The sequence below is a fragment of the Streptomyces sp. NPDC050658 genome, assembly GCF_044457025.1.
Lineage (GTDB): Bacteria > Actinomycetota > Actinomycetes > Streptomycetales > Streptomycetaceae > Streptomyces.
This window is the reverse complement of the sequence record NZ_JBITGM010000002.1, coordinates 743,192-800,862: the sequence shown is the minus strand read 5'-3', so window position 1 is coordinate 800,862 and position 57,671 is coordinate 743,192. Positions and strand designations below refer to the sequence as shown.

The window sequence follows — 57,671 nt, the reverse complement described above, 5'->3', positions numbered from 1 at the left end:
GGTGGTCGCAGCGGGTCCACGTCCGCGGGCCACCAGTTCTTCGGCGGGTCCTGGAAGAAGTAGCCCGCCACGGCGACCATGGCCGCCAGGAGCAGGCCCACGGAGACCAGCACCCAGCGGAAGTTCGTCAGGTCCATGTAGCCGGTGAAGAGGAAGACGAACGGCACCGAACCGTAGGCGAACCCGCCGTTGACGAAGCCGGTCTTGCCGCCCTTCCGCTCCGGGTACCACTTGCCGACCATGTTGACGCAGGTCGCGTAGACCATGCCGGCGCCCATGCCGCTGAACATGCCGAAGCCGATATAGGCGACCACCACATGCGGCGCGAACGCCAGGGAGAGATAGCCGAGCAGTGTGCCGAGCGCGCCGAGCATCATCGCCCAGCGGGCCGGCAGTTTTCCGCTCTCGCGGAGCTTGCCCGCCGGGAAGGCCACCGCGGCCTGGAAGAAGACCCAGACGCCGAGCATCCAGAAGATGTGCTGGCTGCTCCAGGAGTGCGCGGTGTGCAGGGTGTCCTCGGCGGACGCGAACGCGTACTCGGCCGAGCTGATGCCCATCATGCCCACCCACGGCAGGATGACCATCCATTTGCGCTTGCGGCCCATGATGTCGACATCGGTCTCGCCGACCCGGTACATCCGGCCGTTGGAGTCCGTCACCTCCCGGTACGGGACGGACGTATGGATGTCAGTGGTTGTCATGTCGCTCTAGCACCCCTTGCGTCGAAAAGATCCTGGCCAGCGCCCCCTGTCCAATTCCTTTCGTGTGCGCGCGGGTTCCTGGGCGGCCGGCGCGTGCCGCCGGCCGCCCACAGCCCTCGACTCACCCCCTCATCGACCACCTCCGAGCAGCCCGGCCGCCCGCGCCCAGCGGTACTTGGCCCCGAGCGCGGCCACCGGCTTCTCGGTCGTGTACGGGTACGCCACGACGCCCCGCTCGAAGAGGTACTGGCAGGCCTCCTCGACCTCGACATCGCCCGCCAGAGACGCCACCACGGGCTTCTCGACGCCCCGCTCGCGGAACTCCGCGACCACGCGGGCCGTCAGCTCGGCGAAGACCATGGGAGGGGTCACGATGGTGTGCCAGTAGCCGAGGACCAGCGCGTGGATGCGCGGGTCCTCCAGGCCGAGCCTGATCGTCGCCTCGTACGTGGACGGGGGCTCGCCACCGGTGATGTCCACGGGGTTGCCGGCCGCCCCGAAGGGCGGGATGAACGCCTTGAAGGCCGTGTCGAGGTCCTCCGGGATCTCCATGAGGCGCAGGCCGTTGTCGGTCACCGCGTCGGAGAGCAGCACGCCCGAGCCGCCCGCGCCCGTGATGATCACGATGTTGTCGCCCCGCGGAGTGGGCAGGACCGGCAACGCGCGAGCGTACTCCAGCATCTCGTTGAGGCCGGGCGCCCGGATGACGCCCGCCTGCCTGAGGACGTCGTCGTACACGGCGTCGTCGCCCGCGAGCGCGCCCGTGTGCGAGCCCGCGGCCTTCGCCCCCGCGGCCGTGCGGCCGGCCTTCAGGACGACGACCGGCTTCTTCGGGACGGTCGCCCGAGCGGCCTCCACGAAGGCGCGGCCGTCCTTGAGGTCCTCCAGGTGCATGGCGATGCACTGGGTGTTGGGGTCCTCGCCGAACCAGGTGAGCAGGTCGTCCTCGTCCAGGTCCGACTTGTTGCCGAGCCCGACGATCGCCGAAACGCCCGTCTTCGTAGTGCGCGCGAATCCGAGGATCGCCATCCCGATGCCACCGGACTGGCTGGTCAGGGCGACCCCGCCCTTGACGTCGTACGGCGTGCAGAACGTGGCGCACAGGTCCTGCCACGTCGAGTAGTAGCCGTAGATGTTCGGGCCGAGCAGCCGCACCCCGTGCCGCTCGCCGATCGCCACGATCTCGTCCTGGAGGGCGTGTTCACCGGTCTCCGCGAAGCCGGAGGGGATCAGGACCGCGTTGGGGACGCCCTTGCGACCCACCTCCTCCAGGGCCGACGCAACGAACTTGGCGGGGATCGCGAAGACCGCCACATCCACCTCACCGGGAACGTCCGTGACACTCTTGTACGCCTTGCGGCCCAAGATGTCATCGGCCTTGGGATTCACCGGATGGATCTCTCCGGAGAAGCCGCCGTCGATGAGGTTGCGCATCACCGAATTACCGATCTTGCCCTGCTCGTTGGAGGCGCCGATCACGGCGACCGAACGCGGCTGCATCAGCCGCCGCATCGACGTGAGCATCTGCTCGCGCGTGTACGTGCGGCGCGGCTTGGCGGTCTCTTCGGAGAGGATGACGCGGATGTCCGCGGCGATCGCGCCCTCCGGAGTGGCGATCACCGGGTTGAGGTCCACCTCGGCGATCTCCGGGAAGTCCGTGACCAGTTCGGAGACCCGGCGGATCTGCTCGGCCACGGCCCACCGGTCCACCGCCGGAGCACCCCGCACGCCGCGCAGGATCTCGGCGGCGCCGATCGAGTCGAGCATCGACGCCGCCTCGTCCGCGTCGACGGGCGCGAGGCGGAACGTGACGTCCTTGAGGACCTCGACGAGGACACCGCCGAGCCCGAAGGCGACGACCTTGCCGAAGGTCGGGTCGGTCACCGCCCCGACGATCACTTCCTGGCCGGACGGCAGCAGCTCCTGCACCTGCACGCCTTCGATGCGTGCCTCCGGAGCGTACGACCGGGCGTTCCCGACGATCTCGCAGAACGCGGCGCGCACGTCGGCGGCGCCCTCCACGCCGACGACGACGCCGCCCGCGTCGGTCTTGTGCAGGATGTCCGGGGAGACGATCTTCATGACGACGGGTCCCTCGAAGCGGGCCGCGTGTGCCACCGCCTCGTCGACGTCCGTCGCCAGTTCCTCGCCGGGTACGGCGATCCCGTACGCGTCCGCCAGGATCTTGCCCTCGGGCGCCGTCAGCGCCGTACGGCCCTCGGCACGCACCCGGTCGAGGAGTGCCCGCACCGTCAGTGCGCGGTCTTCGGCCATCAATCAGATCACTCCGTTCGACTTGAGCAGGCGCAGTTCCTCGTCGCCCAGACCGAGCTCCCCGACGAACACCTCCGCGTTGTGCTCGCCGAGGAGCGGCGAACTGACCACGTCCACGGGGGAGTCGGACAGCTTCAGCGGGGAACCGACGGTGGTGAAGGAGCCCCGCTGCGGGTGCGGGACCTCGACGACCATCTCGTTCGCGGCCAGCGAGGCGTCCTCGATGATCTCCTTGGTCGAGAGGATCGGGCCGCAGGGGATGTTGTGCGCGTTGAGCCGCTCCAGGACCTCCCACTTGGGGAGCGTGGACGACCACTCCTCGATCAGCTGGAACATCTTGCCGAGCTTGGGAAGCCGCGCCTCCGGAGTGGCCCACTCGGCGTCGTCGGCGAGTTCGGGGCGGCCGATGAGCTCGGTGAGCGGCTGCCAGCCGACCGGCTGCACGATCACGTACACGTAGTCGTTCGGCCCGCCCGGCGCGCACTTGACGGCCCATCCGGGCTGTCCGCCGCCGCTCGCGTTGCCGGAACGCGGCACCTCGTCCCCGAAGTCCTCGTTCGGATACTCGGCGAGCGGCCCGTGCGTCAGCCGCTGCTGGTCGCGCAGCTTCACCCGGCACAGGTTCAGGACGGCGTGCTGCATGGCCACGTTCACCCGTTGGCCGCGACCGGTGTTCTCCCTCTGGAAGAGGGCGGCCAGTATGCCGGCGACGGCGTGGATGCCCGTTCCGGAGTCGCCGATCTGGGCGCCCGTGGCGAGCGGCGGCCCGTCCTCGAAGCCCGTGGTCGACATGGAGCCGCCCATGGCCTGGGCGACCACTTCGTAGGCCTTGAAGTTGGTGTAGGGGCCCTCTCCGAAGCCCTTGATCGAGGCGTAGACGATCCGCGGATTGATCTCCTGGATGCGCTCCCACGTGAAGCCCATCCGGTCCACGGCGCCGGGACCGAAGTTCTCGACCATCACGTCGGAGCGGCGGATCAGCTCCGTGAGGAGCTCCTTGCCGCGCTCGGTCTTCGTGTTGAGGGTGATGCTCCGCTTGTTGCAGTTGAGCATCGTGAAGTAGAGCGAGTCGACGTCCGGGAGGTCACGCAGCTGCCCCCGCGTGATGTCCCCGGAGGGCGCCTCCAGCTTCACCACGTCCGCGCCGAGCCAGGCGAGCAGCTGGGTGGCGGAGGGCCCGGACTGGACGTGCGTCATGTCGAGGACGCGTACGCCCTCAAGAGCCTTGGTCGTCATCGTGAGGGCTCCTCACTTGTACATGGTCTGGTTCATGGTTCCGGGGGCGTACGCGTCCGGATCGACCCATACGTTGATGAGCGAGGGCTTCCCGGACTCGCGCGCGCGGCGCAGCGCGGGACCGATGTCGGCGGGGTCGCGGACCTCCTCGCCGTAGCCGCCCAGCATCTGGGCGAACTTGTCGTAGTGGACGTCTCCGAGGGTGTTGCCGACCCGCTCGCGCTCCTCGCCGTACTTGGCCTTCTGGCCGTAGCGGATCTGGTTCATGGAGGAGTTGTTGCCGACGATCCCGACGAACGGCAGGTTGTAGCGGACGAGCGTCTCGAAGTCCCAGCCGGTCAGCGAGAAGGCGCCGTCTCCGAAGAGGGCCACCACCTCCTTGTCGGGCCGTGCCTGCTTCGCGGCGAGCACGAAGGGGATGCCGACGCCGAGCGTGCCGAGGGGCCCCGGATCCATCCAGTGGCCGGGCGACTTGGGCTGGACGACCTGCCCGGAGAAGGTGACGATGTCCCCGCCGTCACCGATGTAGATCGAGTCTTCGGTAAGGAAGTCGTTGATTTCGCTGACGAGGCGGTACGGGTGGATCGGTGAGGCGTCGGAGCGGAGGTTCGGCAGCCGCTTCTCGATCGCCGTCTGCTCGGCGGCCCGCAGTTCGTCGAGCCACTCCTTGCGCTTGGACGCGCCTCCGTTGACGCGGCCCGACGCCGCCTCGGTGACCGACTTCAGGATCAGCCCGGCGTCCCCGACGATGCCGAGGTCGATGTCCCGGTTCTTGCCGACGGTCCGGTAGTCGAGGTCGATCTGGACGACGGTCGCGTCCGGGGAGAGCCGCTTTCCGTACCCCATGCGGAAGTCGAAGGGGGTTCCCACGATCACGATGAGGTCGGCGTTGGAGAAGGCGTAGCGCCGCGAGAGCTGGAAGTGGTGCGGGTCTCCGGGCGGCAGCGTGCCGCGTCCCGCGCCGTTCATGTAGGCGGGCACGTTCAGGGTGCGGACCAGCTCGATGGCGGACTCCGTGCCGCGTGTCGTCCACACCTGGCCGCCCAGCAGGATCGCGGGCTTCTCGGCGTGCACGAGGAGGTCGGCGAGCTTCTCGATGGCCTCGGGGTCGCCGGCCGAACGGGTCGAGGCGCGGTACTGGCCGGCCTTGGGGACGCGGGCCTTGTCCACCGGGACCTTGGCGTCGAGCACATCGCGCGGTATCTCCAGGAAGGAGGGTCCGGGAGCGCCGTGGTAGCACTCGCGGAAAGCCATCGACACCATGTCCGCGGCGCGGGCCGTGTCCGGCACGGTCGCGGCGAACTTGGTGATCGGCGTCATCATGTCGACGTGCGGAAGGTCCTGGAGCGACCCCATCTTGTGCTGGGTGTGCGCCCCTTGGCCGCCGATGAGCAGCATGGGGGACTCCGCGCGGAAGGCGTTCGCGACGCCCGTGACGGCGTCCGTCGTGCCCGGCCCGGCCGTCACCACGGCGCACCCCGGCTTTCCGGTAAGGCGCGCGTACCCGTCCGCCGCGTGGGCGGCGACCTGTTCATGGCGTACGTCGACGACTTCGATGCCCTCGTCGACGCAGCCGTCGTAGATGTCGATGATGTGGCCGCCGCAGAGGGTGTAGATGACCTCCACACCCTCCGCCTTGAGTGCTTTGGCGACCAGGTGACCACCGGAGATGTGGGGGGCCTGGTTGGTGTCGCTGCTGCCGTCGGGCATGGCGAAGTCCTGTCCCTTCGTAGGGGAGTTGGGGTGCTCAGGCGCTGCTCGTAGGTGCTCTCGCGGTAGATTGCATACAGTCGACGAATACTGTATGAAGCTTGTTATCCCGCATCCGGTGGGTGGTGTCCAGGGGGCGTGCGGCACTTTTCGGGGGTCCGGGGTCCACTCCCCGGATCGACACGGCGTCAGGAGCCGGAATGGACCTGTTCGAGCACCAGGCAAGGGAACTCTTCGAGGAATACGGCATCTCGGTCCCGGCGGCCGAAGTCGCCGGCACGGCGAAGGAGGCACGCGTCGGCGCCGAACGCCTCGGCGGCCGAGTCGTCGTCAAGGCCCAGGTGAAGACGGGAGGGCGCGGCAAGGCAGGCGGTGTGAAGCTCGCCGCGGACGCCGCCGCTGCCGAGATCACGGCACGTCAGATCCTCGGCATGGACATCAAGGGCCACACCGTGCGCCAGGTGATGCTGGCCCAACCGGTGGAGATCGACAGCGAGTTCTACGTCTCGTACGTACTGGACCGCGCGGCAGGCCGCTTCCTCGCCATCGCCTCCGCGGAAGGCGGCATGGAGATCGAGGAAGTCGCCGCGAGCAGGCCACAGGCCGTGGCGCGCGTCGAGATCGACCCGGCGCAGGGCGTGACACCGGCGAAGGCCACGGAGATCGCAGCGGCGGCCGGACTTCCCGAAGCCACCGCCGATGTCCTCGTCAGGCTGTGGCAGGTACTCGTCCGCGAGGACGCCCTCCTGGTGGAGGTGAACCCCTTGGTGAGCACGGCCCAGGGAGACATCCTCGCCCTGGACGGCAAGGTCACTCTGGACGACAACGCACGCTTCCGCCAGGCCCGTTGGGGAGCCGATGACACCGCGCACGACGACCCCCTGGAGACGGCCGCCGCGGCCAAGGGCCTCAACTACGTGAAGCTTGACGGCGAGGTCGGCATCATCGGCAACGGCGCGGGCCTCGTCATGTCCACCCTCGACGTGGTCGCCGGCTGCGGAGCACGCCCGGCGAACTTCCTCGACATCGGAGGGGGCGCCTCCGCCCAGATCATGGCCGACGGACTCTCGGTCATCCTCTCCGACCCGGCGGTCAAGTCCGTCTTCGTCAACGTCTTCGGAGGCATCACCGCCTGCGACGCCGTCGCCGACGGCATCGTCCAGGCCCTGGAGTCGGTCCAGCTGACCAAGCCGCTCGTGGTACGCCTCGACGGCAACAACGCCGCACGCGGCCGCGCCATCCTCGACGAACGTGCGCACCCCGTCGTCCAGCAGGCCACCACCATGGACGGCGCCGCGCGCCGCGCCGCCGAGCTGGCACAACACGCCAACGCAGCCTAAGGAGCCGGGACATGGCGATCTACCTCACCAAGGAGAGCAAGGTCCTCGTCCAGGGCATGACGGGCGCAGAGGGCATGAAGCACACCCGGCGCATGCTCGCCGCCGGCACCGACGTCGTGGGCGGCGTCAACCCCCGCAAGGCGGGACGCACCGTCGACTTCGACGACCGCGCGGTCCCCGTCTTCGGCTCCGTACGCGAAGGCATCGAGGCCACCGGCGCCGACGTCACCGTCGTGTTCGTGCCGCCCGCCTTCGCCAAGGCGGCCGTCACCGAGGCCGCCGACGCCGGGATCGGCCTCGCCGTCGTCATCACGGAAGGTATCCCCGTCCACGACTCCGTCGCCTTCCACGCGTACGCGAAAGAACGCGGAACCCGCGTCGTCGGACCCAACTGCCCCGGCCTCATCACGCCCGGACAGGCCAACGCGGGCATCATCCCCGCCGACATCACCAAGCCCGGACGGATCGGCCTGGTGTCGAAGTCCGGCACGCTCACCTACCAACTCATGTACGAGCTGCGCGACATCGGCTTCTCCACCTGCGTCGGCATCGGCGGCGACCCCGTGGTCGGCACCACCCACATCGACTGCCTCGCCGCCTTCGAGGACGATCCCGACACCGAACTCGTCGTCCTCATCGGCGAGATCGGCGGCGACGCCGAGGAACGCGCGGCCGCCTACATCCAGCGGTCCGTCAGCAAACCCGTCGTCGCCTATATCGCCGGCTTCACCGCGCCCGAAGGCAAGACCATGGGCCACGCGGGAGCGATCGTCTCCGGCTCGTCCGGTACGGCACGGGCCAAGCAGGAGGCGCTGGAGGCCGCCGGAGTACGGGTCGGCGCCACCCCGACGGAGACGGCAGGCCTGGTCATCGACCGGCTTGGTTCCTGAGGCTCCCGTCCGGCTGAGCACAACCAGTACGGCCAAGCACATCCCGTACGGCCGAACGCGCCCCGTACGGCAACCACTTCCGCACGAGCCATGCACCCCCCCCGTACAAGCCATGCACCCCCCGCCCCGACTGTGCACCGTGAGCGGAGACACCCGAATGGCACCCACCCTCACCACCCCACTCGTCCTCAAGGCCGGAACGGCCTGGGCCGACGCCTGGCAGCGCTGCCTCGCCGTCGCGCCCGAGGCCTTCCGCGACGACCACGTCCTCAACCTGTGGAACGGCGGCTGGCAGGCCGACGGCAGGGCCCTGCCCGCCACAAGTCCCGTCGACGGCAGCCCCATCGCGGGCCCGCCGCGCCTCGACGCCGCCACCGCCCACCGGGCCGTACGCGCCGCGCTCGACCAGCACCGGGCCTGGCGGCACATCCCGCTGGCGGAACGGCGTGCCCGCGTCGCCGCCACCCTCGACGCCCTCGCCCAGCACCGCGAACTGCTCGCGCTCCTCCTCGTCTGGGAGATCGGCAAACCCTGGCGCCTCGCCCAGGCCGACGTCGACCGGGCGATCGACGGCGTGCGCTGGTACGTCGACGGCATCGAGCCGATGGTCGAGGGCCGGACCCCGCTGGACGGTCCGATATCCAACATCGCGAGCTGGAACTACCCGATGAGCGTGCTCGTTCACGCAGTGTTGGTCCAAGCACTCGCAGGCAACGCGGTCATCGCCAAGACCCCGACCGACGGCGGCGTCGCCTGTCTGACCCTGGCCTGTGCGCTGGCCGCCCGCGAGGGAATTCCCGTCACCCTCGTCAGCGGCAGCGGCGGAGAGCTGTCCGAGGCGCTGGTGCGCGCGCCGGAGATCGGCTGCGTCTCCTTCGTCGGCGGGCGGGACACCGGAGCGGCGGTCGCCACGGCCGTCGCCGACCTCGGCAAGCGGCACATCCTCGAACAGGAAGGACTGAACACCTGGGGCATCTGGAACTTCAGCGACTGGGACGCGCTGAGCGCGGTCGTCCCCAAGCTCTTCGACTACGGCAAGCAGCGCTGTACCGCCTACCCGCGCTTCGTCGTCCAACGGTCCCTCTTCGACGAGTTCCTGGCCGCCTATCTCCCGGCTGTACGCACCGTCCGCGTCGGTCACCCGCTGGCGGTCGAGCGTGCCGAAGACCCTTGCCCACGACTGGACTTCGGGCCGCTCATCAACGCCGCCAAGGCCAAGGAGCTCGCCGACCAGGTGACGGAGGCCGTCGACCGGGGTGCCGTGCCGCTGTACCGGGGCACGCCGTCCGCGGAGCGGTTCCTGCCCGGCCAGGACACGTCCGCGTATCTGCATCCCGTCACGCTCCTCAACCCGCCGCCGTCCTCGCCGCTGCACCACGCGGAGCCGTTCGGCCCGGTCGACACCATCGTCCTGGTCGACACGGAGGCGGAGCTGCTCGCGGCCATGAACGCGTCGAACGGAGCGCTGGTCGCCACCCTGTCGACCGACGACCCGGCGACGTACGAACGCCTCGCCCCGCAGATCCGGGCGTTCAAGACGGGCCGCGGGAAGCCGCGCTCGCGCGGCGACAGGGAGGAGCTGTTCGGCGGGTTCGGCGCGTCCTGGCGCGGGGCGTTCGTCGGCGGCGAGCTCCTGGTCCGGGCGGTCACGCAGGGCCCGGCGATGGAGCGGCCACCGGGGAACTTCCCGAGCTACCACCTGATGGCCTGAGCGACGCCCGGCCGACCGGGAACCCGACGACCGGGAATCCGACGACCGGGAACCCGACGACCAGGAATCCGACGACCAGGAATCCGACGACCGGGAACCTGACGGCAGGGAACCTGAGGCAGGGAACCCGTCTGGGCGGGAACCGAACGTCAGCGAACCCGACCGGCAGGGCAAGGCCTATCCGATCCCCTGTCGGTCGGGGCGTAGGGCGAACGTGCGGTCCGCGGACTTCGGGACCGTGCGTTCCACGGCCTGCGCGAGCAGCTCGCGGTGGCGCAGGAGCGGCTCGCGGCGGTCCTCGGGGGCAAGGCGGAGCAGATCGTCGAGCCCGGCCAGCATGCGCCGAGTGACCTGCGGATTGCCGACCGCGCAGCCGCGGATCTCGGCGAACCCGAGATCCACGAGCGCGGTCCAGTCCGGCACCGGCTGCACCAGCCGGACCGCCCCGCGCCGGTCGCGGTGGTGCAGGGCGCCGAGGGGGTACGCGGCCACCGAGGCCAGGAACTGGACGATGCGGTCCAGGGCCTGCACCGCGGTGGTCGGATCGTTCACGGCGGGGGACAGGGCACGCAGCGCGATGTCGGCGAGCTGCCGGAGACCGAAGCCGAGGTCCTGGTGGAAGGTGCGCTCCACGCCCACCGAGACCGTCCAGCGCAGCGCGCGCCGCGGGGGCGGCGATCCGCCGTGCACCGTGAAGACCGGCGTACCGGGCACCATGAAGTCGCCGATGCGGGGCACGAGCCGCAGCACGGCGCCCTGGCGGCGCGCGGCCCGCACGACCCTGGCGATATTCACGTCCCGCAGCACACCGGCCCGCCCGCGGTGCGTGATCCGGGCGGTCTCCGGACCGAAGTGCTCGTCGTCCACCGCGCCCTCGGTCGGATGCTTCACCGCCACCCGGAACGACTCCCGGGCGATCCGGTCGATCACGAAACCGACGCGCATCATGCGCAGCGTCCCGTTCACATAGGCGACGAACAACAGGAGGCTCAGGAAGACCATCGCCAGCGCGAGGACCGACTCGATCAGCGGGACGGTCGACAGGAGCCGGGGATTGCTCTCGCTGTCGAACGACGTCAGGGTCATCAGGGAGAACAGGAACGTCGCCAGGAAGACGGTGAGCGTGATCTTGGTGATCCGCGATCTGACGTACAGCCGCACCACCCGAGGGCTGAACTGCCCGCTCGCCATCTGCACGGCCACCAGCGAGATGCTGAAGACGACACCGACGAAGGTCATCATCGCCGAGCCGATGGTGCTGATCACCGCCTTCGCGTCCTCGGCGACCGACATCAGGGACTCGACGGTGTCGTAGTCGCCGGCGTCCTGCGCGGCCGCCACGATCCGGCTGTCCAGCTCCGCCGTGACCAGCCACAGGACCATGGCCCCCAGCAGGCCCGCGGTCGGGGCGAACCACATCGTGTCCCGGAGGTGCTCGCGCAGCGGGGACAGCATCCGGGGCCGGCGCACCTTCCCGCCGCCGAACGCCCCCGTAATCATCCGGTCACTCATGGTGAGACTGTAGACGCGGTGGATCGGGTCGCCGGGCAGCCACCTCCCGACCGGCGGATACGCAGGTGAAAGGCACTCCGAAAGCTTGGTATTGTTGTCCATGTCGCCGCGGGGAACACCCCGCGAACGGCAGACACCTAGTCCGGGTGGCGGAATGGCAGACGCGCTAGCTTGAGGTGCTAGTGCCCTTTATCGGGCGTGGGGGTTCAAGTCCCCCCTCGGACACAGAGCAGTACAGCATCCGGTGCTGGCCGACTTTCGGCCGGCACCGTTTCTGTTTTCAGGGGTGCGGCGCACCGCGACAAGGTGCGGCGGCCCCCCAAGAAACATGGAGAGCCGCCGCCACTCGCCGTCAGCGGGGCCGCGACCCCCAGGCCCTCGCGAACAGTTCGGGCAGTGGGCCCGTGGCAGGGGTGGTCAGGACCTTTTCGCGGTGGGGGGAGAGGCGGGCGCCCAGGAGGTCGGCCTTCCATGTCTCCATCGGGTGGTGCGGCTTCGCCGCCGTCGCCCAGTCTCCCGGCAGGAAGATCCCGCGGCCCGCGCGCGGGCGGCGGTCGGCGACCACCAAGGACGCGTCGAGCAGCTCGGCGATCGCCGCCTTGTGCCGGGCCGGCGTCCAGCTGTTCCAGCGGCGGATGCTGCGGTCCGTGGGCGCCGGCAGCGCGAGCAACTGGAGATACAGGGTCGCGGCATCCGTACCGAGGCGGAGATCGGCGGCGGACTCGGCGACGGTGTCGGGGGCCGAGGCACGCGGGTCGGTCTCGTAGGCGCCGGGCGGCAGCGCGCCCGAGCTGATCCGCTCCTCGATGCGTCGGCACTCGGGCCCGCGCAGCCACCGTACGAGGGAGATCATGGACCCCTCGCAGTCGACGGCGGCGTCCAGACGCCGCGAACGGTCGTCGTCGCCGTACCGGGCCGGGCGGAAGTAGACGCGCGGCGACCTGCGGTCGCCCCACCGGTCGATGTCGCCCTCGGCGATCACGGTCAGTCCGTCGTCGAGCGTGGGGTGGTCGAGATGGTCCACGGAATCGCGGTACTCCTCGGCGCCGGGGAAGCCCGGCGCCAGGTCCGCCACGGTTCTGCCGCCCAGCGACCGGCCCCTGGTGTCGAGGAGCATCCCCGGGTGAGCGAGCCGTTCGCGGAGCAGCGCGGTCACCTCGGGAACGCCTGCGCGCAGCGGGTCGCCGCCCGGCAGTTCGGCGTAGATCCAGGGAATCGCCTGGCACATCACCGCGAGCAGTTCCTTGAAGCGGAAGCCGTCGTCGCCCTCCCAACCGTGGCCGATGACGCTGCTGGCCCGCAGCCGCGTGTCGGCGTCCTTGGTGAGCACCACGTTGCTCGTCGGGTCGACGAACACGGCGCAGACCGCGGCCGGTGCCATCCGGACCGACTCGTGCTCCGTCGCCACCGCGAGCGTCGCCTCCGAGATGGCAGGGCGTACGCCCTGCTGCGTGCGCCACGCCTCGGCGATCCGCTCGGCCAGCGCGGCCTGCCCGCCGGGCCGCCACAGTTGTACCGGGTCGTCCGGAAGGACCCCGGCGAGCAGGTCCAGGCGTGCGGGCACCCACAGGGAACTCAGCTCGCGCAGGCCCGCGTCGGCCTCCGACTGCTTGAGCCGCATCGTCTTGCGGGCATCGGCGTCGAGCCGCCACCGGACGTACGAGGCGTCCGGGATTCCGGCAAGGAGCAGTGAGGCGGCGGCTCGGCTGAGCCCGGTGGCATCGGCCAGGGCGACAGCCGCGTCACGGTCCCACGGGGTCGGGCCGTTCGCGCGTACGAGGGCGGTCAGCTCGCGCAGTTGGGCCGGGGTGCCCCAGCTGCCCGTGGGCACCGGCTCGGCCCCGGTGATCTCGCCGGGCGCGGGCGGGTCGGCCTCGCCGGTCCGCAGCTCCACAAAGTGACGTCCGCTCGTCTTCGCACCGGTTCCGTGTACGACGATGACGCCGCCACGCGCGTCACGGGCCGCGTAGTCGCCGTCCTCGGCGAGCTCGACGGTGCCGGTCCGCATCCGGGCGACGGTGTCCGGATCGGCGAACGGCGTCCCCGCCCACACGTCCAGCGTCGCCAGGAGGACCTCGCGCAGATCGGTGTGGACGGGAAAGGCGGAGGCCCGCAGGGCGACGGCGCCGATCCGGCCGATGAAACGCGACCAGAACCAACCCCGGTACTGGCCCGGGAGTTCATCGGTCCGTCCGGTCAAGTAGTCACCCGTGCGGGCAATTCCGGCGAGGGTGCCGGTCCGCCAGTACCCGTTCCCGTCGATGAGCCCGGAGAGGGCGGCGGAGATCCGGTCTTCGTCCAGGGGGGCGATGGCGCGTATGGGGTCCTGAGGCATGCCGGACATCCTGCCTCACGGCAGCCGCCCGGCCGGCCTCAGACCGTTTCGAGCGCCAGGCGTTCGTCCCAACGCGGCTTCAGCTGATCCGTGTCGCGGCCCACCAGAAATTCCGGGCGGGTCGGGTTCGGGGGTGCGTTGTCGATGGAGTTGTACGACACCATCAGGAGCGCCCGCCGGTCCGGCGAGGTGTTGTCCGACGACGAGTGCACGATGTTCGGGTGGAACGCCTGGATCGTGCCCGCCCTGCCGGTGGCCCGCGTGCTGCCGAAGGACGCGATCAACTCCTGGGCGCGGGCGTCGTCCATGACGTGCTCGGGGTTCGCCGCGAAGTTCTTGCGCCAGTCCCCGCTGTCCCGGCGCGTGACCTTGCCGGGGCCCAGATACCCCACCCGGTGGGAGCCGGGGACCAGCATCAGCGGGCCGTTGTCCTCGTGGACGTCGTCCAGCGGTACGGCGAGCGTGACCGCGGCGGGTGTCGGCAGGCCGTCCTCCGCGTTCCAGAAGGCGAAGTCCTGGTGCCACGGCCAGGCCTGGCCCTCGCGGGCCTGTTTCAGGTTCACCTTGAACTGGTAGACGTACACCGGCGTACCCGTCAACGCCTCGGCCAGGGCGAGGAGATAGGGGTGGCGCACCAGCGCCGCGTACGCGTCGTCGAACTCATGGCAGCCGTGCACCGCGCGGACCGCCGTGCTGTCCGGCTCGTGGACCACCTCGGGGCCGCCCCGTCGGCAGATCGCGTCCAGGCTGTCCCGGAGCACGTCCACCGAGGGCTCGGTGAACCGGAACGGGGCGCGGCACCAGCCGTTCTCCTCGTACTCCGCGATCAGCTCCGTCAGATGTCCGTCGTCAGTGTCGATCACGAATCCAGCCTCTCGATCACGAATCCAGCCTTTCGACCACGAAGTCAGTCTCACCGTTCGTAGGGTCGGGGGAGGGTAGTCGGGGTGGTCTGCTGCTCTCGGATCCACTCGGCCAGTTCCTCGATCGTCGGGCGCGCGATGAACGTCTCCAAGTCCGCGTACGCGCCGAAGCTCTCGTTGATCCGGGAAATCAGCACCGCGGCCAGCAGCGAAGTGCCGCCCAGGCGGAAGAAGTTGTCGTCGGGCGCGATGTCCTTCGCGTCCAGTACGTGCTCCCAGAGCAGGGTGAGATCCTTCTCCACCCCGCCATCGGCTGCCGGGCCGTCGTCGTGTCCCTCGCCGCTGCCCGTCACCGTCAACTCGCGGACGGCCAGCGCCTGGCGGTCGAGTTTGCCGCTGGGCGTCAGCGGCAGCCGGTCCACCGGGACGAACGCGACCGGCAGCATGTACTCGGGCAGGGTCCGGGCGAGCCGGTCCCGCAGGTCTGCGGGGAGCGGCGACGCCGTCACGACGTAGGCGACGAGGCGTTTGCCCGCAGTGGGGCTCTCGTTCACCACGACCGCTGCGTCGGCCGCTTCCGGCAGCGCACGCACGGCCGACTCGATCTCGCCCAGCTCCACGCGGTAGCCGCGGATCTTCACCTGCCCGTCCCCGCGGCCGAGGAAGTGGATGCGTCCCTCCGCGTCGACCCGGCCGCTGTCCCCGGTCCGGTACACCCGCGAACCCGGCGGCCCCAGCGGGTCGGGCGTGAAACGCTCGGCGGTCAGCCCCGGCCGGTTGAGGTAGCCACGGGCGAGCACCGGACCGCCGATGACGATCTCACCGGTGACTCCGGCCGGGACCGGGCTGCCGTCCGCGTCCAGGATCCGAACGCGCGCGGCGTCGATGGACCGGCCGATGGGGGCGCGCTCCGGCCAGGACGCGGGGTCGCCCGGCAGCCGCAGGGCCGTCACGTTGTGGGTCTCCGACGGCCCGTACTGGTTGTGCAGCACGACGCCCGGCAGGGCCGCGAAGAATCCCCGTACCGCCGGGGTGATGTAGAGCTGCTCGCCCCCGCAGACGACCTCACGCAGCGAGCCCGGACGGCGGTCCATGTCCTGGGCGGTGTGGGCGAGCGCCTGGAAGGCCACGAACGGCATGAACACCCGGTTGATCCGCCGCTCGTCGAGGAAGCGCAGCAGCCGGTGGGAGTCCCTGCGGATCTCCTCGTCGACAAGGACCAGGCAGCCGCCCGTGCCCCACGTGCTGAACATCTCCTCGAAGTGGACGTCGAAGCTCGCCGCCGCGAATTGGAGGGTGCGGGAGCCGACCCCGCTGGTGAAGGCCCCGCGCTGCCAGCTGATCAGGTTGCGCAGCGGGCCGTGCGGCATGGCGACGCCCTTGGGCGTGCCGGTGGACCCCGAGGTGTAGATGACGTACGCGAGATCGTCGGCGGTGGCGGTGCGGACGTCCGGCGGGCCGTCGACGGTGCCGGGCAGGTCGTCGCCGGGCAGGTCGTCGCCGGGCAGGTCGTCGTCCAGCAGCACGACCTCCGTCCCGGCGGGCGCGGGCGGTACGCCCGCAGGGGTGCGATGCGTGAGCAGTACGCGCATCCCGCTGTCCCGCATCATGAAGTCGAGCCGCGCCTGCGGATAGGCGTGGTCCAACGGCATGTACGCGGCACCGGCCCGCAGCGCGGCCAGGATGGCGACCGGCAGCCGGAACGAGCGGTCCGTGCGGACGCCGACGACCGTGCCGGCGACGGAGAGCCGGTGCAGCCGCGCGGCCAACGCGTCCGCCGCGCGGCCCAGTTCGTCGTACGTAAGGCGGCGGCCCCGGTACTCCACCGCCGGCAGGGCGGGTGACGTGCGCCGGGTGTCGTCGAAGTACTGAAGAACGGACCCCGCCGGTGCGGGCGCCGTGGCGCGGGCTTCGCCTGCCATCTCAGCCATCTCAGCCATCGACGAGTGACTCCCTTCACGATACGAACGATGCACGATGCTCGATGCTCGATGCTCGATGCACGAGCGAACGATGCTCGATGCGAACGATGTGAGTCGGCAGGCGTCAGTCGAGGTGCACGTCCGCCTCCTGGAGCGTCTTCTCCATCTCCGCCGCCAGAGCGGCCACGAACGGCTCGTCCAGCATGGAGTAGTGGTCGCCGGGCACGACGCGCGGCGGGGCGAGGTCCGGGCACAGCTCCGCCCATGCCGCACCGGCCACAGCCCGTGTCGCCGGGTCGCTCTCCTGCGCCTGGAGCAGAGCGACCGGACCGGCGTACGGAGCCGGCCGGTACCGCAGGGCCGCGCGGGCGTACTCCTCGCCCGGCGCCGATCCGGAGTCGGCCGGGAGCTGGCCCGCCAGGTAGCTGTCGACCAGGACGACCATGGCGACGTGCTCCCCGAGGAGGGTGAGCCGCCGGGCCATCTCGTAGGCGACGAGGCCGCCCATCGACCAGCCCATCAGGAGGTACGGGCCATGTGGCCGGACCTCCCGGACCGCCGCGATGTGCCGCTCGGCCAGGGTCTCGACGGCGGGGGGCTCCCTGTCGTCGCCTTGGAGCGTCTCGTCGTGCACGGCGTACAGCGGGCGCCGCGGCACCGAACTACCGGCGAGGCTCCGGAACCCGATGGCATCCCCGCCGGGGTGGACGCAGAACAGCGGTGTCCCCTCGCCCCGGCTCTGCAGCGTGACGAGAGCGTTCGGCCGCTCGGCCCCATCGCCCTCGCGGAGCAGCGCCGCGAGCGCCCTGGGAGTCGCGGGATCGACCGGAGGCCCGTCGTCCGGCGCCGTCTCCTCGAACAGCACCGACACCGGAAGCTCGGCCGAGAACGCGGCGTTGACCCGCGCGATCAGCTGCACCGCCAGGATCGAGTGGCCCCCGACGTCGAAGAAGCCCTCGTCCGCACCGACGGACGGGAGGTTCAGCAACTCTCCGAAGATGGCCGCGATCCGCGCCTCCAGCGGGTCCCTGGGCTCCAGCGGGTCCCCGGGCTCCAGCGCGTCCCGCGGCTCCGGCGCGTCCCGCGGCTCGGCGGACGGCTCGGCACGGACGTCTCCCGGGGTGCCGGAGGCGATCAGTGCCGCACGGTCGACCTTGCCGTTCGCGGTGAGAGGCAGTCGGTCGAGCCAGACGTACGCGGCGGGGACCATGACGTCCGGCAGCCGCTCGGCGAGATGGCCGCGCAGCTGTGACGGCGCGACCGCGCCGCCCGCCGAGGGTGAGAGGAACGCCGTGAGCCTGCCGCCGTCCGGCCCGAGCGCCACGGCCGCCTCGCGCACGGAGTGGTGTCCGAGCAGGGCCCGCTCGATCTCGGCCGGCTCCACGCGGACGCCCCGCACCTTGATCTGCTCGTCGCGGCGGCCGACGCAGTGCAGGGTCCCGTCGGGCGCCGAGTAGCCGATGTCGCCGGTCCGGTAGAGCCGCTGACCGGGGGCGTCGGAGAAGGGATGGGGCACGAAGCGGTCCGCCGTCCCGGCCGGATCCGCGAGGTAGCCGCGCGCCAGGCCGATCCCGCCGACGCAGATCTCGCCGAGCGCGCCGACCGGCACCGGCGCCAGGCGCTCGTCGAGGACGTAGACCTCGCTGCCGTCCACGGGGCGGCCGATCGGCACGTCACCGACCGCCGGGTCGTCGGCGGTGATCTCGTGGACGGTGCATCCGACCGCCGTCTCCGTGGGGCCGTACTCGTTGAAGATCCGCGTGGCCGGCGCGTGCCGGCGCCACGGCGCGATGTGCTCCCAGGAGAGGTTCTCACCGCCGAGGACGAGGGAGTGCGCGACACCGGACAGGGCGTCGGAGCCGAGCGTCGGGTTGATCACGGCCAGATGCGAGGGCGTCATCTTGAGCAGGTCGAGGCCGGTCCGCCGGCCCAGTTCACCGGTGAGGCCGAAGACATCGCGCCAGGCCGGGTCCAGGTGCACCGTACGCCCGCTGACCAGGGGCACGAACAGACTCGTCACCGTCATGTCGAAGGCCACGGAGGAGTGCACCATGGCCCCTGTCCCGTTCTCGTGACCGTAGGAACGGGCCGCCCAGAGCACATAGTTGGCCAGGGCCCGGTGGGGGAGCAGCACTCCCTTGGGGATGCCGGTGGAGCCGCTGGTGAAGAGGACGTAGGCGAGATTCTCCGGTGTCACCTCGGCGGACGACTCTTCTGACTGTGACTGTGACTGTGACTGTGACTGTGACTGTGACTGTGACTGTGCCGGAGTCGGCAGCTCGTCGACGTCCACCCAACGGACCGCCCCCAACCCCTCTCGAGGCATGCCCGGTGCGGTGAGGACCAGAGCGCACCCAGCCCGCGCCAGCATCTCCGCGCTCCGGGCCGCCGGCAGTTCGGGATCGAGCGGCAGATACGCGCCACCGGCCTTGAGCACGCCCAGCATCGCCACCAGAAGGTGCCGCGTGTGCCCGACGGCGATGGCCACCGGTTGATCCGGCACCACACCCAACTGCCGTAGTGTCACGGCCACTTGAGCGGCCCGCTCGTCCAACTCCCGGTACGTCAGCCGGGCCGACGGGTCGGCGACGGCGATCGCGTCGGGTGTCCGCCGGGCCTGGCCCTCGATGATCTGGTGCAGGCACAGGGATGTTCGGCGGGTGGTACGGCCATGCTCGGCGGACACCCGACGCGATCGCCGCACCAGTGCACGGCTCTGCTCGTCGAGTACGTCGACCGTGTCGAGCAGGGCCGACGGGGCCGCGACGAGACCTTCCAGCAGGGTCAGGTACTGCCCGCCGAGGGCGCGTACATAATCGGCGGGGAACTCGCCCCGGCGGTGGCGCCACACCAGCCGCAGCGTGCCGTCACCGACGACGGCCTCAAGGCCCAGCGCACACGGCTCGGCCTCGACGTCGTCCCAGACCGGGGTGAAGGTGACGCCGTCGGCATGCGCGGTGGCCGTCTCCTCCTTCGCCTCGAACACGACCGTCCAGTCGGCCGGTTCGTCCGCGTACGAGGCCGGAACGCGCGCGGCGGCCCGCTCGGCCTCCGACCGCTCGGCCTCGACCCGGCTCAACAGGCCGGCGAAGGTGGCCGGCGCATCGGGGCCGGTTCGGATCGCCGCCCAGTGGGTGAAGTGACCTGCGCAGTCGGCCAGTTCGTCGAAGGGGCGGCCCGGCAGAGCAGTCGCGACGGTGATCCCGGGCCGGTCCGTGATCCTGCGCAGAAGGGCCGTCAGACAGCCGAGCAGCACGGTGTCGGGCGTGACGTCGTGCTCCTTCGCGCAGGCCCGCACGGCCTGGGCGAGCGCGGCGGGGACGGTGCTGTCGAGACGTACGACCGACGCGGTGTCTGTGGCCACACCGGCCGGGAGAGGGCGGCGCAGGGGCAGGTCCAGGGCGTCGTGGGAGGATGCGGACGTGGCGTCCCCGGCCGCCGGTTCTGCTTCCGCGAGCTGGTGCTGCCACTGCGCGTACTGGATGTACTGAAGGGGCGCGGCGTCCGGTGCGCGCCCGTCGTAGGCCTGTGCCAGCTCGGCGGCGAGGCCGCGCAGGGTGCGGCTGTCGGCGGACAGGCCCGAAGTCGTGATGAGCAGTGCGCAGCGCCGATCGGAGAGCCGGAAGAGGCGGGCGCGCAGCGGCGCCGCGTCGTCGATACCGGCAGGGCGCAGCCGCTCGTCCCGCACGGCGGCGTCCAGGAGGCCGCCTGTTTCGGGCAGTCCCCGCAGGTCCCGTACCGTCCACGCCACGCCGCTCCCCGCGTCCTCCCCGCCGACGTCCGCGAGCGCGGTCCGCGTCCCCGGCACCCGGCGGTAGCGGGCTCGCAGGGCGCCATGCCGGCCGGTGACCGTCCGCAGTGCGTCGGCGAGGCGTTCCGCGTCGATCGCGCCGTCGACATGGAACAGCGCCTGCGCCCAGCATGGACCGGCGGATTCCGATGAGTACGCCCGCCACACGCGCTGCTGCTGGAACGAGAGCCAAAATCCCTTGACCTGGCCCACGGCCTCGCCCCGTTCAGTGTCCCGCCCCGTCATACGAACGGCACCAAGTCGCCCATGGCCACCAGGAGTTCGCGTGGCCCGGTGAACGGGTTGCGGGCGTGGGCGACCAGGATGTTGTCCAGGACCAGGACGTCGCCGCGCTCCCAGGGGAAGGCGACCTCAAGGTCGGCGTAGACGCGGCAGAGCTCGGTCATCGCATCGTCGGGGATCGCGGATCCGTCGCCGAAGCGGCACTGGCGCGGCAGCGAGTCCGGGGTGTGGGTGGCCTCCAGGGCCGAGCGGGTCTCGGGGGCGAGACAGGCCGGATGCCAGTGGGTGGCCTGGGCGATCCAGGACCACACGCCGGTTCTCGGATGCCGCACGGCGGCGGGACGGACCGCCTCGGTGCGCAGCCGGTCCCCGTCCCAGGACCAGCGCAGGCCCTGCTCGGCGCAGCGTGCCTCGGCCTCGTTCCGGTCGTCGGTGCGCAGCACCTCGCGCCAGTCGAGGCCGAGTCCCGTCCCGTAGTTCCGTACGTACATCACGCCCTTGGCCAGGAACTCGGAGCGCAGTTCCGCGTCGAGCCGCTCGAAGACCCGGCGGCTGTCGACGACCGGGGTCTCGCCGCCGGACGTGGCGGGCCGCGCGCAGCAGAACATGATGCGGGACGGCCCGCTCGCGTTGAACGAGTTCTCGTTGTGCCACAGCAGCTTCTCCTCCGGCGGGAAGAACACCGGTGAGGAGATGCTGCCGCTCAGCGAGGCGCGCGGATGTTCGCCGTTGTCGCAGTACAGCTCGTCGACGAGGGCCCCTGCCAGGCGTTCGAGGCCGTCCGTGGTGGTGACCGAGAATCCCCGGAACAGTACGGCGCCGTGCTCGTCGAGGGTGTCGTCGAGCCACGCCCGCGCGTGGCCCGCCCAGTCCGCGACGTCGACACCGGCGGCGGTCGGCCGGATGGCCAGCGGCGGTTCGCCGGGGGCGGCGAGCGGTGCGTGGCTGACGAGCGACGCGGAGGTGACGGTGACGGGGGCGGGCACCACCTGCCGGAGGCCTTCGGGGCCCGGCGCGCCACCGAGCGGCGGTTTCGTCATGTGACCGGTTCCTCCTGGTGCAGTGCCCGGCCGAGGCGGTCGGCGGCGAGCAGATACAGGGCGTCGACGTCGTCGCCGGTGATCGAGGAGAACTGGTGGGCGGTCTCGAAGGCCGGGTGGCGCACCAGCTTCTCGCGGTAGTCGGGCAGCGCGGCGCCCGACTGGAGCATCTGGAGCCACTGCCGGGTGCCGGGGTAGGGGCTGTTGATGTTGAGGGCGACACAGCCGTCGGGGATGCAGCCCTCCCGGTGCATCTCGCCGATCAGGTCGAGCGTCTGCAGCCGCTGCTCGGGCGTCTCGCCGAGGCCGAACTGCAGCGAGGTGCCGACCCGGACGCCAGCCTCTCGGCACCAGCGGGCGACGTCACGGAAGCGCTCGGTCCAGTCGCTCTCGGACACCAGGAGCAGCTGACGGACCTTCTGTACGCGTACGGCGTCGGGCTCGGCGGACTCGACGCCGAAGTACACATAGCTGCAGCCGGCGCCGGACATCCGCCGCAGCAGATCACGGTCCACGTCGTTGACGGTGGTCTGGCAGCCCCATTCGAGGGTGGGGTGCCCGGCCGCGAGGTCCTCCAGGAGGGTCAGGAACTCGGCCAGCCAGCGGCGGTTCTGGGTGAAGGTGCTGTCGTCGAAGAACACCGCCTCGTAGCCCTGCTCGATGCGCAGCCGGATCTCGCCGATGACGTGCTCCGGCGACCGCTGGCGGATCTTGGGCTGTTCGTAGAGGAACGCGTCCGCGGACTCGTGGCAGAAGGAGCAGGAGTACTTGCAGCCCAGACAGGCCATGATCTGGGCCGTCGGGCGGTGTCCGAAGACGGGGAAGCGGTTCTCGTGCGTCAGCCGGGTCACGTCGATGTACGGGAGCCGGTCGCCGTCGATCGGCACGCCGCTGAGCGGCAGCGACTCGATGCGGCGTGCGGTGCCGTCGTACAGGAACAGGCTGCCCACACCCGGCAGTTCGGCGAACCGGTCCGGGTCGGCGAGCATGCGCTTCTTGACGGTCTCCACGGTCTCGGCGTCGGCGGGCAGACAGTCCGCCACGACCTTGAGCACCTCGGGCAGCGCGAACGCGGAGTCCCCCGCGAACACGATGTCCGTGAACTCCCGTTCCTCGGGGCGGGCGAAGGTCTGGAGCGCGGTGAGCCGGTCGAGTTCGGCCGCGCCGATCCGGAAGGCGTCGTGGTTCTCCTGGCGGCGGCCGCTCATCCCGGCGACCCGCTGTGAGGCGGCCCGGTAGGCGTCCGGGTTCACGGCGTCCTCGTGCTGGCCGCCGAGCACCACGATCGCCTGCGGGCACTCCTTCTTCACCGTCGCCGCGATGCGCAGGGCGAAATGGTGGCCCTCGGAGAGGTTGCTGATGCCGACGACGACCGGGCGGTGCTCGCGCAGCGAGTCGACGAGCTCCTTCTCGAACGCGGCCGAGTAGGCAGGGGGGTTGAGGACGGCCACGATGTCGGGGACCCGTGTGCCGGGGAACTCGTCGATGCGCAGCATCCGGTCGAGTACACACGTCGCGTAGAGCAGCGGCGTCGGCATGCCGGGGAACGCGCCGGTCGCGCCCTCCTCGATGTGCGGGGCGCTGACGAACAGGACCGGGAAGTACTTGACGCGCCGTCGCTCCGCCGCCCTGCGCGGGTCGTCGGGACCGGCGCCGGGCCCGAGGCGGGCGGACACCTCCTGTTCCACCGCGCCCTCGCGGCGCAGCGCCGCGTCCGAGACGGTGCCGGGGTCCTCGCCGTCACCGGGGCGCAGGCGCCAGCGCCGCTCCTCCTCGTACAGCTCATGGGATATTCGGTGGGCCCGCGCCTCGCGCACCTGCCGCGCGAGGGCCTGCGGGACGGCGGGTGGTCTGGGGTCCATGACGTCACCCGCCCATCGCACGGGAGACGTACGCGGCGACCTCGGGGTCCGCGAGCAGCCGGGTCCGGTCCGCGGTGAACCGGGTGACCGTGCCGCGCGGGTCGGCCGCACTGGTGCCGATCCCGCCGGTCGCGGACAGCACGCTGGTCGCGGGCGGCGTGTCCGCGGGCGGATCGCCGCCGGGCTGCGCCCAGGCCGCCGCGGTGAGGTAGGCGAGGTAGTGGGAGAAGCGGTCGGCGAGCTGCTGCCGCACGGCGGGGGCGACGTTCAGGCGTCGGCAGGCCTCGGTCACCGCCGTTCCGTAGGACACCTCCAACTCCTCGGCGAGCGGCAGCAGTTCGGATCCGGTCGCCGAGGGTGCGGCGTCGCACGGCTCGGCCGCCGCCAGGGCGGTCTCCAGGTCCTGAGGGGAGAGCTGGCCGGAGAGGGTGCCCACGGCGGTGCGGTACTCCTCGCCGAGGGTGCGGCCCTCGACCAGGACCGGGTCGAAGGCGATCAGGTCGGGCGTGCCGAGCCCCAACATCCGTAACCGCTCGGCGAGTTCACGGGCCAGGCCGCTGCCCGCGCAGTGCCCGAGCACCGCCCGCACCGGTCGGCCGTGTTCCTTGACGGCCTCCAGCCAGGGCGTCACATACTCGCCGGGCCCGTGCTGCCGCAGCTCGGCGACCGTGCAGCGCCGCGGCACACCCTCCAGTACGCGCCGCCCCTCCAGGGACGGCGCCAGGTCGGCGAACCGGGCTTCCCCGCGGCCGGCGTCGAAGGCCACCGTGAGGATCAGACCCGCGTCGCCGTCCCGCAGTACGTGCCATCGCGAAGAAGTCATGGTGCTCCCGTCTGTCCGAGGCCGCGGAGGCTATACGTGGGCATCGGCCCAGAACGTGCCGTACTCGTCGGCGGTGCCGGGCGCCGGCGCGGAACCGAAGTACGGGGGCTTGTCCATGGCCCGCGCGAACAGGTCGAGGCCCTCCAGGAACACGTCGTAGGCCTGATCCGGGGTGGTCTTTTCGGTGGCGAACACGGGAGGCAGGTCCTCGTGATAGAGGCTGAAGTCCCGGTGCAGCAGCTTCATCCCGAAGCGTTCCGGGTGCTCGAACATGGCGCTTCCCGGGTAGGGGACGAGGCCGAAAAGATAGGTTGCCTGGAGCAAATCCTCGTCGAGCAACTGGCAAACCCAGTCGATGCTGCGCCGCATGTCGTCGGGGCTCTGGTCGGGAAAGCCGTTCACGGTGAAGGAGCAGGCGGCGAGTCCGGCGTCACGGACCTTCTTCAGGGTTTCCCTGGTCGCGCTCAGCTTCATGTGATGCTTATGCGTTTCGTGGCTCTCCTGGAATCCGGTCTCCAGGCCTATCTCCACCCATTGACAGCCGCTGCTCTTCAGTTTGCGCAAGATACGGTCGTCGGTCAGACAGTTCAGCCGGGTCTGGCAGTCGTAATTGATGTCGCCTTCTTGCTCCAGCATTTCCAGGAGTTCGAGGGTGCGATCCGGGTGCAGGGTGAAGGTTTCGTCGCCCCAGTAGATGTTGTGCCGGTCGCCGTACCGCGCCCGGTAGGCGCGGATCTCGTCGCGGACGCGGTCCAGCGGGAAATAGTCGGGGCGTTGGCCGATGGTCTGGATGGTGCAGAACGTGCACTGGTATGGGCAGCCGAGTGCGTACACCTGACGTAAGTAGCGAATGTCCTCGCCGGTGCTCTCCGGGAACAGGTCCACTTTGGGAAAGGGAATGTCGGCCGGGTGCAGCTGCGGGTAGCGGCGTGCCGTCCGCGCGGTGGTGCCGTCCGGCCCGCGGTGCACCAGATTGCCCACACCGGACACGTCGCGCCCCTCGGCCAGGGCGTCGAGGAGCGCGGGCAGGGCCTGCTCGCCGCGGTCCACCACGACGTAGTCGACGCTGGGGTGAGCGGCCACCTCGTGCGCGAGCGGCGTGGCGACGACCCCGCCGTAGACGACGGCGGACGCGGGGTGGACCCGCTTCACGGCGTCCGAGATCTCGTACGCGTGGCACAGGTTCACCGTCATCGGCGAGAACAGATAGACGTCCGCGGGGCAGCGGCGCACGGCCGCCTCGACGACGTCGACATCCATCTGACCGGGCCGCGTGAACGCGTTCGGCTCGGTGTAGAGATCGACCACTTTGATGTCTTCGTAGCCGTGCGCGACCAGCACTCCGGCCAGCCAGTGCATCCAGTGCGGAAGCTCCCACATATTCTTCCGCATGTGGTCGAGTCCTGGATGTGCCGCATGGTATTGAATGTCGAAATTTCGCCAGAAATCTTTGCGCTGTGCAATAGGGACGGTAGACATGGGCGTATGCACAAAAGCGACCCGCAATTTCTCTCCTGGGAAGAGGGGGAGTGGGGCTGCGTACAGACGTTCCTAGCGAAATTGAATTTCTAGCATGTTTGACCGAGTAGCGTCAAGAAGATGATCGATAAATTTCCTTCGGGGGTGGCTTGGGAGTGACTTAGGGGTGACTTAGGGGTGACCTTGACGGCCTCTGGGCCGTATGATCTACTGCACTCCGGCAGATCTGGATTGGGGGGACCCGTGCCGTCAGGGGAACTGTCCGAGGATCAGGATCAGGCACGGTCGGCGGGTAAGAGGGATGGTTCGCCCTCTTTATGGAAAAACCCCGCGTATCGAATGTTCTTAGGCGTCCAGACTCTTTCCGCTCTCGGTGACTCCTTCTCGTATGTCGCACTGCCGCTGCTGGTCCTGCACAGCACGGGATCGGTGCTCCAAATGGGCCTCGTCACCGGCCTCACCGGTGTCGCGTCGATCCTGACCGGCCTGTTCGCCGGTGTCGTCGCCGACCGCTTCGACCGCAGACGGCTCCTGATGCTCGCCGACGGGGCGCGCTGTCTGCTCTATCTCCTGATCCCGCTCGCCTGGATCTCCGCCTCGCCCGTCTGGCTGATCTACACCGTCGTGCCCGTCGCGGGCTGCTTCTCGATGCTCTTCCAGGTCACCTATGTGACCGTCGTGCCGGCCATCGTCAAACCGGACCAGATCACCAAGGCCAACGGCCATATGTACGCGACGTACGCGATCGCCAGCGTCGCAGGGCCCGCGCTCGCCGGACTCGTGGCATCGGCCGCCGGTCCGGCCGCCGCGATCGGCATCGACTCGGCGACCTTCGCGGTCTCCGCGCTCGGTGTGCTCCTGGTCAAGTTCGACGGCAGACCCGAGCGGTCCGACGCCGCCCAACGCGGCAACATCCGCCAGGAGTTCCTCGCCGGGGCCAAGTTCCTGTGGGCCCACCCCGTGCTGCGCCCGCTCACCCTGCTGCTCTCGCTGATCACCTTCCTCATCTACGGCCTCACCGACCTGGTCATCTACCTGGTCAAGCACGAGCTGCACCACCCGGACACCACCGTCGGCTATGTCCTGACGGCCGGCACGGTCGGCTCGTTCATCGCCTCCGCGGCCGTCGCCAGGGTGCGCAAACGGCTCGGGTTCGGAGTGGCCTGGGTCGGCGCGTTCACCCTCGCGGGCCTCGCCGTCGCGGGCATCGGCCTGTCCGGCAGCGTCCCCGTGATCGCCGTACTGATGACGATCACCCTGATGTGTACGGGCATCGCCGGCATCTGCTCGATGTCGCTGCGCCAGGAGGTGACCCCCGGCCATCTGCTCGGCCGGGTCACGTCCTCGTTCTGGACCATCCATACGGCGCTGGGGCCGATCGGCGCGGGCATCACCACCGCTGCCGCCGCCGGACTCGGGGTCACCACGGTCTGTCTCATTATCGGCGTCGCCGTCCTGGCCGTCGCGCTGACCGGAACCCTGACCGGTATCGCCCGGCCGCACCCCGTCACCGACCGCCCGGCAGGAGAGGTCGCATGAGCTTCGGCACGTCCGGCGCAGACCAGGGGCCGTCCGGGGGCCACGCGCTGTCCCCGGCCCAGGAGCGCTTCTGGTTCCTGGACCGGATGCACCCCGGCACCGCGCTCTACAACTCCTGCTCGGCGATCCGGCTGACGGGACCCCTCGACCCCGGAGCGGCGGCCCACGCCGTGGCCGAGATCGTCCGCAGGCACGACGTCCTGCGGGCCCGCTTCCCCGCCGACGGCGGCGTCCCCCGCGTACACATCGCGCCCCAACTGGCCGTGCCCACCGCGCTGATCGACCTGACCGGGCTGCGCCCCGAGCTCCGTGCCGCCGAAGCCCGCCGCCTCGCCGACGAGCACGCGCGGCGCCCCTTCGACCTGGAATCCGGCCCGCTCATCCGCACGGCGCTGCTGCGCTCGGCCGACGACGACCACACCCTGCTCCTGAACTGGCACCACATCATCGGTGACGGCTGGTCCAAGCAGGTCTTCGTCGACGAGTTCCTCGAACTCGCCGCCGCCCGCGCCGAGCGGCGCGCCCCCGAACTCGCCCCGCTCCCGGCCCAGTACGCCGATGTCGTCGCCCGGCGCCGCAAGCCGACCGCGGGCGATCCCGCGTACGAGGCGGAACTGGCCTACTGGCGCGAGCGGTTGTCCGGCCTCACCGACGCCCGGCGACTGCCCCCGGACCGCACCCCGGCCGAACGATCCACCCCGCCGGCCGCCGCCGCGCGCCGGGCGCTCGACCCCGAACTGATGGACCGAATACGGAAGTTGGCGCGAGAAGAGCGCGTCACCCCGTTCATGGTGCTCCTGACCGCCTTCGCGGTCACGCTCTCCCGCCGCCTCGACCAGGACGACGTCGTGGTCGGCACGCCGAGCGCCCAGCGCGACGACATCGACGCCGACCAGCTGATCGGCCCCTTCCTCAACACGCTCGCCCTGCGCGCCGACCTGTCCGGCGACCCGACCGTGCGCCAGGCGCTGGCCCGCGTCGCGGAGACCTGCCTGGGCGCCTACGACCACCAGGACATCGACTTCCAGGACGTCGTCGCCGCGCTCGGCACCGAACGCGCCGACGGCGACTCGCAGTTCCTTGGCGTCACCTTCCAGTACATCGGCACGCCCTCCACCCGCACCGGGCCCGGCGGTCTGACCGCGCGGATCGAGGAAGTGGAGCCCGGCGTCGCCAAGTTCGACCTGACCGTCGACGTGTTCGCCGAGGAGGGGCACACCGACGTACTCGCCCAGTACGACAGCGACCTCTACCGGGCCGAGACCGTCGACGGGCTGCTGCGCCAGTGGGAGTCCGTCCTCGACGACATGACACGGGACCCGGAGCAGCCCGTCGGTCTGACCGGCGGCCCGCGCCCCGAGGACCGCGCCCTGCTGCTCGACGCCGCGCGGGGGGCGCCGGTCGGCCCCGTCGGCGCATGCGTGATCGACGTGTTCGAGCAGTGGGCCGAGCGGGAGCCCGGCGCCCCCGCCCTGGTGCACGGCGACACCCGGCTCAGCTACGGCGAACTGGACCGCGCCGCCAACCGCCTCGCCCACCGGCTGCGCGCCGAGGGCGTCACTCCCGCGTCCCGCGTCGGCATCTACATGGAGCGCTCCGCCGAGAGCGTCGTCGCGGTCCTCGCCGTGTGGAAGACCGGCGCCGCCCATGTGCCGCTCGACCTCGACAGCCCCGCCGCCCGCCGCGCGATGATCGTCGCCGACGCCGGGGTGGACGTGGTGGTCACCCAGGAGGGACTCGTCCCCGACCTGGCGGGCGACGGCGTACGCAGTGTGGTCGCGGGGCCGGACGGCGCCGATCCGGCCCGCTTTCCCGGCACCCGGCCCGAGCGCGCGCTCGACCCCGACAGCCTCTGTTATGTCATGTATACGTCGGGTTCAACGGGGCGTCCGAAGGGCGTCATGGCCACGCACGGCTCGCTGCGGCGCATCCAGCTCGCCTGGGAGCACGCCTTCGCGCTGCGCGGACGCATCCGCGGGCATCTGCAGATGGCCAACTTCAGCTTCGACGGCTACCTCGGCGAACTCGTCCGCTCCATCGGCTCCGGCGCGACCCTGGTGGTCTGCCCCCGCGAGACGCTGCTCCTGCCCGCCCGGCTGCTGCGGCTGATGCACGAGGAGCGCGTCGACGTCGCCGACTTCGTGCCCACGGTCCTGCGCACCCTCGCCGCACACGTCACCGAGACCCGCCAGGACCTCGCCTTCCTCAAGCTGCTCATCGTCGGCTCCGACACCTTCCCCGCCGACGAGCTGGCCCGGATCAGCCGGCTCTGCGGCCCGGACACGGACGTCGTCAACTGCTACGGGCTGACCGAAGGCACCATCGACAGCACCTACTTCACCGTCGGCGCCACGGACCTGGACACCCGGTCGGTGCTCATCGGCACGCCGCTGCCCGGCACCGAGGCCTATCTCCTCGACGACCGGATGCGCCTGGTGCCGCCCGGCGTGCCCGGCACCCTGCACATCGCGGGCCCCACCCTCAGCCGCGGCTACCTGGGCGCGCCGGGCCGCACCGCGGACGCCTTCGTGCCGAACCCGTTCTCCGCCGAGCCCGGCGCGCGGATGTACCGGACCGGCGACCGCGGGCGCTACCGGCACGGTCCTGACGGGCTGCGCATCGAGTTCCTCGGCCGCCGCGACCAGCAGTTCAAGGTGCGGGGCTACCGCGTCGAACTCGGCGAGATCGAGGCCGCGTTCCGCCGCTCGCGGCGGGTCCGCGACGCCGTGGTCCTCACGGAGGCCACGGACGGCGACAAGGACTCCGGGCGCGTGCACGCCTATCTCGTGCCGAGCGCCGGACAGGAGGGCGTGGACTGGCACGCCGTGCTCCGCGAGCAGCTGCCGCTCTACATGCTGCCCGACCGCCTCGTGCTGCTGCCCGAACTGCCGCTCACGCCCAACGGCAAACTGGACCGCGCCGCGCTGCCCGGCGCCCGCGGCACCGAGGTCACCGCACCCGGCAGCGGCAGGGCGGCCCGTACGCCGGTCGAGCGGACCCTGGTCGAGCTGTGGCACGGAGTCCTCGGACGCACCGGGATCGGCGTGCACGACGACTTCTTCAACCATGGCGGTGACTCGCTGAAGGTGATGCGCGTGATCGCCGCCGCCCACGACACCTGGGGCGTGGACATCACCGTGCGGGCCTTCTTCCGGGCTCCGACGGTGGCCCGCCTCGCCCCGCTGGTCGAGCGGCTGCTCGCCGATTCCGTCGATTCCGCCGCGTCCGCCGCGTCCGGCGCGTCCGGCACGGCGGCCGAAGAACCCGGCGGTCTCGACCGGATCGTCCCGGTCGCCCGCCAACGCATCGCGTACGAGGAGGGCTGAGTGACGACTGGACCCCACGACGGCACCCCGGACGGATACCGGGTCGTCGTCAACCACGAGGAGCAGTACTCGATCTGGCCCGCCGACCAACGGCCGCCGGACGGCTGGGAGGACACCGGGCACGGCGGATCGCGCGCGGAGTGCCTGGCCCACATCGAGAGCGTCTGGACCGACATGCGGCCGCTGAGCCTGCGCCGCCGGATCGAACGGGAGACCGCCGGATGACGCCGTACTACATGGGCTGTCTCCTCGGCGACGTGCGCGGATTCGCCGACTGGGCCGCGTCCGCGGCGCCCGAGCAGCGTGAACTGCCCGACGACACCGTGGTCTACCTGCGGGAGGACCTGGCCGTCGTAAGGCATCCGGTGCGGGCGGACCAAGGGGTGCTGTGGGACTCGGCGACCACCGGCTGGCGGGTCTTCTGCACCGACGAGCTGCGGTTCGACCCGCCCGCCGGACGGAAGTGACCGCCGTGGAGCTGCCGCACGTCATCGAGGCACACGAGGGCGAGGAACTCCTCGGCCGGATCGGCCGGGACCGCACGGAGATCCGCCGACGGCTGCGCACCGAGGGCGCCGTGCTGCTGCGCGGCTTCACGGTCGGCGGGGTCGACGGATTCGAGTCGGCGGTCCGCGCACTGTCCGGCGAGGACCCGCTGCCGTACGAGGAACGGTCGTCGCCGCGCAGCACCATCAAGGGCCGCGTCTACACCTCCACCGAGTACCCGCCGCACGAGGAGATCTTCTTCCACAACGAGAACTCCTACCGCACGTCCTGGCCGATGAGCCTCTACTTCTACTGCGTCGAGCCACCGGCCGACCGGGGAGCGACCCCCCTCGCGGACACACGGCAGGTGCTGCGCACCCTGGATCCCGCCGTGCGCGAGGAGTTCGAGCGGCGCGGCTGGATGGTGGTGCGCAACTTCGGCTCCGAGTTCGGGCTGAGCTGGCAGGAGGTCTTCGGCACCGAGGACCGGGCACTGGTGGAGCGGCTCTGCGCGGCCGGCGACGTCGCCGTCGAATGGCGTGCGGACGGCAGGCTGCGCACGACCTCCCTGCGTAGGGCCGTGCACCGGCACCCGCAGACGGGAGACGAGGTGTGGTTCAACCACGCCGCGGTCTTCCACCTCTCGACGCTGTCGCCGGAGAACCGCGAGGGCATGCTGGAGCTGTTCGGCGAGAAGGAGCTGCCGAACCAGAGCTACTTCGGTGACGGCGCGGACATCCCCGACGACGTGATGGCGCACGTACGCGACTGCTACCGGTCGGCGGCCACCCGGTTCGACTACGCCCGCGACGACGTCCTGGTCGTCGACAACATGCTGACCGCGCACGGCAGGGAGCCCTTCACCCGTCCCCGTACGATCGCCGTCGCCATGGCCGAGGCGGTCGCCGCGAACGGGCGGGGGTGACCGGCATGACCGGGTCCGCCCTGGTGAGCGACGCCTCCTACGCCCAGTCGAGGATGTACTTCCTCGACGAACTCGCCGACCGGGCCGGGGTGTTCACCGTCGCCCGCGTCCTCGATCTGAGCGGCGAGACCGACGTGGCGGCCCTCGACGCGGCGGTGCGCGGCTGCGTCCGCCGCCACGAGAGCCTGCGGACCTGCTTCCGGGTCATGGACGGTCAGTTGAAGCAGATCGTCACCGAGCAGGAGCCCGCGCTGCGCGTCGTCGATCTGCGCGCCCTGCTCGCGCGGGGCGCCCCGGTGGACGAGCGGGAACTGGTCGCCGACCTGGCCAGTCAGGAGGAGGCCGAGCCCTTCGACCTGCGGCGGGTACCGCTGCTGCGGACCACGCTGCTCCGGCTGACCGACCAGCGGTCGGTGCTGCTGGTGACGCTCCATCACATCGTGGCCGACGCCTGGTCGTTGGATCTCTTCCTGAGGGAACTCTCGGCGCTGTACGAGGCAGCCGCCACCGGGACCCCGGACGGACTGCCCGAACTTCCCCTCCAGTACGCCGACTTCGCCGCCTGGCAGCAGCGCGCCGAGGCCACCGGCGGCCACGACCGGCTCCTGGCCCACTGGCGCGAACGCATCCGCGACCTGGCCGAACTCGCCCTGCCCACCGACCGGCCGCGCCCCGCGCAGCTCTCCTACGAGGGGCGGGCACACACCGTCCCGCTCCACGACGACCTCGCCGAGCGACTTGCCGCCCTGGGCCGCGAGGAGGGCGCGAGCCCGTTCATGGCGCTGCTCGCCGGGTTCTATGTCGCGCTGCACCGCTACAGCGGCCAGAGCGACCTCGCCGTGGGCGGCACCACGTCGGGCCGCGCCCGCCCCGAGACCCAGAACGTGATCGGCTCCTTCGTGAACATGGTGGTGCTGCGGACCCCGGTCCGCGAGGGCCACACCCTGCGCGAGGTCCTGCGCGCCACCGCCGAGACCTGCCACGACGCGTACGAACACCAGGAACTGCCCTTCGAGCGGCTGGTCGCCGCACAGGGCGGGGCGCGCCGAGCCGACCGGAACCCGCTGTTCCAGGTGGTGTTCCAGATGATCGCCGAGCAGGACGGCGACCTGTCCGCGCCCGGACTGCGCATCCGGATGCGCGAGCCTGCCGGTGCCGTCACCACCTTCGACCTGGTGTGCACCGTCACGAACACGGCGGGCCGGCTCGCGGCGACCCTCGACTACTCGCCCGACCTGTGGGACGCGGAGACGGTCGCAGCCCTGGGCGACGCCTGGCAGCGGGCGCTGCGGGAGCTCGCCGACCGGCCTGACCGCGCGGTACGGGACATCCCGCTGGCCGAGGAAGCCGCGTACCCCGCCGACGCACTGACCGAGGAGCTGCGCCGGGAACCGGCCATCGCGGAGCTGCCCGCCGGTGCCGTCCTGACCGTCCGCGACCCCTACGGCCACCCCGCGCCGCGCGGAGCGGTCGGCGAACTCTTCCGCCGCGACCGGCCGGACGACCCCGCGCGGCCGACCGGCATCGCGGTGCGCTCGGCAGGGGACGGCAGCCTCGGCGCCGCGCCCTCGCCGGAGGAAGCCGTCGCCGCCCCCACGCCCGCCGAGCACAGCGCACCCGTCGGACCCGTGGAGCAGGCGCTGGCCGCCCTGTGGGAGGAACTCCTCGGCCGCACCGGCATCGGACGGCACGACAACTTCTTCGAGCACGGGGGCCATTCGCTGCTCGCGACCGTGCTCGTCACCCGCGTCCAGGACGAGTACGGCGCCGACGTCACCCTCGACGCGTTCTTCCGCCTGCCGACACCCGCGGGTCTCGCCGAGGCGATCGCCGCCGCGAAGGACACCGCGGGGTCCGGCGGCGGCACGGACGAACTGGCCGCGCTCGTGGCCGCCTTGGAGCGACAGGAGGACCATGCCTGAGGCCGATCTCGCCGAGCGGATCCACCACCTCACCGCGCAGCAGCGGGCCCAACTCCTGCGGCAGCTGCGCGAACGCGGCATGACCCCGCCGCTGAGCCTGTTCGCCGAGCCGGCCGAAGGCGACGCACCGGTGTCGTCGGCGCAGCGCCGCATCCTCTTCCTCGGCGCACTGGAGCCGGCCAACTCCGCCTACACCAGCGTGAACCCGTTCCGGCTCACCGGCCGCCTCGACCCGGCCGTGCTGCACCGCTGCCTCAACGAGATCACCGCACGGCACGAGATCCTGCGCACCGTCTTCCCGACGGCCGACGGCGTCCCCGTACAGCGCGTCCGGGACGCCGCTCCCGTCCCGATGCCCGTCGTCGACCTGCGCGCACTGCCGCCCGCACGGCGCGCGGCGGAGGCCGAGCGGCTCATCGCCGCCGAGCACGGCGTCCCCTTCGACCTGCCGCACGCCCCGCCCGTGCGGTTCCGGCTGATCCGGCTGTCCGCCGAGGAGTCGGTGCTCCTGACCGTCTTCCACCACGTCCTCGTCGACGGCTGGTCCCTCGCCGTCATCGGCCGCGAACTGACCACGCTGTACGAGGCGTTCACGCTCGGTCTGCCCAGCCCGCTGCCGCCGCTGCCGGTGCAGTACGCCGGGTACGCCCGCTGGGAGGCGGCCTGCGAGGGCGGCACGGAGGCCGAGCGGCAGCTCGCCTACTGGGAGGCGCACCTCAGCGGCGCCCCCGACCGGCTCGACCTGCCCACCGACCGGCCACGGCCGCCCGTCCAGAGCCACCGGGGCGCCACCCACGCGTTCCTGGTCGACCCGGCGCTGACCAAGGCGCTGCGCGAACTGGGCACGCGGCACGGCGCCACCCTCCACATGACGCTGCTCGCCGCGCTCTCCGCCGTACTGCACCGCTACAGCGGCCAGGACGACATGATCATCGGCGGTGCGGTCGCCAACCGGCGGCAGAGTGCCCTGCACGACCTGGTGGGGTTCTTCGCCAACTCGGTGCTGTTCCGGGTGCGCCTCGACGACGACCCCGGCTTCACGGAACACCTGGACCGGGTGCGCAGGACCTGCCTGGACGCGCACGCCCACCAGGACGTCCCGGTGGACCTCATCGCCCGCGGCCTGTTCCCCGAGCGCGACCTCGCACGCAACCCGCTGTACCAGGTCAACTTCACACTGCACAACACACCGCCCGTGACCGGTGAGCCCGCGGGCCTGGCGGTGACGCTGCTCGACACGGCGACCGAGTCCTGCCGCTTCGACCTGGACTTCAACATCCTGGAGACCGACGAGGGCCTCGACTGCCTGGTCGACTACGCCACGGACCTCTTCGACGCCGGCACCGTGGCCCGGCTCTGCGACTCCCTCGTCGAGCTGCTCTCCGCCGTCGCCGCCGACCCCGGCCGCCGCCTCTCCGCGCTGCCGGTCCTGTCCGCGGGCGAACTGCGGCGGATCGTGCACGAGTGGAACGACACCGGCACCGATACCTGCGCGACCCCGCTGCACGAACTGGTCACCGCCCAGGCGGCCCGCACGCCCGACGCGGTGGCGGTGGCGGTCGCGGTCGCGGTGTCCGGGGAGGGGGTCGGGGCCGGGGCCGGGGCCGGGGCCGGGGCCGGACACACCATGACGTACGCGGAACTCGACGCGGCGGCGAACCGGCTCGCCCACCATCTGCGGGACCACGGCGCACGGCCCGGAGCCGTCGTGGCCGTCCTGATGGACCACGGGCCCCAGACCGTGACCGCACTGCTCGCGATCCTCAAGACCGGCGCCGCCTACGTCCCGCTCGACCGCGCCCATCCGCCGTCCCGGACCAACGCACTGCTCGCCGACAGCGGGGCCGCCGTCCTCGTCGTCTGCGACGGGCTGCCGGACGGCGTGGACCCGGCCGGTGCCCGCGTCGTCCGGACGGCCGCCGAAGCCGACGCCGTGGCTGGACGGCCCTCCACCGCCCCGGACGTCCGGGTGTCGGCGGACGACCTGATCTACCTCATGTTCACCTCGGGCTCCACCGGCCGCCCCAAGGCCGCCCTGCTCACCCACCGCAACGTCGTCAACTACCTGCTGTGGGCCAGGGATCACTACGCCGTGGCAGACGGCGCGGGCGTCCCCGTGCACTCGCCGCTCGCCTTCGACCTGACCGTCACGAGCGTCTTCGCGCCGCTGCTCGCCGGGCAGCGCGTGCTGCTCCCCGCCGCCCCGGCCGCCGACGGCACACCCGACGCGGCACTCCGCTCGCTGCTCACCGACGCCGCCGACCTGAGCTTCGTCAAACTGACGCCCTCGCACCTCAGGCTCCTGGAGCAGTCCGCCGACGGCGGACCCCTCTCGCTGCCCGTCCGTACGGTCGTCCTCGGCGGCGAGGCCCTGAGCGAGGACGCCCTGTCCGCACTGCGCGCGGGGACGAGCGGCCTCCGGATCGTCAACGAGTACGGGCCCACGGAGACGGCAGTGGCGTGCACGGCGTACGAGGCGGGCGGCGCACCGGGGGCTGCGACCGGAGGCCCCGTACCGATCGGCAGGCCCATCACCAATGTCCGCGTCCACGTACTGGACGATGCGCTGCGCCCCGTGCCGGTCGGCGTGCCGGGTGAGGCCTTCGTCGGCGGCGCCGGGGTGGGGCAGGGCTACTGGCGGCGCCCGGCGCTCACCGCCGAGCGCTTTGTGCCCGACCCCTTCGGCACCGTGCCGGGCGCCCGGCTGTACCGCACCGGGGACCTGGTCCGGCTGTTGCCCGGCGGCGACCTGGAGTATCTGGGGCGCCGCGACGAGCAGGTCAAGGTGCGCGGCCACCGGCTCGAACCCGCCGAGGTCGAGGCCGCCGTGCGCAGCCATCCCGAGGTGCGGGACTGTGCCGTCGAGGTGGTGGGCGGCGCTCCCGGCGACGAACGGATCGTCGCCTTCGTCCGGCTGCGCTCCGAGACGCGGAGCGACCGGAACTGGGACGGCGACCGCGTCGACGAGTGGCGCAAGCTGTACGAGACCACTTACGGAGAGCTGTCCGAGACCACCTATGGGGAGCAGTCCGAGGACCCCGACGGGTCGTTCAACCTCGCGGGCTGGCTCAGCAGTTACACCGGCAGGCCCCTGGACGCCGACCACATGCGCGGCTGGCTGGACGGCACGCTGCACCGCATCCGGGCACTGCGGCCCCGCAACGTCCTGGAGATCGGCAGCGGCACCGGCATGATCCTGCTCAACCTGGCCCCCGACTGCGAGAGTTACCGGGCCACGGACGTCTCGGACCCCGCCGTCTCCTACGTACGGCGCACGGTGGCCGCCATGGACCTGCCGCCCGGCCGGGTCGAGGTCCGCGCGGCGCCGGCGCACCGGGGCATCGCCACGGCACCGGGGGACCCGGCACCCGACACCATGGTGCTCAACTCGGTGGCCCAGTACTTCCCTTCCGCCGACTACCTCCTGGACGTCCTGCGCCAGGCCGTCGACGCGGTGCCCGACGGCGGCCGGATCTTCCTCGGCGATCTGCGCAGCCTGCCGCTGCTCGACCTGTTCCACACCTCCGTCCAGGTGCACCGGGCGCCCGCGAACATGCGCGTCGCCGAACTGCGCTCCCGGATCAGCCGGCAGAGCGCCCTCGACCCCGAACTCTGCGTGGACCCACGTCTGTTCGGGGAACTCGCCGCCCACTGGCCCCGGATCGGCCGGGTCCACGTCCTGCCCAAACCGGGTCGCGACGACAACGAGCTGAGCCACTACCGCTACGACGTCGTCCTCACGGTGGGCCCCAAGCCGCCCGAGCCGGATCACCCCGCCACCGTCCTCGACTGGGCCGCATCGCCCCTCGCACCGGACGAGGCCCTGCGCCTGCTGGAGCGCGAGCAGCCCGCCCGGCTCGTCCTCACCGGCGTGCCCAACGCCCGGATCGCCGGGGCGCTCGCCCTGCGCGACCTCATCGCGGACCGCGCGCCGACCTCCTCCGTGGGTGAACTCCGGGCCAGGGCAAGCGCCTTGTCGCTGCAGGGCTGCGCGCCCCAGGACTGGTGGGACCTCGCGGACCGGTGCGCGTACGAGGTGGAGCTGAGCTGGCTCGACGGCCGCCCCGACGGCGCGTACGACGTCATCCTGGTACGCCGCGACACGGACAGGGACACCGGCGGCTCGGCGGCCCCCGCCACCGGACGCGTCGTCGCCATGCCGCCCGCCGAGCCCTTCGACGCTCGGCGGCACACCAACGACCCGCACTGGCGCCGCGCCTGCGCGGTGACGATCCCGGACGTCGACGCCCACGTACGGCGCTGGCTGCCCGAGCCGGTGGTGCCCGCGCACTACGTCCCGCTGCCCGAGCTGCCGCTCACCGCCAACGGCAAGACGGACCGCACCCAGCTGCGCCGCCTCGCCGCCGATCCGGAGGTCGTGCAGCGGGCCGCGTGGACCGTGGCCACCCGCGAGCTCACCGCCACCGAGGAGGTGGTCGCCGAGGTCTGGCGCGAGCTGCTGGACTGCGGCGACGTCACGCCCGACGACGACTTCTTCGGCCTCGGCGGGCATTCGCTTCTCACGCTTCAGGTCGTCTTCCGGCTGCGCAAGCGGCTGGACGTCGCGCTTCCGGCCCGTGCCCCGTTCGACCACCGCACCCTCGCCGAACTCGCGGCCCGCGTCGACGAGTTGCGGGAGCCCGAGACCGAGGCCGGTTCCGCGCCGCCGGCTGCGCTGGCCGCCGTGCCCCGCACCGGGGTCCTGCCGGCCTCGTGCGCCCAGGAACGCCTCTGGTTCATGGACCAGTTGAACCCCGGCGACCCCCGGTACAACGTGCCGGTCTTCGACCGGATCCACGGCCCGCTCGACCCCGTGGCGCTGTCCGGGGCCCTCGACGCGCTCGTCGCCCGGCACGAGGTGCTGCGGACCGTGATCACCGCGCCCGACGGCGTGCCCCGGCAGGAGATCGGGCCGCCCGAGCCGGTGCCGTTCCCGGTGATCGACCTGACCGCCCTGCCCGAGGGCGCCCGCGACGCGGAGCTGGCGCGGCTGGTGCAGGCGGAGTACCACCGCCCCTTCGACCTGGCCGCGGGGCCGGTGCTCCGCGTCCATCTCGTCCGGCTGGCCCCGCAGGACCATGCCCTGCTCCTGTCGCTGCATCACATCGTGCACGACGGCTGGTCATTGGGCCTGTTCAACGCCGACCTCGCCGCGCTCTACACGGCCCTCGCCGAAGGCCGCGAGCCCGACCGGGAGGCACCGCCGGTCCAGTACGCCGACTACGCCGCATGGCAGCGACGCCTCCTCGACGACGGCCATCTGGACACCCAACTCGCCTACTGGAAGCGGAAACTGGCCGGCGTCACGGAGCTGCCCCTGCTGTCCACCGACCATCCGCGCCCCGTCCGGCCCACCGGAAGCGGCCGACTGCTCCCCGTCACGATCCCGGCGGACACCGCGGGCGGGATCAGGAAACTGTGCCGGAAGTCGGGGGCCACTCCCTTCGCCGTACTGCTCACCGCGCTCGGCGCCGCCCTGTGCGCCCACACCGGCGAACGGGAGGTGACCGTCGGCACCGATGTCGCGGGCCGGACCGCCCCCGAGACGCAGGACATGCTGGGCTTCTTCGTCAACCAGCTGGTGCTGCGCGTCGACCTCGCAGGCGAACCGACCTGGCTCGAACTGCTGGGAAAGGTACACGGCACCGTCCTGGAGGCGCTCAGCCACCAGGACGTGCCCTTCGAGCGCGTCGTGCAGGCGCTCAACCCGCCCCGCAGCCGCCGCCACAGCCCGCTGTTCCAGAGCAAGCTGGTGCTGAACAACACGCCGGGACGGCCCGGCATGGAACTGCCGGGGCTGCGGATCGCGGAGCTGCCCGTCGGCCTCGACACCACCAGGTCCGACGTGGCGCTCGTCCTCCAGGAGAACCAGGACGTGCGGGACGGGGGCGACCCGCCGTGCGCGGAGGGCGAGATCACCGGCTTCCTGGAGTACAGCACCGAGCTGTTCGACGAAGCCACCATGACCGGGCTGATCGGCGGCTTCCTCCGCGCCCTCACCTCCCTGACCGATGGCCCGGAAGCGAAGGCGGCCGCCCGATGAAGACGCTCTGGACCCACCTCCACGGGGCACCCGTCCGGGGGCTGCGCACCCTCCGGGACGGCGACCGCATCGTCCTGGACGCACGCGAAGACTCCGGCGGCTCCAGCGGTTCCGGTGGCTCCGGTGGCCCCCTCGTCCTCGACCTCAGCGGCAGACCGGTCGCCGCCGCACCCCCGCCCGCGCCCGAAGCCGAGGATCTCCTCCCGGCGCAGGGCGACGGCCACATCACCGCCGAAGGCGCCCGCCTCACCCTCACCCTGGACGGCATCGTCCTGGACGAGACGGAGCTGGACGGCCCGGTCACCGCGATCGCCGCCGCTCCCGACGGCTCCGTCGTCGTGGCCGGCACCGAGCAGGGCACGGTGTACGGGCTGCGGCCCCTGCTCACCGAGGCCGAGATCCTCGCTTTCCTGGACAAGGAGCGGGACCTGCTGGGGACCGCGGACTCCGGCACCGCGCGGCACGCCGCCGACCTGTACCTCGGCATGGGCTCCGCGCCCTTCGCCGTACGACGGCTGCGACAGCTCGCGGACCGTGCGGTGCTGCCCCCGGACACCGTCACCGAGGCCGTCGCCCGGATCGCGCTCCAGGACGCCCGTACGCTGCGGCATGACGCCGGGGCCGCGCTCGAAGCGGGCCGCGCGCTGGCCGACACGGGGGAGCACCGCGCGGCGATCACGCTGCTCCAGTCGGCCGCCGCAGACGCACGACTCAGCGCCACAGCCCTGTACTTGACCGGAGAGTGCTTCCACCGCGTCGGGGCGGACGCGGCAGCCGCCATAGCCTATGAGCAGGCCGCACGGAGCGGCCCCGGCGACGACGGAAGGCGTCTCCTGTACGACAGTGCCCGCGCCCTCCAGGAGCAGGGCAGGCACGCCGAGGCGGCCGGCCGCTTCGAGACGCTGCTCGCGTGGGACGCCACGTACGAGGACGCCTGGCAGCGCCACGAGATCTGCCGGTCCGGCGTTCGCCCGGCCGCCGGGGCCGCGCCCTCCTCGCCCGCCACGGCGCTGGTCAGGGACCTGGACGCGCGCGGCCTGCTGGAGACGTCCGATTCCCGGATCACCGCGTACGACGCATTGTTCTACGTCCAGTTCGACCACACCGGAGTGCACGACAGCGCCAAGAAGCGCCTGGAACTGGTCCAGTTGCTCACCGCCGTCGGGGACCCGTCGGCGGTGGCGACCTCCCTGGACGTCGGCAGCGGCACCCTGCGCTATCCGCAGGTCCTGCACCGGTACGGGGTGCGCTCGTACGGGATCGATCTCAGCGACGCGGGGATTCACGCCTGCGTCGACGAGCGGTGGGCGCGCCGGTTCGCCGTCGCCGACGGCACCGCGATGCCCTTCCGTGACGGCTCCTTCGACCTCGTCACCTGCATGATGGGCACGGTCAACCATCTGTCGGCGGCCCAGCGCGAGCGCTTCCTCGCCGAGGCGTACCGGACGCTGCGGCCGGGCGGACTCCTGGTGGCGAGCGCGTGGGACCCGGAGTGCCGGTTCCAGTCGTTCCTGTCCTTCTATTCGCCGGGGGAAATGGCCGATCTGCGGGCGCGGTTGACCGACCGGGAAGAACTCCGCGCGGAGTTCACGGCGGCGGGCTTCGGCGATGCCCGAGCCACGCCGTTCTGCACCTTCCCCGACTGGCTGGTGACGGGGTCCGGCGCGGCGGGGACGGACGCCGACCACTTGGCGCGCCTGGCCGAGCTGGACCGGGACCGGGTGGCACAGGACCCGACGGTCGCGGGCCAGATGGTCCTGCTCAGCGGGCGCCGTTGACCTCTGCCGGGCGGAGCACGTCCGCGAGGCTTTCCGCCATGAGGAAGCGCACGCTGCGTACGGCGATGCCCTCCCGCCGGCAGGCGGTGGCGAGCCGCATCGCGGTGATCGAATCCCCGCCCAGGTCGACGAAGTTGTCGCCGGGCCGGACTTCGCGCACGCCGAGGACGCGTGCGCACAGGGCGCAGAGCGTGCGCAGCGGCTCGTCGATTCCGCTGTCGGTTGTGTGGGTTGCCGTGTCGGTGCGGGTGTCGGGCCTCTGAGCCTCCTTCTGGAGCAGGCACTGGAGGGCATGGCGGTCGAGCTTGCCGTGCCGGGTGAGGGGCAGTTCGTCGAGGACCGAGAAGTGTGCGGGGATCATGTACGGCGGGACGGAGCGGGCGAGTTCGGCGCGCAGCCGTCCCGTGTCGATGCCCGCAGGACCGCTGCCGTTCGCGACGACGAAGGCGCCGAGCAGATTCCCCGGCTCGGACGCCTTCACCACCGCGGCCGCACGCACACCCGCCATCGCGCCCAACAGGGCCTCGATCTCGGTGAGTTCGACGCGGTGGCCGCGGATCTTCACCTGACCGTCGGCCCGCCCCACGACGACCGGACGGCCCTGCGCGTCCAGCCGGACCAGGTCACCTGTCCGGTAGACGCGATCACCGCCGAGAGTGCTGAACGCCCGCTCGGTCGCCTCCGGAAGATTGAGATAGCCACGGGCGATCCCCGTACCGCTGATGACCAGTTCACCCGAGTCGACGGTCAGGCGGGTGCGGGGAATGGGGTGGCCGATCGGCAGCGGGTCGTCCGGCGCGTAGTCCTCGGCGCGGAACCCGGCGGCCTCGTCGAGGCGGAGGAAGCAGCGGCCGACCACGGTCTCCGTCGGCCCGTAGTGGTTGTAGACGACGGAGGAGGGGAACAGCCGCCGGAGCGCCGTGAGGTGACGCGCCCGAAGAATCTCGCCGCCCACGACGAACTGGCGCGGTCCGGGCAGCCCCTGCCGGTCGCCGAGCCGGGCGAGCAGCATCTCGATGTGCGAGGGAGTCAGACGTACCAGGTCGAGGGCGGGATTCTGGACGGCCGTCGCGAGATCCTCGGCCTCCTGGTGCGGCGGCGCGAGGTGCAGGGTGCCGCCGGTGACAAGCGGCAGGAAGAGACTCGTCAGGGAGAAGTCGAAGCTGAGCGGCGTGTGCAGCAGCGCGTTGACCGGTCGTCCCGCCGAGAACTCCGACACCGTCCAGTGGACGTAGTTCGACAGACCCGCGTGCTCGACCGCCACGCCTTTGGGACGTCCGGTGGAGCCGGAGGTGTAGAGCACGTAGGCGAGGCGGGCGGGGTCCGGTTCAGCGGGCTCCGGGGTCGCGTGAGCCGACGGGGCGGAGTGCTCATCCAGCAACACCGCGCCCAAGTCCCTCTGCCGCAACAGGTGTTGGTGGTCGGCATCGGTGACGGCGATCCTCATTCCGGTGTCGCGCACCATGAACGCGAGGCGTTCCGGGGGCAGATCGGTGCCGAGCGGCACATGGGCGCCGCCCGCGCGGAGGATGGCGAGCAGCCCGACGACGAGTGCGGGCGAGCGTTCCGCGAGGAGCCCGACCGGCTGCTCGGGGCCGACTCCGCGGTCGCGGAGTGCCCCGGACAGCCGGACGGCTCGGGAGTGCAGCTCCCCGAACGTCATCCGGACGCCGTCCTGGACGAGGGCGGGTGCGTCGGGACGCTGTTGTGCCTGCCGGGCGAAGCGGCCGTAGACGGAGGGGAGCAATTCGCCGTGCTCAGCGTGTTCCTGAGGCACTGTCACGACCACGGGCGACTCCGTTCGGAACTCGGGACGACGATCCGCGCACAAACGAGAGAGTGATCCGCGTACAGACGAAAGGACGATCCGCGTACAGACGAGAGGACGATCCGCGTACAGACGAAAGGCGACTCGGGTGACAGTCGCCGAAATGCTAGACCGCCGACCACCCGCCGTCCACCGGCAGCACGACCCCGTTGATGTTGCGGGCCGCGGCCGACGCGAGGAACAGGACGGCGGCGGCCTGCGTCTCGGCCGGGGCGGGCTGCCCCACGTTGCCCAGGTACGCGCCGAGCGCCTGCGGGCCGAGCGCGTCCCGGTCGGCGTCGACCTGGATGTTGGTGATCGTGCCGCCGGGAGCGATCGCATTGGCGCGGATGCCCTTGTTCCGGTACGTCACCGCGAGGGACTTGGTCAGGCCCGCGATGCCGTGCTTGGAGGCGGTGTACGCGGCCCCGGCGGCGCTGCCGCGCAGCGAGGCCTCGGACGCGGTGAACACGATGGACCCCCGCCCGGCCGCCAGCATGTGCGGCAGCGCGGCCCGCGTCAGCAGGAACGGGGCGGTCAGGTTGATCCGCAGGACCCGCTCCCACTCGGCGTCGGTCACATCGGCAGCGGCCGACATGCTGTCCATGATCCCGGCGTTGTTGACCAGCACGTCGATGCCGCCGAACGCCTTCAGCGCGGTCGCCACCACCTCGTCGACGACCCGCTGTTCACTGAGGTCCCCGACCACCGCGACCGCCGTGCCGCCGCCGGCCTCGATGCCGGCGGCGGTGCGTGCGGCGCCCTCGGCGTTCAGGTCGGCGACGAGGACCTTCGCGCCTTCTCCGGCGAAGGCGAGCGCGGTGGCCCGCCCGATGCCGGAACCGGCTCCGGTGACGACGACTGCGTGGTCCGTGAAGTTCTGGGTGCTCATGCGGTGGCCTCCGATGCCGGCTGGGGTTCCGTACCGGTGTCGGTCGAATCGGGCGCCGGCTTCAACGGCCGTACGGGAATGAGGGAGGCGACGGCAGCCGCCGCGAGGGCCATCGCGCAGCCCAGCAGCATCGCGACGCGGAAGCCGTTCTCGGACGGCAGGAGGTGGCCGCCGAAGTCCGTCGTCAGCTGGGCCAGGACCACGCCGATCACGGCGGCGGAGACCGAGCTGCCGATCGAACGCATCAGGGTGTTGAAGCTGTTGGCCGACGCGGTCTCCTCCTGCGGCACCGCGCCCATGATCAGCGCGGGCATCGCCCCGTACGCGAGACCGACGCCCGCGTTGCAGACGATCGTGACGGCGAGCAGCCCCCAAGTGGAGCCGAGCAGCAGCAGCGAGGAGGCGTAGCCGGCGGAGATGACGAGGCTGCCCACGGTCAGGGTGACCTTGGGGCCGCGCGCCGCCGAGAGCTTGGCGCCGAGCGGGGCGAGGGCCATCATCATCAGGCCCGCCGGGGCCATCCACAGGCCCATGGCCATCATCGACTGCCCGAGTCCGTAGCCGGTGGCCTCGGGGAGTTGCAGCAACTGGGGTACGACCAGCGACTGGGCGTACATCGCGAAACCGACGAGCACCGAGGCCGCGTTGGTCATCAGGACCTGCGGGCGTGCGGTGACGCGCAGGTCGACGAGCGGTTCGGCGCTGCGCAGCTCCCAGCCGCCCCAGGCCAGCAGCACGATGACGGCGGCGGCGAAGAGGCCGAGCGTGGTGCCGCTCGCCCAGCCCCAGTCGGAGCCCTTGGACACGGCGAGCAGCAGGCAGACGAGGCCCGTCCCGAGGCCGATCGCGCCGAGCAGATCAAAGCGTCCGGACGCGGCGCCGACCCGGCCCGCCGGCACGAACAGCCAGGCGAGGACGCCGACCAGCAGGCTCAGCGCGGCGGCGACCCAGAACAGCACGCGCCAGCTGGCGTTCTCCGCGACGGCCGCCGAGAACGGCAGACCGAGCGCGCCGCCCACGCCCATGGACGCGCTCATCAGGGCGATGGAGGAGCCGAGCCGCTCCGGCGGCAGCACATCGCGCAGCAGGCTCACGCCGAGCGGGACGACGCCCATGCCCAGGCCCTGCAGACCCCGGCCGACGATCATCGGCACCACGGACGAGGAGAGCGCGCAGACCACCGAGCCCGCGACGAGCGGCACCACGGAGACGAGCAGCATCCGGCGCTTGCCGTACATGTCGCCGAGCCGGCCGGCCACGGGAGTCGCCACCGCCGCCGACAGAAGCGTGGCCGTCACGACCCAGGACGCGTTCGACGCGGAGGTGTCGAGCAGGCCCGGCAGATCGCCGATGAGCGGCACCACCAGGGTCTGCATGACCGCGGCGACGATGCCCGCGAGGGCGAGTACGCCGACGATGCGCCCCGGACGCACCTCGGGCTCGGTTCTGACCACTGGCTTCTCCTTGGGCTCTGCGCGGCGAAGGCCAAGCGCACGATGATGTGCACTATACATATCGAGTGCATCATGCATACTCGACCTACGATGCATCATGTGCAGATGGAAAAGCCCGTTCGACGAGTTGAATTCGAGACGATGCTGCTCGGGCGGCACTCGCACCTGTACAACCCCCGTACGCGCGCCACCGGCGGGCGTCTGGACCGCAGTGCGTACGTCGTCCTGAGCAGGATCCAGATGGACGGACCGATGTCCATCGGTCAGCTCAGCGAGGCCTTCGGCCTCGACGCGTCCACCCTCAACCGGCAGACCGCGGCGATGATGCGCGCCGGACTCGTCGAGCGCATCCCCGACCCCGACGGCGGCATGGCCCGCAAGTTCCGCATCTCCGCCGAGGGCGAGCAGCAACTCGACGCGGACCGCGCCGACTACACCCAGGGGCTGGAGAAGGTGCTGAGCGACTGGTCGCCGGAGGAAGTGGCCGCGTTCGCCGGCTTCCTCCAGCGGTTCAACGCCGACATCGAGCGGCTTGAGCGCCGCCCCTGGCCGCGCCCCTGAGGCGTTCCTTGAGGAAGCCTCGGCTCACCCCTTGAGGGAGTCCATCGCGGTGCCGACGTCCGTCTTCAGCATCTGCTCGACCTCCGCGGCCGACGGCTGCTTGGCCTTGTCGTCCGGGGCGCCGTACGAGCTCCAGTGCATCTGGATCGTGAACCAGCCCTCGCGCACGGCGAGCGTCATGCTGGTCAGCGAGTCCTTGTCGGTGCCGCTCTTCTCGGTCACCAGGTAGGCCTCGTCGCCCATGCCGCTCACGGCCTTGGTCGTGTAGCCGTACGTCTTCTGCGACTGGTCCTCGTAGGCCTTCCACTCCGAGGCGAACTCGCCCTCCGGGTCGGTCGCCTTGTGCCATACGGCCGTCGAGTAGACGTACGTGCTCGCGTACGAGTCCGCGTCCGCCTCCGGGTCCTTGAGCTTGCGGCTGCAGTAGCTCTGGTCGAGCCCCTTCTGCCGTGAGCCGTAGTGCGTGGTCGCGGTGGAGTCCGTGTCGAGCTCGTACTCCTTCTGGAAGGCCTCCAGCTTCGTGGCGTCGCAGAGGTTCTTCGCGTAGGCGTAACCGGCGAGGTCCGCGTCACCGCCGCTGCCGGAGCCGAGGCCGCCCGTCGCGAAGAGCGCTCCCGCCCAGAGTGCGGAGGCGACGACGGCACCGCCGATTCCCCACACCCAGCCGGGCGTCGGCTTGCGCGGGGCGGTGGGCGGCGCGGGCGGCCGGCCGTAGGAATCCGGCTGCTGCCCGTAGGGGCCCGGCTGCTGGGCGTACGGGCCGGGCTGCTGGCCGTAGGGCTGAGGCGACACCGTGCCCGGAGGCTGCTGGTACGGATTGGGGTTCGGCTGGTAAGGGCCCGGCTGCGGAGGGTTCGGTATCGACATAGGCGGCAATGTACGCCGGGCCCTGGCCGACCAGGGGATGCGGCTCTCAAGTAAGGTCACCCTTATCGACTTCTGGAGGCCCTTCCATGCCGCTGACCGCACCGCCCGCCGGGACGACCCGCCGGCCGCCCCGCATCGCGCGGCCGCAGCCCGTCGAGCGCGCGGCCAGTGCCTGGGTGGCGCGTGCCGTGGGGCGGGGCGGCTTCTGGGACGCCGTACGGGAGGACGGCGGATCGCCGGTCGTCGAGCCCGATCCGGCCGGCGACCCGGACCACCGGGTGGTGACCTTCCTCTGGCGCGGGAGCGAGGCGACGCGTGCCGTCCTCGTCCTGCCCAACAAGATCGTCGACCCGCGTGATCTGCCGCGCAATCTGATGGAGCGCGTGCCCGGCACGGACATCTGGCACTGGTCGATCCGGATGCGCGCCGACTGGCGGGCGACCTACAGCCTCTGCGTGGACGAGGGCGACGGCCCGGGCGAGGACGCCGCGTACTGGCCCTGGCTGCGCGGCCGACAGCAGGGCGACCCGCTCAACCCCCGCACCCTGACCCGGCGTTGGGGCGGTGACCCGGTCTCGTACGTCGAGCTGCCGGGCGCCCCGCGCGGCGACGACTGGCAGCGGCGCGACGGCGTCCCGCGCGGCACGGTGACCACCCGCACCGTCCGCAGCGAACTGCTCGGCAACGAACGGCCCGTGCACGTCTACGAACCGCCGGGGGCCGGCGGGCACGACCTGCCCGTCCTCGTCCTGATGGACGGCGAGATGTGGCAGCCGGGACTCGATGTCGCGGCGCTCCTCGACAATCTCATCGCCGACGGCCGCGTTCCGCCGCTCGTCGCGCTGCTCCCCGAGTCGATGGGCGCCGACCAGCGCTGGGCCGAACTGGCCTGCAACGAACGGTTCGTCGGGTTTCTGGAGCGCGAACTGCTGCCCTGGGCCGCCGCCCGGCTGCCGCTGACCGACGACCCGGCACGCACCGTCGTCGCGGGCCAGAGCCTCGGCGGCCTCACTGCCGCCTACGCGGCGCTCGCCGCACCCGGCAGGTTCGGCCGGGTCCTTGCCCAGTCGGGGTCATTCTGGTGGCCCGACGGCCCCGACCTCGAAAGCTCCGAGTGGCTCACCGGGCGCCTCGCAGCGAGCGAGAAACTGCCCGTCCGTTTCTGGCTGTCGGCCGGTGAACAGGAGTGGGTCGCGCTGCCCGCGATGCGCAGGCTGCGGGCGACTCTGCGCGAGAAGGGCTACGACGACGCCGTGTACCGGGAGTACAACGGCGGGCACGACTATCTCTGCTGGCGCACCGAACTCGCCGACGGGCTCGTCGGGTTGCTGGGCGCCGAGGCGACGGCGACCGCCGCCGCGTAGCCGTCGGGGACGGCCACGTCCGACACCGTCCAGCCCGGCACGGGCACCGGAACGGACCCCGTCCCCACGTGCAGCGTCCGTATCCCGTCGCCCGCAAGTCCCTCGCCCGTGCCCTTGAGGCACGCCTCCTTGCGGGTCCAGCAGCGGGCGAAGGCCATCGCGCGTACCGCTTGAGGGAGCGCGGCCAGTTCGGCGCGCTCCGCCGGATGCAGCGCCGCCGCCACGTCGTCGACCACGTCCGCCGCGGGCACCCGCTCGATGTCGACGCCCACCGGCCGGTCCGCGAAGGCCAGCAGGGCCAGTCCGTCCGTGTGCGACAGCGAGAAGTGCGGGCCCGCGCCACCGGCCACCGCGGGCCTGCCGTGCGGACCGCCGCAGCCGGGGCACGGCAGCCGCACAAGGTCCACCGCCGCCGGGTCCGCCGACAGTCGGGCGCCGAGCGTGCGGCGCAGCGCGGTGTGCGCCGCCGCGTACAGCTCACGGTCGGCGGTGCGCCTCAGCGCCGCCGCCCGGCGCCGCTCACCGCTGTCGAGTACCGACAGGTCGAGCGGGGCCGGGCGGACGAGCTGGATCTCCGTCACGCGGGCGCTTCCTGGAGGTGGGCCAGGCAGCGGCCGTGCGGCTCGGGGCCGTACACGGCCTGCCAGCCCTCGGGCACCGGGCGGAAGACCGGCCACAGGGAGTGCTCGCCGAGCGCGTTCTCCAGGACCAGATGGGTCGGCGCCGCGGCATCGTCCGTGTCGGCCGGGTCGAAGGGGCCGGGTGTGTTCGTCATGCGTGGTCCAGCTCCTTCAGACGGGTGGCGAGCACCGCGCAGATCTCGTCGAGCCGGCGCGGCTGGGTCAGCTCCGGGTGCAGACAGTCCACGTCGTGGTTGTCGACCTCGCCGCTGATGTACGGCGCCCAGGCCTCCCGCGTCAGCCAGTCCTCGGCGCGCGGCGCCGACGCGGTGAAGAACAGCGCGTCGCCGTCGAACGGCCGGTGGTCGTGCTCGCGCATCAGCCGGGCGTTGTTGACCACGATGTCGATCACCGCCGTCAGCGTCCGGTCCGGCAGACCGGCGAGCGCGCTGCCCTCGCGGTGCAGCGTGGCGAGGACGTCGTCGCGGGTCAGCTCGTCCGTCCGGTCGTAACCGGCCATCCGGAGCAGTGCCGTGAGGGCGTCCGCCTCCGCGGGGATCGCGGAGTCGCGCCACTGGTCGGACGGATAGGCGTCGAGCAGCGCGAGCAACTCGACCTCCTCGCCCGCCTCCTGGAGGCGTACGGCGACGGTGTGCGCGAGGACACCGCCGACCGACCAGCCGAGCAGCCGGTAGGGGCCGTGCGGCTGCACGCCGCGCAGGGCGTCCACGTACTCGACGGCCATCTCCTCCATGCTGGTGGGGAGTTGACCCTCGCCGTGCAGACCGTGCGCCTGGAGTCCGTACACCGGCTGGCCCGGATCGAGGCGGGAGAGCAGGCCCGAGTAGCACCAGCTGATGCCGCCCGCCGGGTGGAAGGCGAACAGCGGGGTGCGGTCGCCGCCCGCGCGCAGCGGCAGCAGCACGTCCAGGGCGTGGTCCGCCTCGCGGTGGCCCGCGTCCAGATGGGCGGCGAGCGCCGCCGGGGTCTGCGCCTGGAACAGTGTGCCGATGGTGAGTTCGGCGCCGAGCGTGTCACGCACCCGTGCGACGAGCCGTGCGGCGAGCAGCGAGGTGCCGCCGAGGTCGAAGAACGCGTCGTCCACGCCGATCCTGGGCACGCCGAGGATCTCCGCGAAGAGCCGCGTGAGGGTCTCCTCGCGGTGACCGCTGGGCGCCCGGCCGCCGTCCGCCGAGCCCTCGAAGGCGGGGGCGGGCAGCGCGCGCCGGTCCAGCTTGCCGTTCGGACTGAGCGGGAAGTCGTCGAGGACGAGGATCGCGCCCGGCACCATGTAGTCGGGCAGCGTCCGGGCGAGCCGGGCCCGCAGCTCCTCCGGGTCGGGGACGGTTCCGGCGTCGGCGGTGACGTACCCGACGAGCCGCTGGTCGCCCGGACGGTCCTCACGCACCAGCACGCTGGCCGCGGACACCGCCGGATCGGCGGCCAACCCGGCCTCGATCTCGCCCAGTTCGATCCGCAGGCCGCGCAGCTTCACCTGGTGGTCGGTGCGGCCCAGATACTCGATCTCGCCGCTCTCGGTCCAGCGCGCCAGGTCGCCGGTGCGGTACATGCGGGTGCCGGGCGGTCCGTACGGGTCGGCGACGAAACGGGTCGCGGTCAGCTCGGGGCGGCCCAGATACGCGCTCGCCAGCTGGGTGCCCGCGAGATACAACTCGCCCTGGACGCCGGGCGGGCAGGGCTGGAGCGCCGCGTCCAGGACGTACAGACGGGTGTTCCAGACGGGCCTGCCGATCGGCACCGGGCCCGACGCGTCCGTGACGCACGGGTGGTACGTCACATCGACGGCAGCCTCGGTCGGGCCGTACAGATTGTGCAGCGGTACGCCGTCCAGGACGCGCCCGAACTCACGCACCGTCTCGCGCGGCAGCGCCTCACCGCTGCAGAAGACATGACGCAGACCCGTGCACTGTGCCGCGGCCGGCTCGGCGAGGAACACCTGGAGCATCGACGGCACGAAGTGGCAGACGGTCACGCCCTGTTCGCGGATGACGCGCGCGAGATATGCCGGGTCCTTGTGGCCGCCCGGCTCGGCGACGACGAGCGTCGCGCCGGCCCGCAGCGCCCAGAAGAACTCCCACACCGACACGTCGAACCCGGACGGAGTCTTCTGCAGCACCCGGTCGCCCGGCGCGAGTCCGTACTCGTGCTGCATCCAGCGCAGCCGGTTGTCGATCGCCGAGTGCGGCACGACGACACCCTTGGGGCGGCCCGTCGAACCGGACGTGTAGATGACGTACGCGGGGTGGTGCGGAGTGAGGGCGCGCGGAGGGTCATAGGTCCCGTACGGCGCGGTGTCCAGGCGGTCGAGGGCGACGAGCGGGACGCCGGAGGCGGGGACCCGCCCGGCGTGGTCGGCGATCACACAGGCGGGCTCGGCGTCGCCCAGCATGTACGCGAGCCGGTCCGCCGGATAGTCCGGGTCGAGCGGCAGATAGGCGCCGCCCGCCTTGAGCACCGCGAGCAGCGTGACCACCAGGTCCAGGGAGCGGGGCACCGCCACCGCGGCGAGCGCTCCGGGACGTACGCCGATCTCGATCAGATGGTGGGCGAGCCGGTTCGCGCGGGCGTTCAGCTCCGCGTACGTCAGCTCCTGCTCGCCGAAGACCAGGGCCGTGGCGTCGGGCGTGCGGACCGCCTGCGCCTCGATCGGGCCGATCAGCGTGGTGGGCGGCACCGGACGCGCGGTGGCGTTGAACTCCTCGACGACCAGGGCCTGTTCGGAGCGGCGGGCGATGGTGTGCGAGGCCAGCGGCTCATGCGGTCCGGCCTCGGCGATGCGCTCCAGGAGCTCTAGGAACCGCGCCTGGTGGACGCCGAGTTCGTCCTCCCCGTACAGGGCGGGGTTGCCGTCGTAGTCGATGCGCAGTCCGCTGCCGTCGGCGCGGTCGTAGACATTGACCGTCAGGTCGTCGACCGGGCCCGCCGACAGGTTGTGGGCGTCCGTGCGGGCGCCCGCGAAGGTCAGGCCGTAGTCGAACGGCATCACGTTGATCAGCGGGCCGACCAGCGAACGGCCCTCGCCGAGCAGGCCCAGGTCGCGGCGGATGTCCTCGTACCGGTAGCGCTGGTGGCGCCGTGCGGCGCGGATGCCGAGCACGACCTGGCGGGTCAGCTCGGCGAAGGTCGCCTGCGGGGTGACGGTGAGCCGCAGCGGCAGCACGTTCATCACCATGCCGGGCACGCGCAGGGCCACCGAACCCATCCGGCCCATCATCGGCAGGCCGAGCACCACCTCGGCCGAGCCGGTCGCCCGCGACATGTACAGCGCCTGCGCGGCGACGAGCACCTCGGGCCAGGTCGCCCGCATCGACGTCGCCGACTCCCGCAGCCGGGCGGTCGCCTCGGGGGAGAGGCGGGCGGTGCGGCGGTGGAAGGTGCGGGACGGCAGGGCGGTGCGCCCGGCCAGGCTCGGCGCGTCGGGACGGTCGCAGAAGGCCTCGTTCCAGTACCTGCGGTCCTTCTCGAACGTCTCGGACGCGCGGTAGCCGGCGTCCTCGTCGACCAGGTCCGCGAGCCGCCCGAACGGGCTCTCCGACGGCGTCTCGCCCGCGGCGAGCGCGGTGTAGATCTCCGCGGTGCGCCGGGCGAGCAGCGAGTAGCCGAAGCCGTCCATCACCATGTGGTGGACCCGCTGGTACCAGAGCCACCGCTCGTCCCCGACGCGGAGCAGCGCGTGCGCGAACAGCGGACCCGCCGCCAGGTCGAACGGCACGGCCAGATCCTCGCGCAGCCACGCCCGCGCCTCGGCGTCCGGGTCCGCGGCGGCCCGCAGATCCCGCACCTTCAGCGGCAGCGTCGGCTCGGCGACCTCCAACTGGCTCGGCCCGTCGGCGCCCTCGATGACCCGCATGCGCAGGGCGTCGGCCTCGGACACCACCTGCCGCAAGGTCTGCGCGAACAGCGACGGGTCGATCGGCCCATGGATCTCCAGGCACTCGGCCGTGTTCTGGGCCGGGCTGCCGGGATCCAGCGCCTGGGCGAACCACATGCCCGACTGGGCAGCGGTGAGCCTCATGCCGAGGCTCCCAGGATCGGCGCCCAGGCCTCGATGGCGGGCTGCTCGGCCAGGTCCACGAAGGTCGCGGTGATCTCGTGGTCGCGGCGCCAGCGTTCGAGCAGCGCCATGATGCGCACCGAGTCCAGGCCGTAGTCGACCAGGTTCTCGTCGACGGGAATGTCGGCCGGGTCCTCGCCGAGCACGTCCGCGACGTCGCCCCGGATGATGTCCACAGTGAGCGCCATGATCAGATCCCCTTCAGAACCGCGTCGGTGGTGGTGACGACCGCGCACCGTCCTGCCGCGTAGCGCAGCGCCATGTCGTGGTCCTCGCGCGAGAAGTCCGCGACGGCGTCCGCGACGACGAACGCCTGGACGTCCCGCATCCACGCGTCGCACGCCGTCATCAGGACGCCGATGTGCGCGTACACGCCGACGACGACGATCTGGTCCCGGCCCGCGGCGCGCATCCGCTCCTCGAGGTCGGTGCGGACGTACGCGCTGTACTTCCACTTGGTGATCACCGTGTCGCCGGGCTCCGGCGCGACCGGGCCCGCGATCGCCTTCGCGTGCTCGTCGTCCGGCAGTCCGGGACCCCAGAAGTCCTGCTGGAGTCCCCGCTCCTCGGGCGACTGGCCGCCCGGCTGCGCGGAGTACAGGACGGGCATGCCGGCCGCGCGGGCCGCCTTGGCCAGCGTCCCGACGTTCGCCAGGAGTTCGGTGGTCGGCGAGGTGTCCGGGGTGTACGCGGTCAGGAAGTGGTTCTGCAGGTCGTGCACGAGCAGCACCGCCCGCCGCGGGTCGACGGTCCACGCGACACGGTTGTCGGGCAGCTCGTCGGGTGCGGGCATCGGGTACGGCGTGACGGCGGGGAGCGCCATGGTCGGTGGCCTTTCGGGAAACTCAGGAAAGCTGGTGGATCGGGGTGCGCCGGGCAGCGGTCAGCTGTCCGGGGCGGCGGCGGTGGTCCGCTGGTCCTTCTTGCTGACCTTGCCGATGCCGGTCTGCGGGAAGGCGGTCACGAACTCGACCCGGTCGGGGACCTTGAACGCGGCGAGCCCCCGCTCGCGCACGAACTTCTTGATCGTGACGGGCTTCAGCGGCTCCGCGCCCTCGCGCGGGATCACATAGGCGAGGGTCCGCTCGCCGAGATACTCGTCGGGGACGGCGACGACCGACACGTCGTGGACGTAGGGGTGCGAGAGGATGACGTTCTCGACCTCTTCCGGCGCGATCTTCTCGCCGCCCCGGTTGATCTGGTCCTTGGCCCGCCCCTCGACCACCAGATGGCCGGTGGGCGTACGGCTGACGATGTCGCCCGTGCGGTAGAAGCCGTCCGCGGTGAACGAGCGGGCGTTGTGGTCGGGCGCCCGCCAGTAGCCGCGGATGGTGTACGGGCCGCGGGTCAGCAGATGGCCGGACTCGCCCTCGGGCACCTCCTCGTCGGCGTCGTCCACGATGCGGATCTCGTCGTCGGGGGAGATCGGCCGCCCCTGGGTGGTGACGATCGTCTCGGCGGGGTCGTCCAGGCGTGTGTAGTTGACCAGGCCCTCGGCCATCCCGAAGACCTGCTGGAGCGTGCAGCCGAGTGCGGGCGCGACCCGGCGGGCCGCCGCCTCGCTGAACTTGGCGCCGCCCACGAGCAGCACGTCGAGGCTGGAGATGTCGTACGGAGTGGTGCGTCCCGCGTCGGTCCACACCAGGGCGAGCGGCGGAACGAGGCCGGTGATCGTGACCTTCTCCCGCTCGATGATCGGGAACGCGGTGTCCGGGTCGGGCTGCGGGCACATCACGACACGGCCGCCCGCGTACAGCAGACCCAGCGAACCCGGCGACGACAGCGGGAAGTTGTGCGCCGCGGGCAGCGCGACGAGGTACACGGAGTCCTCGGTCACGCCACAGATCTCGTTGGAGCCCCACAGCGAGTACATGTAGTCGTCGTGGGTGCGGGGGATCAGCTTCGGTACGCCGGTGCTGCCCCCGGACAGCTGGAGGAACGCGAGGTCGGACGGCTCGGGGCCGAACAGCTCGATCGGCTCGCGGGGCACGTCGGCCAGCGCGGTGTGTTCACCGGGATCGCCGACCACGAACACCTCACGCAGCGTGGGCACTTCGGCCCGTACCTTCGTCGCGAGGTCGCGGTGGTCGAAGCCGCCGAGCCGGTCCGGGATGACGTAGGCGACGGCCTCGGTGAACTCGCAGAAGTAGTGGATCTCCGTCTCGCGGTGCGCGGGCAGCGCGAAGACCGGCAGCGCGCCGATCCGGAAGAGCGCGAAGACCACCTCGAAGAACTCGGCGACGTTCGGCAGCTGGACGACCACCCGGTCGCCCTTGGTGATGCCGCGCGCGGCGAACCCGGCGGCCAACTGGTCGGCACGCACGTCGAGTTCGCCGTAAGTCCAGTTCCGCTCCCCGTCGGTGATCGCGACCCGCGCCGGGTGCGCGTCGGCGCGCTCGCGGAGCATGCCGCCGAAGGTCTCGCCGCGCCAGTACCCGGCCGTGCGGTAGCGCTCGGCGAACTCGTCCGGGATGCGCGGCGCGTCCGTGCCGCCGCCGTGCTGTGCCGTCGTCATCGGTCGACCCCCACCGCGTCCAGGAACGTACGGAACTTGGCGCCCGTCTCGGCGCGTTCGGCCTCCGGGGAGGAGTCGGCGACGACACCGGCGCCCGCGAACAGCCGCAGCCGTCCGCTGCCGTTCTCGGTCTCCTCGGCCTCAGCGCAGCGGATGGTGACGACCCACTCGCCGTCGCCCCGCGCGTCGCTCCACCCCACCATGCCGGTGTAGTGACCGCGTTCGAAGGGCTCCAACTCGCCGATCACGCCGCGGGCGTGGCCGGTCGGGGTGCCGCAGACGGCGGGCGTCGGGTGCAGCGCGCAGGCCAGCTCCAGGGCGGAGGTGGCCGGGTCGGCGAGCTCGCCCGTGACGGTCGTCGACAGGTGCCACATCGTCGCCGTGCGGACCAGCGTGGGCCGCTCGGGCACCTCGAGGTCGGTGCAGAACGGGGCAAGGGCCTTGTACACGGCGTCCACGACGACCGCGTGCTCGTGCAGGTCCTTCGCCGACTCGAGCAGCGCGGCGGCGCGCCGCACGTCCTCGGCGAGGTCCGCGGAGCGCGGCGTCGAACCGGCGAGCGGGTTGGCGGTGAGCCGGTCGCCGTGCCGCGCGAGCAGCAGCTCGGGGCTGGCGCCGAGCAGCGTGCGGCCGGGGCCGGTGGGCACGGCGAAGGAGTAGCCGTGCGGGTCGCGGCGGGCCAGGCGCTGGAGCATCGCGGGCAGGTCGAGCTCCCCGTCGGTGTCGAGCTCCAGGGTGCGGGCGAGCACGACCTTGTCGAACTCGCCGCTCTGCATGCGCTTCACGGCGGCCTCGACCGACGCGGCGTACGCGTCGCCCGAGGGAACCTCGCGGACCTGCCAGCCGCCGGCCGTGGCCGGTGCGGGGGTGGGCAGGGCGACCAGCGGGTCGGTGCGCAGCGCGGGAGCCCAGCGGACCGCCTCGGGGACGCTGAGCACGGCGGGCGCGCTGGGGTCGAAGGGGATCGAGCCCACCACGACCGGCGCCGGGTTGCCCGCGCGCCGCTGGGCCTCCAGCGTGGCGGCGACGCGCTCCGGGAGCGGCCGCTCGTCGTGCGGGACCTCGGCGGTGGTGCCGTGGGCGAGCAGGGTGCGGGTGGGCGACGCGAAGAACCGGGTGTCGCCCGGCTGGTAGGCGTCGAGCAGCGCGGTGGCCGCGCCGACGGCCCCGTGGGTCTGGGGGGCGGCGAGTGCTACCGCGTCATGGGCGGGTGTCACGGGTGACTCCTCGTCAAGTAGGGGAGGGCGGCGCGGCGTTCAGGCGCGCAGGGTGGCGCCGCCGTCCACGTACAGGTCGTGCAGGGTGATGTGCCGGGCCCGGTCGGAGACCAGGAAGGCGACGGCGTCGGCGATGTCGGCGGGATCGGCGATCCGGCCGAGCGGAATGCCGACGCGGTACGAGGCGGAGTCGCCGTCGATGACGCGCGCGGCGGCGGCCGCGTGGTCGTCCGTCCAGAGCTGGCGCTGCATGTCGGTGTCGGTGGAGCCGGGCGACACGACGTTGCAGCGCACGCCGTCGCGGGCGACCTCAAGGCCGAGACATTTGGTGAACATGGTCGCGGCGGCCTTCGACGCGGCGTACGCGGCCATCTGGGTACGGGGCACCCCGGCCGCGTTGGAGCCGACGGTCACGATGGAGCCCTTGCCCCGCGCGGTCATCCGGCGGGCCGCGGCGCGCGCGGTATGGAAGACGCCGTTGGTGTTGACCGCGAAGGTCTCCGCCCAGTCGGTGTCGGTGAGCTCGACCACCGGGGCGGGCCGCAGCAC

At 71.8% G+C, this 57,671-nt stretch carries 38 protein-coding genes and 1 tRNA gene (2 of these 39 running past the window's edge); 14 read left to right on the top strand and 25 right to left on the bottom strand.

Features of this window, described 5'->3' with window-relative positions; genetic code table 11:
- The 4 genes from ACIBKX_RS10355 to ACIBKX_RS10340 all read right to left on the bottom strand — a co-directional run.
- Positions 1 to 701, bottom strand: partial view of an OFA family MFS transporter gene (locus ACIBKX_RS10355; protein ID WP_363271446.1) — the 5' portion only. Its footprint begins 688 nt before the window's first position; the window shows 701 of its 1,389 coding nt (coding positions 1-701); the start codon lies at positions 699 to 701; the stop codon falls past the left edge of the window.
- A gap of 129 nt (positions 702 to 830) precedes the next feature.
- Positions 831 to 2,975 (bottom strand): acetate--CoA ligase family protein, encoded by a 2,145-nt coding sequence (locus ACIBKX_RS10350; protein WP_363271445.1) that lies wholly within the window; start codon positions 2,973 to 2,975, stop codon positions 831 to 833.
- Between the two features lie 3 nt (positions 2,976 to 2,978).
- Positions 2,979 to 4,211 carry a formyl-CoA transferase gene (gene frc, locus ACIBKX_RS10345; protein WP_363271444.1) on the bottom strand — a complete coding sequence of 411 codons (1,233 nt, stop codon included), beginning with the start codon at positions 4,209 to 4,211 and terminating at the stop codon, positions 2,979 to 2,981.
- A gap of 12 nt (positions 4,212 to 4,223) precedes the next feature.
- The gene (locus tag ACIBKX_RS10340) at positions 4,224 to 5,921 is read right to left on the bottom strand and encodes a thiamine pyrophosphate-binding protein (RefSeq protein WP_363271443.1); all 1,698 of its coding nucleotides are present in this window, start codon (positions 5,919 to 5,921) and stop codon (positions 4,224 to 4,226) included.
- Positions 5,922 to 6,121: 200 nt separating this feature from the next.
- Between ACIBKX_RS10340 and sucC the strand changes: the two genes are divergently transcribed.
- The 3 genes from sucC to ACIBKX_RS10325 all read left to right on the top strand — a co-directional run bounded on the left by sucC (position 6,122) and on the right by ACIBKX_RS10325 (position 9,862).
- Entirely contained in the window at positions 6,122 to 7,261 is a 1,140-nt protein-coding gene (gene sucC / locus ACIBKX_RS10335) for an ADP-forming succinate--CoA ligase subunit beta (RefSeq protein ID WP_363271442.1), read from the top strand.
- Between the two features lie 11 nt (positions 7,262 to 7,272).
- Positions 7,273 to 8,151: a succinate--CoA ligase subunit alpha gene (sucD, locus tag ACIBKX_RS10330; protein WP_363271441.1), complete on the top strand. Its 879-nt coding sequence runs from the start codon at positions 7,273 to 7,275 to the stop codon at positions 8,149 to 8,151.
- 157 nt (positions 8,152 to 8,308) lie between these two features.
- A complete protein-coding gene (locus ACIBKX_RS10325) occupies positions 8,309 to 9,862 on the top strand; it encodes an aldehyde dehydrogenase family protein (RefSeq protein ID WP_363271440.1) in 1,554 nt (517 codons plus the stop codon).
- 177 nt (positions 9,863 to 10,039) lie between these two features.
- On the opposite strand, the gene ACIBKX_RS10320 is transcribed toward ACIBKX_RS10325, so the two are convergent.
- Positions 10,040 to 11,374: a DUF2254 domain-containing protein gene (locus tag ACIBKX_RS10320; RefSeq protein WP_363271439.1), complete on the bottom strand. Its 1,335-nt coding sequence runs from the start codon at positions 11,372 to 11,374 to the stop codon at positions 10,040 to 10,042.
- Positions 11,375 to 11,514: 140 nt separating this feature from the next.
- Between ACIBKX_RS10320 and ACIBKX_RS10315 the strand changes: the two genes are divergently transcribed.
- A tRNA-Leu gene (locus ACIBKX_RS10315) sits at positions 11,515 to 11,599 on the top strand.
- Between the two features lie 127 nt (positions 11,600 to 11,726).
- Here ACIBKX_RS10315 and ACIBKX_RS10310 read toward each other — a convergent pair.
- From ACIBKX_RS10310 to ACIBKX_RS10275, 8 genes are all read right to left on the bottom strand, one after another.
- Positions 11,727 to 13,709, bottom strand: coding sequence for a hypothetical protein (locus ACIBKX_RS10310; protein WP_363271438.1), 1,983 nt, complete (start codon positions 13,707 to 13,709; stop codon positions 11,727 to 11,729).
- A gap of 38 nt (positions 13,710 to 13,747) precedes the next feature.
- On the bottom strand, positions 13,748 to 14,572 hold the full coding sequence (locus ACIBKX_RS10305) for a phytanoyl-CoA dioxygenase family protein (protein ID WP_363271437.1): 825 nt from the start codon (positions 14,570 to 14,572) through the stop codon (positions 13,748 to 13,750).
- A 50-nt stretch (positions 14,573 to 14,622) separates the two neighbouring features.
- On the bottom strand, positions 14,623 to 16,512 hold the full coding sequence (locus ACIBKX_RS10300) for a non-ribosomal peptide synthetase (protein ID WP_363271436.1): 1,890 nt from the start codon (positions 16,510 to 16,512) through the stop codon (positions 14,623 to 14,625).
- A gap of 106 nt (positions 16,513 to 16,618) precedes the next feature.
- Positions 16,619 to 20,530 carry an amino acid adenylation domain-containing protein gene (locus tag ACIBKX_RS10295; protein ID WP_363271435.1) on the bottom strand — a complete coding sequence of 1,304 codons (3,912 nt, stop codon included), beginning with the start codon at positions 20,528 to 20,530 and terminating at the stop codon, positions 16,619 to 16,621.
- Positions 20,527 to 21,567 carry a TauD/TfdA family dioxygenase gene (locus ACIBKX_RS10290; RefSeq protein WP_363271434.1) on the bottom strand — a complete coding sequence of 347 codons (1,041 nt, stop codon included), beginning with the start codon at positions 21,565 to 21,567 and terminating at the stop codon, positions 20,527 to 20,529. The genes ACIBKX_RS10295 and ACIBKX_RS10290 overlap by 4 nt, the downstream gene beginning before the upstream one ends.
- Positions 21,564 to 23,429, bottom strand: a complete 1,866-nt coding sequence (locus ACIBKX_RS10285; RefSeq protein WP_363271433.1) for a B12-binding domain-containing radical SAM protein — start codon at positions 23,427 to 23,429, stop codon at positions 21,564 to 21,566. Before ACIBKX_RS10285 ends, ACIBKX_RS10290 begins: the two co-directional genes overlap by 4 nt.
- Before the next feature lie 4 nt (positions 23,430 to 23,433).
- Positions 23,434 to 24,252 carry a hypothetical protein gene (locus ACIBKX_RS10280; protein WP_363271432.1) on the bottom strand — a complete coding sequence of 273 codons (819 nt, stop codon included), beginning with the start codon at positions 24,250 to 24,252 and terminating at the stop codon, positions 23,434 to 23,436.
- A gap of 30 nt (positions 24,253 to 24,282) precedes the next feature.
- A complete protein-coding gene (locus ACIBKX_RS10275) occupies positions 24,283 to 25,611 on the bottom strand; it encodes a B12-binding domain-containing radical SAM protein (RefSeq protein ID WP_363271431.1) in 1,329 nt (442 codons plus the stop codon).
- 363 nt (positions 25,612 to 25,974) lie between these two features.
- On the opposite strand from ACIBKX_RS10275, the gene ACIBKX_RS10270 reads away from it, so the two are divergent.
- From ACIBKX_RS10270 to ACIBKX_RS10235, 8 genes are read left to right on the top strand one after another with little or no spacing between them, the layout of a single operon-like run.
- Positions 25,975 to 27,270, top strand: coding sequence for an MFS transporter (locus tag ACIBKX_RS10270; RefSeq protein ID WP_363271430.1), 1,296 nt, complete (start codon positions 25,975 to 25,977; stop codon positions 27,268 to 27,270).
- On the top strand, positions 27,267 to 30,596 hold the full coding sequence (locus ACIBKX_RS10265; RefSeq protein ID WP_363271429.1) for an amino acid adenylation domain-containing protein: 3,330 nt from the start codon (positions 27,267 to 27,269) through the stop codon (positions 30,594 to 30,596). The genes ACIBKX_RS10270 and ACIBKX_RS10265 overlap by 4 nt, the downstream gene beginning before the upstream one ends.
- The gene (locus ACIBKX_RS10260) at positions 30,597 to 30,821 is read left to right on the top strand and encodes an MbtH family NRPS accessory protein (protein WP_363271428.1); all 225 of its coding nucleotides are present in this window, start codon (positions 30,597 to 30,599) and stop codon (positions 30,819 to 30,821) included.
- Complete coding sequence (locus ACIBKX_RS10255; protein WP_363271427.1) at positions 30,818 to 31,063, top strand: hypothetical protein; 246 nt, start codon at positions 30,818 to 30,820, stop codon at positions 31,061 to 31,063. Before ACIBKX_RS10260 ends, ACIBKX_RS10255 begins: the two co-directional genes overlap by 4 nt.
- Before the next feature lie 5 nt (positions 31,064 to 31,068).
- Positions 31,069 to 32,007 carry a TauD/TfdA family dioxygenase gene (locus tag ACIBKX_RS10250; protein ID WP_363271426.1) on the top strand — a complete coding sequence of 313 codons (939 nt, stop codon included), beginning with the start codon at positions 31,069 to 31,071 and terminating at the stop codon, positions 32,005 to 32,007.
- A 5-nt stretch (positions 32,008 to 32,012) separates the two neighbouring features.
- A complete protein-coding gene (locus tag ACIBKX_RS10245) occupies positions 32,013 to 33,929 on the top strand; it encodes a condensation domain-containing protein (RefSeq protein WP_363271425.1) in 1,917 nt (638 codons plus the stop codon).
- A complete protein-coding gene (locus tag ACIBKX_RS10240) occupies positions 33,922 to 39,972 on the top strand; it encodes an amino acid adenylation domain-containing protein (RefSeq protein ID WP_363271424.1) in 6,051 nt (2,016 codons plus the stop codon). The genes ACIBKX_RS10245 and ACIBKX_RS10240 overlap by 8 nt, the downstream gene beginning before the upstream one ends.
- Positions 39,969 to 41,750 carry a class I SAM-dependent methyltransferase gene (locus ACIBKX_RS10235; RefSeq protein ID WP_363271423.1) on the top strand — a complete coding sequence of 594 codons (1,782 nt, stop codon included), beginning with the start codon at positions 39,969 to 39,971 and terminating at the stop codon, positions 41,748 to 41,750. Before ACIBKX_RS10240 ends, ACIBKX_RS10235 begins: the two co-directional genes overlap by 4 nt.
- Here ACIBKX_RS10235 and ACIBKX_RS10230 read toward each other — a convergent pair.
- From ACIBKX_RS10230 to ACIBKX_RS10220, 3 genes are all read right to left on the bottom strand, one after another.
- A complete protein-coding gene (locus ACIBKX_RS10230) occupies positions 41,734 to 43,533 on the bottom strand; it encodes a non-ribosomal peptide synthetase (RefSeq protein WP_363271422.1) in 1,800 nt (599 codons plus the stop codon). The two genes, ACIBKX_RS10235 and ACIBKX_RS10230, sit on opposite strands and share 17 nt — an antisense overlap.
- 151 nt (positions 43,534 to 43,684) lie before the next feature.
- Positions 43,685 to 44,449 carry an SDR family NAD(P)-dependent oxidoreductase gene (locus ACIBKX_RS10225; RefSeq protein WP_363271421.1) on the bottom strand — a complete coding sequence of 255 codons (765 nt, stop codon included), beginning with the start codon at positions 44,447 to 44,449 and terminating at the stop codon, positions 43,685 to 43,687.
- A complete protein-coding gene (locus ACIBKX_RS10220) occupies positions 44,446 to 45,903 on the bottom strand; it encodes an MFS transporter (protein WP_363271420.1) in 1,458 nt (485 codons plus the stop codon). Before ACIBKX_RS10220 ends, ACIBKX_RS10225 begins: the two co-directional genes overlap by 4 nt.
- Positions 45,904 to 46,008: 105 nt before the next feature.
- Here ACIBKX_RS10220 and ACIBKX_RS10215 point away from each other — a divergent pair, with 105 nt between their 5' ends.
- Entirely contained in the window at positions 46,009 to 46,464 is a 456-nt protein-coding gene (locus ACIBKX_RS10215; RefSeq protein ID WP_363271419.1) for a MarR family transcriptional regulator, read from the top strand.
- Positions 46,465 to 46,488: 24 nt separating this feature from the next.
- On the opposite strand, the gene ACIBKX_RS10210 is transcribed toward ACIBKX_RS10215, so the two are convergent.
- Positions 46,489 to 47,331: a hypothetical protein gene (locus ACIBKX_RS10210; protein ID WP_363271418.1), complete on the bottom strand. Its 843-nt coding sequence runs from the start codon at positions 47,329 to 47,331 to the stop codon at positions 46,489 to 46,491.
- An 86-nt stretch (positions 47,332 to 47,417) separates the two neighbouring features.
- Between ACIBKX_RS10210 and fes the strand changes: the two genes are divergently transcribed.
- A complete protein-coding gene (fes, locus tag ACIBKX_RS10205) occupies positions 47,418 to 48,695 on the top strand; it encodes an enterochelin esterase (protein ID WP_363271417.1) in 1,278 nt (425 codons plus the stop codon).
- Here fes and ACIBKX_RS10200 read toward each other — a convergent pair.
- The 8 genes in view from ACIBKX_RS10200 to ACIBKX_RS10165 are tightly spaced (at most 60 nt apart) and all read right to left on the bottom strand, a layout consistent with a single transcriptional unit that may run on beyond the window.
- Positions 48,614 to 49,276, bottom strand: coding sequence for a 4'-phosphopantetheinyl transferase superfamily protein (locus ACIBKX_RS10200; RefSeq protein ID WP_363271416.1), 663 nt, complete (start codon positions 49,274 to 49,276; stop codon positions 48,614 to 48,616). The genes fes and ACIBKX_RS10200 overlap by 82 nt on opposite strands.
- Positions 49,273 to 49,470 (bottom strand): MbtH family NRPS accessory protein, encoded by a 198-nt coding sequence (locus ACIBKX_RS10195; protein WP_363271415.1) that lies wholly within the window; start codon positions 49,468 to 49,470, stop codon positions 49,273 to 49,275. Before ACIBKX_RS10195 ends, ACIBKX_RS10200 begins: the two co-directional genes overlap by 4 nt.
- On the bottom strand, positions 49,467 to 53,351 hold the full coding sequence (locus ACIBKX_RS10190; RefSeq protein WP_363271414.1) for an amino acid adenylation domain-containing protein: 3,885 nt from the start codon (positions 53,349 to 53,351) through the stop codon (positions 49,467 to 49,469). The genes ACIBKX_RS10195 and ACIBKX_RS10190 overlap by 4 nt, the downstream gene beginning before the upstream one ends.
- Entirely contained in the window at positions 53,348 to 53,578 is a 231-nt protein-coding gene (locus tag ACIBKX_RS10185) for a phosphopantetheine-binding protein (protein ID WP_363271413.1), read from the bottom strand. Before ACIBKX_RS10185 ends, ACIBKX_RS10190 begins: the two co-directional genes overlap by 4 nt.
- Before the next feature lie 2 nt (positions 53,579 to 53,580).
- Positions 53,581 to 54,213, bottom strand: coding sequence for an isochorismatase family protein (locus tag ACIBKX_RS10180; protein ID WP_363271412.1), 633 nt, complete (start codon positions 54,211 to 54,213; stop codon positions 53,581 to 53,583).
- 60 nt (positions 54,214 to 54,273) lie between these two features.
- Positions 54,274 to 55,905 carry a (2,3-dihydroxybenzoyl)adenylate synthase gene (locus ACIBKX_RS10175; protein WP_363271411.1) on the bottom strand — a complete coding sequence of 544 codons (1,632 nt, stop codon included), beginning with the start codon at positions 55,903 to 55,905 and terminating at the stop codon, positions 54,274 to 54,276.
- The gene (dhbC, locus tag ACIBKX_RS10170) at positions 55,902 to 57,122 is read right to left on the bottom strand and encodes an isochorismate synthase DhbC (protein ID WP_363271410.1); all 1,221 of its coding nucleotides are present in this window, start codon (positions 57,120 to 57,122) and stop codon (positions 55,902 to 55,904) included. Before dhbC ends, ACIBKX_RS10175 begins: the two co-directional genes overlap by 4 nt.
- A gap of 39 nt (positions 57,123 to 57,161) precedes the next feature.
- Positions 57,162 to 57,671: the 3' portion of a 2,3-dihydro-2,3-dihydroxybenzoate dehydrogenase gene (locus ACIBKX_RS10165; protein ID WP_363271409.1), read on the bottom strand. 276 nt of this gene lie beyond the right edge of the window; the window shows 510 of its 786 coding nt (coding positions 277-786); the start codon falls outside the window, past its right edge; it ends in the stop codon at positions 57,162 to 57,164.

Excerpts from the sequence above, each read along its gene's own strand:
- ACIBKX_RS10350 (WP_363271445.1), bottom strand. The coding sequence starts at position 2,975 with ATGGCCGAAGACCGCGCACTGACGGTGCGGGCACTCCTCGACCGGGTG.
- frc (WP_363271444.1), bottom strand. The coding sequence starts at position 4,211 with ATGACGACCAAGGCTCTTGAGGGCGTACGCGTCCTCGACATGACGCAC.
- ACIBKX_RS10340 (WP_363271443.1), bottom strand. The coding sequence starts at position 5,921 with ATGCCCGACGGCAGCAGCGACACCAACCAGGCCCCCCACATCTCCGGT.
- sucC (WP_363271442.1), top strand. The coding sequence starts at position 6,122 with ATGGACCTGTTCGAGCACCAGGCAAGGGAACTCTTCGAGGAATACGGC.
- sucD (WP_363271441.1), top strand. The coding sequence starts at position 7,273 with ATGGCGATCTACCTCACCAAGGAGAGCAAGGTCCTCGTCCAGGGCATG.
- ACIBKX_RS10325 (WP_363271440.1), top strand. The coding sequence starts at position 8,309 with ATGGCACCCACCCTCACCACCCCACTCGTCCTCAAGGCCGGAACGGCC.
- ACIBKX_RS10320 (WP_363271439.1), bottom strand. The coding sequence starts at position 11,374 with ATGAGTGACCGGATGATTACGGGGGCGTTCGGCGGCGGGAAGGTGCGC.
- ACIBKX_RS10310 (WP_363271438.1), bottom strand. The coding sequence starts at position 13,709 with ATGCCTCAGGACCCCATACGCGCCATCGCCCCCCTGGACGAAGACCGG.
- ACIBKX_RS10300 (WP_363271436.1), bottom strand. The coding sequence starts at position 16,512 with ATGGCTGAGATGGCTGAGATGGCAGGCGAAGCCCGCGCCACGGCGCCC.
- ACIBKX_RS10295 (WP_363271435.1), bottom strand. The coding sequence starts at position 20,530 with ATGACGGGGCGGGACACTGAACGGGGCGAGGCCGTGGGCCAGGTCAAG.
- ACIBKX_RS10290 (WP_363271434.1), bottom strand. The coding sequence starts at position 21,567 with ATGACGAAACCGCCGCTCGGTGGCGCGCCGGGCCCCGAAGGCCTCCGG.
- ACIBKX_RS10285 (WP_363271433.1), bottom strand. The coding sequence starts at position 23,429 with ATGGACCCCAGACCACCCGCCGTCCCGCAGGCCCTCGCGCGGCAGGTG.
- ACIBKX_RS10280 (WP_363271432.1), bottom strand. The coding sequence starts at position 24,252 with ATGACTTCTTCGCGATGGCACGTACTGCGGGACGGCGACGCGGGTCTG.
- ACIBKX_RS10275 (WP_363271431.1), bottom strand. The coding sequence starts at position 25,611 with ATGCACTGGCTGGCCGGAGTGCTGGTCGCGCACGGCTACGAAGACATC.
- ACIBKX_RS10265 (WP_363271429.1), top strand. The coding sequence starts at position 27,267 with ATGAGCTTCGGCACGTCCGGCGCAGACCAGGGGCCGTCCGGGGGCCAC.
- ACIBKX_RS10255 (WP_363271427.1), top strand. The coding sequence starts at position 30,818 with ATGACGCCGTACTACATGGGCTGTCTCCTCGGCGACGTGCGCGGATTC.
- ACIBKX_RS10245 (WP_363271425.1), top strand. The coding sequence starts at position 32,013 with ATGACCGGGTCCGCCCTGGTGAGCGACGCCTCCTACGCCCAGTCGAGG.
- ACIBKX_RS10240 (WP_363271424.1), top strand. The coding sequence starts at position 33,922 with ATGCCTGAGGCCGATCTCGCCGAGCGGATCCACCACCTCACCGCGCAG.
- ACIBKX_RS10235 (WP_363271423.1), top strand. The coding sequence starts at position 39,969 with ATGAAGACGCTCTGGACCCACCTCCACGGGGCACCCGTCCGGGGGCTG.
- ACIBKX_RS10225 (WP_363271421.1), bottom strand. The coding sequence starts at position 44,449 with ATGAGCACCCAGAACTTCACGGACCACGCAGTCGTCGTCACCGGAGCC.
- ACIBKX_RS10215 (WP_363271419.1), top strand. The coding sequence starts at position 46,009 with ATGGAAAAGCCCGTTCGACGAGTTGAATTCGAGACGATGCTGCTCGGG.
- ACIBKX_RS10210 (WP_363271418.1), bottom strand. The coding sequence starts at position 47,331 with ATGTCGATACCGAACCCTCCGCAGCCGGGCCCTTACCAGCCGAACCCC.
- fes (WP_363271417.1), top strand. The coding sequence starts at position 47,418 with ATGCCGCTGACCGCACCGCCCGCCGGGACGACCCGCCGGCCGCCCCGC.
- ACIBKX_RS10195 (WP_363271415.1), bottom strand. The coding sequence starts at position 49,470 with ATGACGAACACACCCGGCCCCTTCGACCCGGCCGACACGGACGATGCC.
- ACIBKX_RS10190 (WP_363271414.1), bottom strand. The coding sequence starts at position 53,351 with ATGAGGCTCACCGCTGCCCAGTCGGGCATGTGGTTCGCCCAGGCGCTG.
- ACIBKX_RS10185 (WP_363271413.1), bottom strand. The coding sequence starts at position 53,578 with ATGGCGCTCACTGTGGACATCATCCGGGGCGACGTCGCGGACGTGCTC.
- ACIBKX_RS10180 (WP_363271412.1), bottom strand. The coding sequence starts at position 54,213 with ATGGCGCTCCCCGCCGTCACGCCGTACCCGATGCCCGCACCCGACGAG.
- ACIBKX_RS10175 (WP_363271411.1), bottom strand. The coding sequence starts at position 55,905 with ATGACGACGGCACAGCACGGCGGCGGCACGGACGCGCCGCGCATCCCG.